Below are 56,521 nucleotides of genomic sequence, written 5' to 3' on the forward strand. Positions count from 1 at the left end.
CGAGGGGACCGGCACCGGTGGCGCCGCGGGGACCGGTGCCGGGCGGCGCAGCCGGACCGCCGCGGCGTACAGCACCGTTCCGGCCACCAGCCCCGCGCCCACCCCGAAGCACAGCGTCGGGACCAGTTCCCAGGGCTTGGCGGCCCCGCCCCTCTCCACCCACCAGCGCAGCGCGCGCTGCGCCGCCGCGAGGGCCGCGCAGCCGCCGAGCACGGCCAGGCCCCGCAGCCGGTCGCGCGCGGACAGCACGGGCACCCCGGCGGGGGCCGCCGGGGCCGTCCGCCGCAGCGCCGCCACGACGAAGGCCGCGATCACCGCGGCGGCGACCGCCGAGCCGCCGTACTGCAGGAGCCAGAACACCGGCGCGCCCGCCACCTCCCGGCCCAGCACGGGGAACGCCCGCGTCCCCCACCCGTCGTGGTGCGTGAACGCGTCCCACACGACGTGCGTCAGCCCCCCGAGCACAGCCGACGCGTACCACCGCAGCGCGAGCCCCGGACCCGGCCGCGTGCGCGGCGCGCCGCACCGCAGCAGCGCCCCGACCCTCGCCTGGGCCGCCCGCGGCAACAGCGCCACCAGCGGTTCCCGCAGCAGCAGCCATCCGGCCACGAGCAGCCACGCGACCGCGACGTCGAACGTGAACACGCCGGTGAACGAGTGCGTGAACCTGCCGAACTCCATCCCCCCGGGGACCACGCCCGCCGTGTAGTAGGTCAGGTCGGGCGCGCACGAACCCGCGACGAGCACCGCGGGGACCAGCCGCCCGCGCCCGGACCCGTCGGTGCGCACGGCGGGCAGCACGGCCGCGGCATGGCTGAGAGTGAACGGCAAGTGGCCCCCCTGCGACTGGCGTTGACCGGACAGGACGCGTTCACGATCAACGGCGTTCGACGTGCGTGATCAACGACGCTCAGTATGCGGGACGTGGGAAAAGGGCGCGCGGTTCGCCCGGACTCGGCCGGTTCATCCGAACCGGACGTGGCCAACTGGTGAAAATCGGGCACGAACAGGTGTCTGGGCGGCACAAGTTGTCGTAGGGTCGCCTGCGTCACCGCACCGGGGGAGTGCGGAGCGCGGACGGTCGTCGACGGGAGGGGTTCACGCAATGACGGCGCACCTCGGCAGAAGGATCGCCAAGGGAGCGGCGACCACCGCTGTGGCCGCGCTCGCGGTCGCGGCGCTGTCCGCTTCCCAGGCGCCGGGGGTCACGGACACCCCGCAGGGCCGTGAGTCCGCCGGCTCGCAGGCGTCGCCCGACCCGAGCGCCGACGACACCGCGACGGACCCGCGCTACTACACCGACCTCCCGCCGCTCGACAGCCCCACGGACGACTCCTCCGGCGACGAGGAGGAGAGCGGGGCCGGCATACCCGCCACCGTCCTCGACGCCTACAAGAAGGCCGAGGCGGCGCTGCGCGAGGCCAGGCCCGGCTGCAACCTGCCCTGGCAGCTGCTGGCGGCCATCGGCCACGTCGAGTCGGGCCACGCGAGCGGCGGCCGCGTCACCGCCGACGGCACCACGCGGAGCCCCATCCTCGGCCCCGTCCTCAACGGCGTCGGCTTCGCGCGGATCACCGACACCGACGACGGCGCGTACGACGGCGACGAGGTCCACGACCGCGCGGTCGGGCCCATGCAGTTCATCCCGTCCACCTGGGCGAGCTGGGGCCAGGACGGCAACGGCGACGGCGAGAAGAACCCGAACAACATCTACGACGCGGCCCTGGCCGCCGGCCACTACCTGTGCGCCGGCGACCGCGACCTGTCCGTCCAGCAGCAGCTGAACGCCGCGATCCTCAGCTACAACCACTCCCAGGACTACCTCAACACGGTCCTGACCTGGCTGGAGTACTACCGCAAGGGCACCCACGAGGTCCCGGACGGCACGGGCTCCGTGCCCTCGCACCCCAGCGACCCCGTCACGGACGCGAGCCCCACCCCGACGACCCCCGCGCCGACCTCCCCCGCCCCCACCACGCCCGCCCCGTCCACCCCGGGCAAGGGCGGCTCCGAGCCGGGCACGACCCCGCCGTCGACCGGCGGATCGGGCGGCTCCGGTGGTTCGGGCGGCTCCGGGAGCCCGTCCCCCGGCCCCGCCGACCCGGGCACGCCCGGGCCCAGCGACCCCGCCAGCCCGTCCCCGACGCCCACCGACACCGTGCACCACCTGGAGAACGCGGGCACCGGCAAGCTCACCGCGACCGCCGGCGACACCTTCGCCGGGAAGATCGTCGCCCGGGCGGAGACCGAGAAGGGCGAGGCGGTCGCGAAGGTCCGGGTGCGGTTCACGATCACCGGTGACACCGACGCCGTGTTCGCGGGCGGCGAGACGGTCGCCACCGTGGTCACCTCCGCCGCCGGCACGGCCACCGCGCCCGCCCTGAAGGCGGGCGAGAAGACCGGCGACTTCACCGTCCGCGCCACCGTCGTGGGCCGCTCCGTGCCCGCCCTGGAGTTCGCGGCGACGGTCACCGCCCCCGAGGCCGACGCCCTCGTGCGCACCGGCGACGCGGAGCTGATCTGCGCCCCGGGGGCCGAGTTCGCGGAGCAGGTCGAGGTCAGGGCCACGTACAAGGGCGCCGCCGCGGACGGCGTCGCCGCCACGGCCACGCTGGTCAGGTCCGCGGACGACGCCACCGAGAACGACAAGGGACCGTACTTCGAGGGCGCGGACGGCAAGGCCGTGCGCACCCTCTCCGGCCTGAGGACGGACGCGGACGGCCTGCTGAAGCTGCCGAAGCTCCACGCGGACGACACCGCCGGTACCTACCTCCTGCGGATCACCACGACCGGCGGCGCGACCCTGACGGTCGAGCTGAAGGTGGCCGAGCCGGCCGCGTAGCGCTCGGACCGTACGCGCATACGCCGAGGGGCCCCTCCTGCCGCCGGGAGGGGCCCCTCGGCGTACTACGTGCGCACGCCGTCACGGCCGGCCGCTCAGCGCCGCAGGCGCGCGTTCGTGTGCCGGGTCGGCTCGGCGCCGGCCGGGTCCTCGGGCCAGGGGTGCCTGGGGTAGCGGCCGCGCAGCTCCGCCCGCACGGCCCGGTAGCCGTCCCTCCAGAAGGACGCCAGGTCGGCGGTGACGGCGGCGGGGCGGCCCGCGGGGGAGAGGAGGTGGACGAGCACGGGCACGCCCGCGACGGCGGGCGACTCCTGGAGCCCGAACATCTCCTGGAGCTTCACCGCGAGCACCGGCCGCTCGGGGTCGGCGTAGTCGATCCGGACCCTGGACCCGCTCGGCACCCCGATGCGCTCGGGGGCCAGTTCCTCGAACCGGGCCGCCTCCCCGGACGCCCACGGAAGCAGCCGCGTCAGGGCCTGGACCGCGTCGATCCGCTCCAGGTCGGCGCGGCGGCGGGCCCGGCCGAGCTCGGGCTCCAGCCAGTCCTCCGCGCGCGCCAGCAGCGCCTCGTCCGAGACGTCCGGCCAGGGGTCGCCCAGGTGCAGCCGCAGGAAGGCCAGCCGCTGCCGCAGCGCCCGCGCGTCACCCCACCGGCGCAGCAGCCCGAACCCCTCCTGGCGCACCCCCTCCAGCAGCGCCTCCCGCACCAGGACGGGGGCGGGGCCGGGCAGCGGGCGCGCCGCGAGCTCCACCGCGCCCAGGCGCTCGACCCGCCGCGCCACGACGTCGCCGCCGGCCCACCGGACCTCCTCGCCCTCCGTGTGCAGGGCGGCCGCCGCCGCGAGCGCCGTCTCCTCGTCCAGGGCCGCGCCGAGCCGCACGCGCGCGTGCGCGGCGTTCAGCGGACGGTCGGCCACGGCGACGGCGAGCCATTCGGCGCCGCGCAGCCCCGTCCCCTCGCCCGGTTCCGCCCGGGTCCCGGACGCCATGAGGTACGAGCCGCCCTGCGCCCGCGCCACCCGCTCGGGGAAGGCCAGGGCCACCACGAGCCCCACGGTCCCGTCGTCCCCGCGCACGGCACCGGCGGGCGGCTCCGCCGCGCTCCCCGGACCGGCGGCGCCCGCGGTCCCGGCGAGGTCCCGGACCGCCGTCCGCAGCCGACCGGCCTCGGCGCGCCAGCGCGCCGCGTAGGCGTCGCCGCCGCGGCGGGCCAGGCGCCAGGCCGCCGCCAGGTCGTCCCCGTACTCCCGGGGCGGCTCCTCGCTCAGCAGGGCCACCACCTCCGCGGCCCGCCCGGCGCCCACCGCGGGCGCGGCGTCCAGCAGGGCCCGCGCCAGCCGGGGGTGCAGTCCCATGCGCGCCATCCGCGCGCCCCGGTCCGTGGCCCGCCCGGCGGCGTCGACCGCCTCCACGGCCGCCAGCACGGACCGTGCCGCCGCCATGGCCCCGGCCGGCGGCGCGTCCAGCAGGGCGAGCCCCGAGGCGTCCGGATCGCCCCAGCACGCCGCCTGGAGCGCGAACGCCGTGAGGTCCGCGACCCTGATCTCCGGCGCGGGGAAGCGCGGCAGCCGCCCGTCCTCGGCCTCGGCCCAGCAGCGGTAGACGGCGCCCGGCGCCTCGCGGCCCGCGCGCCCGGCCCGCTGCCGCCCCGCCGCCCGCGAGGCCCGTACGGTCGTCAGCGCGCTCAGCCCGCGCGCGTGGTCCACCCGCGGCTCGCGGGCGAGCCCGCAGTCCACGACCACCCGCACGCCCGGCACGGTCAGCGAGGACTCGGCCACGGAGGTCGCGAGCACCACCCGGCGCCGCCGCCCGGGGGACAGCACCGCGTCCTGCACGGCCGCCGGGGCGCGCCCGTGCACCTGGAGCACGTCCACGTCGCCGAGCTGCCCGGCGACCCGCGCGATCTCCCCGACACCGGGCAGGAAGCACAGCACGTCCCCGGAGCGCTCGGCCAGCGCCCGCCGCACCACCGACGCCACGTGCGCCAGCAGCGCCGGGTCCACGCGCATGCCGTGCGGCGGCCGCACGGGGCGCGCGGGCGGCGCCCACACCACCTCCACCGGATGCGACACGCCCGTCGCCTCGACCACCGGGACCCCGCCCAGCAGTTCGGACCACCCCTGCGCGTCGGTCGTGGCGGAGGCGGCCACGAGGCGCAGCTCCGGGCGCAGCGCGGCCCGTACGTCCAGCAGGAAGGCGGCGACGGTGTCCGCGTCCAGGTGCCGCTCGTGGCACTCGTCGAGGACCACCACGTCGACACCGGGCAGTTCCTGGTCGCGCTGGAGCCGCTGCAGCAGGACGCCCGTCGTCACGACCTCCACGCGCGTGTGCGGCCCCACGGCCCGCTCGCCGCGCACGGTGTACCCGACGCTCCCGCCCGGCTCCTCGCCGAGCAGCCAGGCCATCCGCCGGGCCGCCGCGCGGGCCGCGATCCGCCGCGGCTCGGCGACGACCACGCGCCGCGCGGGCCCGTCCCCGGCGAGCCCGGCCAGCACCAGCGGCACCAGTGTCGTCTTGCCCGTGCCCGGCGGCGCGCAGAGCACGGCGGCCCCGTGCTCCTCCAGCGCCTCCCGAAGGGCCGGTACGGCGGAACGGACGGGCAGGCTGTCGAGAACGTCGGACCGCGGCATCACCGCCCCAGTCTCCCAGCAGCCCCGCGAGCCGCCCGCGCCGCGGGTGCCGGCCCCACGGGCCGCCGTGCCCGGGGTGTCCCTCCTGCTGCCGGCCGCCGTGTCCGGGGCGTCGGCCCCGCCGCGGGCCGCCGGGCCCCGGCGCCGGGGCCCCGGCTCAGTCCCGCTCGCACACGAAGATCGCCGTACCGGGGATCAGGCTCCCGCGCAGCGGCGACCAGCCGCCCCACTCCTGGGTGTTCCACGCCGGCCACTCCGGCTCGGCCAGGTCCACCAGCCGGAACCCGGCCGCCACGATGTCGCGCACCCGGTCGCCGACGGTCCTGTGGTGCTCGACGTAGACCGCACGGCCCTCCTCGTCCTGCTCGACGTACGGTGTGCGGTCGAAGTAGGACGCCGACACGCTCAGGCCCTCGGGGCCCGGCTCGTCGGGGAAGGCCCAGCGGATCGGATGCGTCACCGAGAACACGAAGCGGCCGCCCGGGCGCAGCACCCGCCGCACCTCGCGCAGCACCAGCACCGGGTCGGCCACGAACGGCAGCGCCCCGTACGCCGAGCACGCCAGGTCGAAGGAGCCGTCCGCGAACGGCAGCGCACCGGCGTCGGCGCAGACCAGGGGGAACGCGCCGCCGATCCGCAGCGCGTGCTGGAGCTGCCGGTGCGAGAGGTCGAGCGCCACCGGGCGGGCCCCCTGGGAGGCCAGCCAGCGCGAGCACTGCGCCGCGCCCGCGCCGATCTCCAGGACGTCCCTGCCCTTCAGCTCCTCCGGCGGGCCGAGCAGCTCGGCCTCCACCTCGTCGAGCCCCTCGGGGCCCCACACGAAGCGGTCGTCGCCCAGGAAGGTGCCGTGCTCGGTCTGGTACTCGTCCGCGTTCCGGTCCCACCAGCCGCGATTGGCGCGGGCGCTCTCCGTGGTCCCCGCCCGGCGCCGCGTGGCCTCGGGCTCGAACGGTTCGGGCTCTTGGATGATCGGCTCCCTCGTCGTACTCTTCCGTTCCATCCCGTCCGGACGGTGTCGCGAAAGGGACGCCAGAGGCCCGTGCGGCCCGCGGACGGTGCTGGACGCGGCTGCCGCCGCATGAGTTCTGTGCCGGGTATGCGGCGATCCGCCCCGGGTGTGCGCCTTCGCGCATTGACCCTGTCCGGCTGCCCCCGTATGCTACAAGTTGCGCTGCGGGCCTGCGCACCTCAGACGTAGCAGGCTGCGCTCGCATCTGTTGTATGTCCCCTCGGTTGTCGAGGCGCCTCCCGGTCTCCGGGTTCGGCGCTTCCTAGGCTGTCCGGCTTCTTCAGAGCGATACGGGCTCCCGGCGTAGCAGTACCTACGACTTCAATGTCCGTACCGGAGCCCTTTCCCACATGACGAGCAGCACCGAGACCACCGCCACCACCCCGCAGGTAGCGGTCAACGACATCGGTAACGAGGAAGCATTCCTCGCAGCGATCGACGAGACGATCAAGTACTTCAACGACGGCGACATCGTCGACGGCGTCATCGTGAAGGTCGACCGGGACGAGGTCCTGCTCGACATCGGTTACAAGACCGAAGGTGTCATCCCGAGCCGCGAGCTCTCGATCAAGCACGACGTCGACCCGAACGAGGTCGTGGCCGTCGGCGACGAGATCGAGGCCCTGGTCCTCCAGAAGGAGGACAAGGAAGGCCGCCTGATCCTCTCGAAGAAGCGCGCCCAGTACGAGCGTGCCTGGGGCACCATCGAGAAGATCAAGGAAGAGGACGGCATCGTCACCGGTACCGTCATCGAGGTCGTCAAGGGTGGTCTCATCCTCGACATCGGCCTCCGTGGCTTCCTGCCGGCCTCCCTCGTCGAGATGCGCCGTGTCCGCGACCTCCAGCCCTACGTGGGCAAGGAGCTCGAGGCGAAGATCATCGAGCTGGACAAGAACCGCAACAACGTGGTCCTGTCCCGCCGTGCCTGGCTGGAGCAGACCCAGTCCGAGGTCCGCCAGACGTTCCTCACGACCCTGCAGAAGGGTCAGGTCCGCTCCGGCGTGGTCTCCTCGATCGTCAACTTCGGTGCCTTCGTGGACCTGGGTGGCGTCGACGGTCTGGTCCACGTCTCCGAGCTGTCCTGGAAGCACATCGACCACCCCTCCGAGGTCGTCGAGGTCGGCCAGGAGGTCACCGTCGAGGTCCTCGACGTCGACATGGACCGCGAGCGTGTCTCCCTGTCGCTGAAGGCGACGCAGGAGGACCCGTGGCAGCAGTTCGCCCGGACCCACCAGATCGGCCAGGTCGTGCCCGGCAAGGTCACGAAGCTGGTTCCGTTCGGTGCGTTCGTGCGCGTCGACGAGGGCATCGAGGGCCTGGTCCACATCTCCGAGCTGGCCGAGCGCCACGTCGAGATCCCGGAGCAGGTCGTCCAGGTCAACGACGAGATCTTCGTCAAGGTCATCGACATCGACCTCGAGCGCCGTCGCATCAGCCTCTCGCTGAAGCAGGCCAACGAGTCCTTCGGTGCCGACCCGACGGCGGTCGAGTTCGACCCGACCCTGTACGGCATGGCCGCGTCCTACGACGACCAGGGCAACTACATCTACCCCGAGGGCTTCGACCCCGAGACCAACGACTGGCTCGAGGGCTACGAGAAGCAGCGCGAGGAGTGGGAGCGCCAGTACGCCGAGGCGCAGTCGCGCTTCGAGCAGCACCAGGCGCAGGTCATCAAGTCCCGCGAGGCCGACGCCCAGGCGGAGGCCGAGGGCGGCGACGCGGGTGCGGCTCCGGCCGCCTCGGGTGGCTCGTACTCCTCGGAGTCGGCGGACAACTCCGGCGCCCTGGCGTCGGACGAGGCCCTGGCCGCGCTGCGCGAGAAGCTCGCCGGCGGCCAGAGCTGAACCGTCCCCCTCACACCGTGAGGGCGCGGAGGGCGACATCCTCCGCTGAGCGGTAGCCGTCACCGCGGGCCCGCACCCACCACCGGGTGCGGGCCCGCGGTGCGTTCGCGTCGGTACGGCGCGGTCCCCGCCCCGTACGGGACGGCCCGCGTCCCGCGCACGGTGCGGCCCGTGCTCCCCACGCGGGGCACGCGGGCCGTCCCGCGTACGAGACCGTGGGTTACCCGGCGTATCGGTCGCGCCTTTGCGAAAACTCGGCAAAGGGCGGCCGGACGGGGCGCCGACCGGGAATGACCGCGCCCATGACCGGCGTTGTCGCCTGTGGATACGAGGAGGGGCGGTCACATTGCTTGATCCGCAGGGTTTGTACACGTGGGAGCCGAAGGGCCTGGCCGTCGTCGACATGGCGCTGGCCCAGGAGTCGGCCGGACTGGTCATGCTCTACCACTTCGACGGTTACATCGACGCGGGCGAGACCGGCGACCAGATCGTCGAGCAGCTCACGGACTCGCTGCCCCAGCAGGTCGTGGCCCGCTTCGACCACGACCGCCTGGTGGACTACCGGGCCCGCCGCCCGCTGCTGACCTTCAAGCGGGACCGCTGGACCGACTACGAGGTGCCCACCCTGGACGTGCGGCTCCTGCAGGACGCCACCGGGGCACCGTTCCTGCTGCTGTCCGGGCCCGAGCCGGACGTCGAGTGGGAGCGGTTCGCCGCGGCCGTCGAGCAGATCGTGGAGCGGCTCGGCGTCCGCCTGGCGGTGAACTTCCACGGCATCCCCATGGGCGTGCCGCACACCCGTCCCGTCGGCCTGACCCCGCACGGCACCCGCACCGACCTGGTGCCCGGCCACCGCAGCCCCTTCGAACAGGCGCAGGTGCCCGGCAGCGCCGCGTCCCTGGTGGAGTACCGGCTGGCGCAGGCCGGCCACGACGTCCTCGGGGTGGCCGCGCACGTGCCGCACTACATCGCCCGCTCGCCCTACCCGGACGCCGCGCTGACCGTCCTTGAGGCCGTCACCGCCGCGACCGGCCTGGTCCTGCCCGGCGTCGCGCACAGCCTGCGCACCGAGGCGCACCGCACGCAGACCGAGATCGACCGGCAGATCCAGGAGGGCGACGAGGAGCTCGTCGCGCTCGTCCAGGGCCTGGAGCACCAGTACGACGCCGCCGCGGGCGCCGAGACCCGCGGCAACATGCTGGCCGAGCCCGTCGAGATCCCGTCCGCCGACGAGATCGGCCGCGAGTTCGAGAAGTTCCTCGCGGAGCGCGAGGGCGAGGGCTGAGGTCCGGGGCGGCCGAGGGACGCGGTCGCAGCGGTACGCGGCCGGGAGGGCGCGGAGGCCGCCGGGCCCCGCTCCCGGCGGTCCGGTCGTCCTCGGCGGTCCCGCGGCGGCGGGAGCCGCGTCCCGGGGACCCCGGTGACCCCGGCGGGCGGGCGCCGGGTCCCGACGGGCAGGGCCTAAGCTTCCGCTCATGCTGAAGGTGGGTCTGACCGGCGGTATCGGCGCCGGCAAGAGCGAAGTGTCGCGGCTGCTCGTGGAGCAGGGCGCGGTCCTGATCGACTCCGACCGGATCGCGCGCGAGGTGGTCGCCCCGGGCACGCCCGGCCTGGCCGCGGTGGTCGACGCCTTCGGCGAGGGGATCCTCGCCCCCGACGGCAGCCTGGACCGGCCCCGGCTCGGCTCCCTCGTCTTCGCGGACGCGGAGAAGCTCGCCGTGCTCAACTCGATCGTGCACCCCCTGGTCCGGGCCCGCTCCCAGGAGCTGGAGAGCGCCGCCGCCGAGGACGCCGTCGTGGTCCACGACGTGCCGCTGCTCGCCGAGAACGGCCTGGCCCCGCTGTACGACCTGGTCGTCGTGGTGGACGTGGACCCCGGGACCCAGCTCGACCGGCTCGTGCGGCTGCGCGGCATGACCGAGGAGGACGCCCGCGCCAGGATGGCCGCCCAGGCGCCCCGCGAGAAGCGCCTGGAGATCGCGGACGTCGTCGTCGACAACGACGTGCCGCTGGAGGAGCTGGCGCGGCGCGTACGGGACGTATGGGCCGATCTGGTGCGCCGGGCGCGCGCGGGGCAGGAATAGCGGCCGGACCGGGTGCGTTGAACCGCCGGAGCGAGGGAAGGACTCAGCCGTGCCCGAGACCAGCGGTTTTGCCGGACGCACTCCGGAGACGGACGTCATCGATTTCCGCGCCGCCGAGCAGTTGCTGGCCGCGCGTGACCCGCGCGGCGCGGTGAAGCTGCTCGACGAGGTCATCGCCTCGCACCCCGAGAACACCGCCGCGCGGCTGCTGCGCGCGCGTGCCTTCTTCGCGGCGGCGCAGCTGCGCCCCGCCGAGCTGGAGTTCACCATCGTCCTGGAGCGCGAGCCGGACAACGCGTTCGCGCACTTCGCGCTCGCCCGCACCTACGAGCGCGCGGGCCGCTCCGACCAGGCGAAGCGCCACTTCCGGCTGGCGGCGGCGCTGGACCCGCAGCCGGAGTACCTGGCGGCGGCCCGCTTCGACTCGTAGCCCCGGGCATGCCCGGTGGGCCCGGCCGGGTTCACCGGGCCTTGCGCCGCCGACCGGACCCTGTGCTATTCGCCGGGGCCGAAGCTGCCGGGCGGGGCGCCGAAGCCGCGGAGGCGCTCCATCTCGCGGCGGTCCCGCTTCGTCGGGCGGCCCGTGCCGCGGTCGCGGACGCCGGCCGGGGCGACCGCCTCGCGTGGCGGGGGCGGCGGGCTGTTGTCGATGTAGCACTCCGCCGCCACCGGCGCGCCCACCCGCTTGCGGATCACGCGCTTCACGACGACCACGCGCTCCCGGCCCCCGTGGCGCAGCCGGACCTCGTCGCCGACCTTCACGCCGTACGCGGGCTTGACCCGCTCGCCGTTGACGCGGACGTGGCCGCCGCGGCAGGCGGTGGCGCCCATCGAGCGGGTCTTCACGAGCCGTACGGACCAGATCCAGCTGTCGACGCGGACGCTCTCGCCGTTCGCCGGGGCGGCGGCCCTCGCCGCGGCCACCGCGTCGGCGGAGCCGCCCGTACCGCTCGCGCCGCCCGGCTTCCCGGTGCTGCCGGTCCGGCCGGTCTCCGCCGGGGCGCCGCGGTGTCCGCCGTCCGGGCGCCCGGCGTCCTCGGCGCCCTGAGTCTCTGAAGCCATGCCCCGACCTTAATCCCCGCCGCCCGGCGGCCGGACTCCTTTTGCGTCCGCCCCGGCGGCCCCGGGATGATCCGCGGGACCGCCGGGCCTACGGTGGTGGGCATGGACAGCGGCCTGGCGGAACTGGACGAGCGGATCACGGGGTGCCGCGCGTGCCCGCGCCTGGTCGAGTGGCGCGAGGAGGTGGCCCGCACCAAGCGCGCCGCCTTCGCGGACTGGACGTACTGGGGCCGCCCCGTGCCCGGCTTCGGACCGGCTGACGCCCCGCTGCTCATCCTCGGACTGGCCCCCGCGGCGCACGGGGGCAACCGGACCGGGCGGATGTTCACCGGTGACCGGTCCGGGGACGTGCTGTACGCGGCGCTGTACGACGTGGGCCTCGCCTCGCGCCCGACCGCCGTGAGCGCCGACGACGGCCTGGAGCTGTACGGCGTGCGCGTCACCTCCCCGGTGCACTGCGCGCCGCCCGCCAACAAGCCGACGCCCGGTGAGCGGGACACCTGCCGGTCCTGGCTGGTGAGCGAGTTGCGGCTGCTGCGGCCGACGCTGCGGGCCGTCGTCGTGCTGGGCGGCTTCGGGTGGCAGGCCGCGCTGCCGGCGTTCGCCGAGGCGGGCTGGACCGTGCCCCGGCCCCGGCCCGTCTTCGGGCACGGGACGCGGGTCGCCCTGGACGGCGGACCCGACCTCTTCGGCTGCTTCCACGTCAGCCAGCGCAACACCTTCACCGGGCGGCTCACCCCGGAGATGCTGCGGGACGTCCTGCGGACGGCCGGGAGGGCGGCGGGGCTCCCCGTCGTCGATGAGGGCGGCGGGACTCACCGTCACCGGTGAGGGCGGCGGGTCCCGCTAGCCTGCCGTGCCTGCCGTGCCTGCCGTGCCTGCCGTATCCGCCGTACCCGGCCGCTCCTTCGCCTCCTGCGGCTGTCGCGCCTCCTCCGGCACCTCGGTCCTTCCGATCCCCTCAGCCCCTTCGGCCCCTCCGGCCCCTCCGGTCCCCTCCGTGTCCCCGAACAGCCGGCGCACCGTGGACCGGTAGTTGGCCCGGACGTGGGAGAGCGCGTGGGCCCGGGCGCGGGCCGGGTCGCCGGAGGCGATGGCGGCGTACAGCTCGCGGTGCTCCTTCAGCAGCTGCGTCCACTCCTCGTTCTGCCGGGTCAGCCAGCGCAGCCGGCCGTCGACCGGCTCCATGACGGAGATCAGCAGGCTGTTGCCGGCCATGGCCAGGATGCGGTCGTGGAAGCGGGTGTTGATGTCGGTGATCGTCTCCGCGTCCCCCGCACGGGTCGCGACGGCGGCTCGGTCGAGCAGTTCCTCCAGCTCGGCCAGGCCGTCCCGCCCGGCGCGGGTCGCGGCGAGCCCGGCGGCGTACACCTCCAGGGCCTCGCGCAGTTCGAACAGCTCCGCGACGTCCGTCGGGGTCAGCCGGCGCACGACGGTGCGGCGCGGCGTCTCGAAGTGCACGAACCCCTCCGCGACCAGCGCCCGGATCGCTTCGCGGACCGGGACGCGGGAGACCCCGAAGCGGTCGGCCAGCTCGCGTTCGACCAGCCGGTCGCCGGGGCCGAGGCGCCCGGCGACGATGTCCTGCCGCAGCGCGGCGAGGACGCGTGCGCGCACCGCGCCCAGGGGTTCCACCGTCGTCATGGGTCCATCCTCGCCCGGCCCCGGGGCGTTTTACGGAGCCGTAACCGCCCGGACACGGCCGGGAGCAACCGGTGGCGAGACCATGACCGGCGGTTTGGTATACCAAACCGTCCTTCCCTCGGTTCCGCACCCGTACAGCGCAAGCGCACCACGCCGCCCTCCGCCCCCTTCCCCATGGAGGCACCGTGTCCCTCGCCGACCCCGCCGAAGCCACCGCCGCACCGGCCTTCGTCCCCGACCCCCGGCTCACCAACGAGGACCTCGCGCCCGCCGCGCGGCGCAAGTGGAAGGTCTTCGACCTCTTCGCCCTGTGGATGTCCGACGTCCACAACCTCGGCAACTACACCTTCGCGGCGGGCCTGCTGGTCCTCGGCATGAACGTCTGGCAGATCTTCACGTCCCTGCTCGTCGGCTTCGTGCTCATCTACATCGGGATGAACATGATGGGCCGCATAGGACAGCGCCACGGCGTGCCGTTCCCGGTCGTCAGCCGTATCGGCTTCGGCGTGTGGGGCGCCAACGTCCCCGCGCTGATCAGGGCCGTCATCGCCATCATGTGGTACGGCATCCAGACCTACCTGGCCTCCGTCGCCGTCAACGTCATGCTGCTCGCCGCCTGGCCGGGCCTGGAGTCCTGGACGCACGGCTCCTTCCTCGGTCTGGACCCGCTCGGCTGGGTCTCCTTCGTGGCGCTGTGGCTGGTCCAGGCGCTGATCATCACGCAGGGGATGGAGTCGGTCCGCAAGTTCCAGGACTTCTGCGGCCCCGCGATCTGGCTCGTGATGCTCGCGCTCGCCGTGTGGATCCTGGCCAGGGCCGGCTGGAGCATCCCGCTCGCCTCCACCCCGCACCCCGTCTCCGCCGGCGAGCAGGTGCGGCAGTGGTTCGGCGCGATCGGGCTGATCCTCGCCACGTACGGCACGCTGATGCTCAACTTCTGCGACTTCTCGCGCTTCGCGCCCGACCACCGCACCGTCCGGCGCGGCAACTTCTGGGGCCTGCCGGTCAACTCGACCGCGTTCGTGGTCCTGTCGGTCGTCGTCACCGCGGGCTCGATCGAGGTGTTCGGCGAGGCCGTCACCGATCCGGCACTGCTGGTCGCCGAGGTCGGCACCACCTGGGTCCTGGTCCTCGGCGCGCTGACCTTCGCCGTCGCCACCATGGGCGTCAACATCGTCGCCAACTTCGTCTCGCCCGCCTACGACCTGGCCAACGTCTGGCCGCAGCGGATCACCTTCAAGACCGGTGGTGTGATCAGTACGGTCGCCGCGCTGCTCGTGACGCCGTGGAACCTGTACTCCAACCCCGACGTGGTCAACTACTTCCTCGGCGGGCTCGGCGCCTTCCTGGGACCGCTGTTCGGCGTGATCATGGTCGACTACTACTGGGTCAAGCGCGGCCGGATCGACGTCGACCAGCTCTTCGACGCCCGGCCGGGGTCCGCCTACTACTACCGCAAGGGCGTCAACCCCAAGGCGCTGTGGGCGTTCCTGCCCTCGGCCGCCGTCGCCGCCGTGCTCGCGCTGGTGCCGGCCTTCGGCGACGTCGCCCCGTACTCGTGGTTCATCGGCACGGCCGCCGCCGCGGGCCTGTACGCGGCGCTGTGCCGGGCCGAGCGGACCGCCGCCCCGGCCCCCGCTCCGGAGCCCGCCCCGGCATCCGCTCCGGGGCCCGTTCCGGCATCCGCTCCGGGGCCCGTTCCGGAGCCCGCCCCCACGTCCGCCGTCGCCGAGCCCGAGGAGGGCTGAGCGACGTGCGGATCGTCGTCACCAACTGCAACACCACACGGGCCATGACGGACGAGATCGTCCGTGGTGCCCGGGCCGCCGCGGGCCCGGGCACCACCGTGACCGGGCTGACCCCGGCCTGGGGGCCGGAGTCGGCGGAGGGCTGGCTCGACAGCCACCTGTCGGCGGCGGCCGTCCTCGACACCCTGCGGACGTACGAGGGCCCGTACGACGCCGTGGTCATGGCCGGGTTCGGCGAGCACGGGCGGGAGGGCGCGCGGGAGCTGGTGGACGTGCCCGTCGTCGACATCACCGAGGCCGCTGCCCACCTCGCCTGCCTGCTCGGCCGCCGCTACGGCGTCGTCACCACGCTCGACCGCTCCCGCGGCCAGATCGAGGACAGTCTCCGCACGGCCGGCGTGGACCGCAACTGCGCCGCCGTCGTCGGCACCGGGCTGCACGTGCTCGACGTGGACGCCTCGCTCCGCACCGAGGAGGCGTTCGTGGCCGCCGCGGAGCGGGCGTGCGCCGCCGGCGCGGAGGTCCTGGTGCTGGGCTGCGCCGGGATGACCGGACTGCGGCGGGCGGTGGCGGACCGGCTGGGGCTCCCGGTGGTCGACGGGGTGGCGGCGGCCGTGAAGCTCGCCGAGTCGCTGGTGGGGCTCGGGCTCACCACGAGCAGGGCGGGCGGTTACGCGAAGCCGCTGCCCAAGCGGCGGTCGTGGGGAGCACCGGCGGACGACAGGCCCTAGGGTGTGAGCCCCTGCCGGCCGCGGAACCCACCACCACGGGGACCGCAGGCGCCAGAGGGGCGAGGAAGAGGCACGGGGCACAGGGTGCGGGGAACAGGAGTACGGATGGACCAGCGCGCGACGGCGTCCGACGCCGCCTTCCTCGACCGGGTCGCCGACCGCCTCGCCGCCCTGCCCGGCGTGCGCGCCGTGGCCCTCGGCGGCTCCCGCGCGCAGGGCACCCACCGGCCCGACAGCGACTGGGACCTGTCGGTGTACTACCGGGGCGGGGGCGGCGGCGCAGGAGACGGCGGGGGCACTGGGGGCACCGGAGTCACCAGGGCCTCAGGGGGCCCCGGAGGCGTCTTCGACCCCGCCGACCTGCGCGCCGTCGGCTGGCCGGGCGAGGTCTCCGGGATCGGCGACTGGGGCGGCGGCGTGTTCAACGGCGGGGCGTGGCTGACGGTCGAGGGCCGCCGCGTGGACGTCCACTACCGCGACCTCGACGTCGTCGAGCACGAGCTGGCGGAGGCGGAGCGGGGCCGCTTCCGCGTCGAGCCGCTGATGTTCCACCTGGCGGGGATCCCGACGTACCTGGTCGTCGCCGAACTCGCGGTCAACGAGGTGCTGCGGGGCGAGGTGCCGCGTCCCGCGGCCTATCCGCCGGCGCTGCGCGCGAGCGCCCCGGACCACTGGTACGGCACGGCCGCGGCCACCCTCGCGTACGCGAAGGGGGGCCACGCCCCGAGGGGAGCCGTCACCCAGGTCGCGGGCGCGGTCGCCCTCGCCGCCCTCCAGACGGCGCACGCGGTGCTGGCGGCGCGCGGGGAGTGGGTCACCAACGAGAAGGGGCTGGTGGGGCGGGCCGGGCTCACCGCGGTCGACGCCCTGGTCCAGGAGCTGACGCCCGTCCCGGACGAGCTGGTCCGTACGGTCACCGAGGCGGAGACGCTCCTGGGCCGGGCGGTGGAGGCGGCCCGGCGGTGTTAGGTTCGAAGGGTGCGCTTCCACGCTGACCTGCACGTCCACTCCAAGTACTCCCGGGCGTGCAGCAAGGACTCCGACCTGGAACACCTGACCTGGTGGGCGCGGCGCAAGGGCATCTCGCTCGTCGGCACGGGCGACTTCACGCACCCGGCCTGGTTCGCGCACCTGCGGGAGAACCTGGTGCCGGCCGAGCCCGGTCTGTTCCGGCTCCGCCCCGAGTTCGACCGGGACGTCGCGGAGCGCCTGCCGCCCGTCCTCGGCGCGGCCGACGTGCGCTTCATGCTCTCGGTGGAGATCTCGACGATCTACAAGCGCGGCGGACGCACCCGCAGGATCCACCACCTCGTCCACATGCCGGACTTCGAGGCCGCCGCCGAGTTCGACCGCCGCCTCGACCGGATCGGCAACATCCGCTCCGACGGCCGCCCGATCCTGGGCCTCGACTCCCGCGACCTCCTGGAGATCACGCTGGAGTGCAGCCCGGACGCCTACCTGGTGCCGGCGCACGTGTGGACGCCGTGGTTCGCGGTCTTCGGCTCCAAGTCCGGCTTCGACGCGATCGAGGACTGCTACCTCGACCTCGCCGGCCACGTCTTCGCCCTGGAGACCGGCCTGTCCAGCGACCCGGCCATGAACTGGCGGATCTCGGCGCTGGACAAGTACCGCATGGTCAGCCACTCGGACGCCCACTCGCCGCCGATGCTCGGCCGCGAGACGACCCTGTTCGACACCGACCTCGACTACTACGCCGTACGCCGCGCCCTGGAGACCGGCGACGGGTACGCCGGCACCGTCGAGTTCTTCCCCGAGGAGGGCAAGTACCACGTCGACGGGCACCGCAAGTGCGGTGTGCGCATGGACCCCGCCGAGACGCGGCGGCACGGCGGCAGGTGCCCGGTGTGCGGGAAGCCGCTGACGGTCGGCGTGCTGAGCCGCGTCGAGGACCTGGCCGACCGGCCCGAGGGGCACCGGCCGGACGGCGTGCCCGACTTCCTCAGCTTCGTGCCGCTGCCGGAGATCATGGGCGAGATCCTGGGCGTGGGGCCGAAGACCAAGAAGGTGTCCCGCGAGGTCGACCGGCTCACGGCCGCCCTCGGACCCGAGCTCGGCATCCTCGGACAGGTCCCGGTCGACGACGTGGCGCTCCAGTCCCCGCTCCTCGCGGAGGCCGTCGCACGGCTGCGGCGCGGGGAGGTGATCCGCGAGGCGGGCTACGACGGCGAGTACGGCGTCATCCGGCTCTTCGAGCCGGGCGAGCTGGAGCGGCGGGCGGGGACGGTGGCGGCGCGTCGGAAGGCCGAGCCGGCGGAGGACGTCCAGCCGCGGTTGTTCTGAGGCCGGGGGCACCGGGACGCCGCGTGCGACGGACCGCCGGCGCGGCCGGCCCCGACCCCTGTTGACCTGGGATGCCGGTGCCGGCCCGCGTCAGTGCCGGGCGAACTGGACGCCGGTCCGCTGGACGGCGTCCGGGCGTACGGCGATCCCCTCGACGGTCAGCCGCTCGCCGTAGATGTCGGTGAGCCGGACCGGGCCGCCGCAGCCGGTGCCGTCGGGGGAGAGGAAGTAGTTGTACTCGGTACGGGTGAGCTGCCGCCAGCCGCCGCCGGTGCCGACCTCGAGGCGGGCCAGCGGGTTGCGGTGGCCGATCGCCTGGATGCCGCACCAGTAGCGGGTGGACCCGGTCTTGTACCGGAGGGAGACCGTGCCGGAGGTGCCGGGGCTCAGCAGGCTCCAGGTGATCCGGATCTCGCCCGCGGAGAGGTCGGCGAGCTCGGCGAACGCCTGCCTGCTGAGGTCGAGCTGCCCGGGCGCGCAGGGCGACGGGCACTCGTTGGTGATCCGGACCGTGACGGAGGCGCCGCCCGAGGCGCGCACGAGCACGTACGCCCCGCACGCCTTGGACGTCTCGTAGTCGGCGGTGTTCATCGCCGCGACCGTCATGTCGGGGCTCGGGCCGAACGAGCACGCGCCGTCGCCGTCCGCGGCGTCGTAGTGGGTGGCGACTCCGTCGTGGTCGACGCCGGGCCCGATCCGGCCGGCGAGCGGCGCGGAGCCGGAGGCCGCCGCCCGGCGGGTGGGCTCGGGCCTGCTCCCGGCCGACCGCCGCGCCGACGGGGTGGCCGTGGCGGCCGACGGGCTCGGGGACGCCGTGGACCGCTTCGGCTCCGGCGTCTCCTTCCGTGCCGGTCCGGACGCCGTCGGCGAGGCGCTCACCCGGGTGTCGGCCGCGGGCGTGCCCCCGGCCCGCACGGTGTCGGCCTCCCCGCCGGGGCGGAGGGCCACGACCAGCGAGACGACGAGCACCGCGGCCGCCACGGCGGCCGTGGAGACGAGGGCGGTGCGCCGCCGCGGGCGGGGCGGTCGGCGGTGGGAACGGGATGCCACGGATGAGTCCTTACGCGATCGGGGAGACACGCTTCCGACTCGTCAGTGGTCGCGGGGGAGGGAAAGGCTGCCGCTGGTTCGGCATTCGTGCGGCAGCATGAATTCCGCCCACACGGTCTTGCCGGGCGCCGCCGGGCGGGGGGAGACGCCCCAGTCGTGTGCGAGGGCGGTGACCAGGAGGAGCCCGCGGCCCGCCTCGGCGTCCGCGCCGGGGGTGTCCGGGGCGGGGAGCCCTTCGCCCCGGGCGTCGGTGACCTCGACGCGGACGACCCCCTCGGCCTCCCCGACGGTGAGACGGAGGCGGAAGTCGCGGCCGGGGACGTGGCCGTGGCGGACCGCGTTCGCGGTCAGCTCCCCGGCGATCAGAGTCACGGTCTCGTTCACGGGCGTCGGGTACGGGTGGCCCCAGTCGTCCAGGCGGTGGGACACCAGCCTGCGCGCGAGCCGCGCGCCCCGCGCGGTCGAGGTGAACCGCATCGCGAACTCGCGGTCGGGGGACGGTGGTTGCGGTGTACGTCCTTGCGGTGGACTCGCCGGTTTCATGGGCTCAACGGTCACGGACCGTGCGTAGCGTTGCCCAGGTGCGACGCGTCGACGGACGGCCGTTGTACGCGGGGGGCGGGCGGCTGTACGCGGGCCGGGGCGTGACGGGTCCCCCGTGCGGCGCGTTGGACGCGGGACGGTCGTGGAGACGGACGGCGCGGGGCGTCCGGGCGGTGTCGGTGCGGTGTCGGTGCGGACGTACGGGAGGTGCCGGGCGTGGGGGAACGGCGGGCGGCGGAGGACGGGCAGGAGTCCGGGGCGGGCGCGGGCATCCTGCACGTCTTCGGGCGGCAGTTGAAGCTGTGCAGGGAGCGGGCGGGGCTGGACAGGGCGGAGCTGGGCAGCCGGGCCGGGTACTCGGCCTCGACGATCGCCTCGTTCGAGCAGGGGAGGCGGATCCCGCCGCCGGGGTTCATCGACCGGGCCGACGAGGTGCTGGGCGCGGGCGGGCTGCTGCTGGCGGGGAAGGAGGAGGTGGCCAGGGCGCAGTACCCGGCGTTCTTCCGGGACGCGGCCAGGCTGGAGACGGAGGCGGTCGTACTCCACGTGTACGCCAACCAGGCCGTGCCCGGCCTGTTGCAGACGGAGGAGTACGCACGCGCGGTGTTCACGATGCGGCGTCCGCTGCTGGACGCGGAGACCGTCGAACAGCGCGTCGTGGCCCGGCTGGCCCGGCAGGAGATCTTCGGTCGGAAACCGATGCCGGTCATCAGCTTCGTGATCGAGGAGTCGGTGCTGCGTCGGCCACTTGGCGGCCGGGGCGTCATGCGGGGACAGTTGGAGCAGGCGCTGTTGCAGGGCCAGAGGCGGAACGTCGAGATCCAGATGATGTCGACGGAACGTGAGGAGCACGCCGGACTGGCCGGTCCGTTCACCTTGATCGAGACCAGGGAAGGACGGAGGATCGCCTATGCAGAGGTGCACAAGGACAGCCGCCTCTACACGGAGCGCGCGGCGGTCCGGGAGTTCGAGGAGCAGTACGGACTTCTCCGGGCAGCGGCGCTCGGTCCGCGCGAATCGCTGGCCTTCATCGAGAAGTTGCTGAGGGATACATGAGCGTCGAAGACCCCGCCGGGGCCGTGCCCGAGTCGGCCTGGACGAAGAGCAGCCACAGCAGCGGCGAGGGCGGCGAGTGCGTCGAGGTCGCCTCCCGGCCGGACGCGACGTACGTCCGCGACTCCAAGGACAGGACGGGCCCCGTGCTCGGCCTCGCGCCGGCGGCCTGGGCGGAGTTCGTCGGGTTCGCCGCCCGACACACCGCGTAGAGCGGCGGCGGCCGCCGCCGCACAGGACACACCGCCGAAATACGCCCGTTCCCCCTTCTTCGAAACTCCTCCGTACCCTCGGCACCACCGACCGCACAGCCCGGCCACCGTCGCCCGAAGGCTCGTCCGCCCTCGACAAGTCGACAGGAGCCCCCGTGCCCCGGCCCGGCGCCCGTGCAGTGATCCCCGCAGTCCCCGAGCCCTCCGCCCTCCCGCCCTGGCTCGCGCACGCGCTGCGCGCGCAGCGCGGGCCCGTACCCTGGAACGCCGTCGTGCGCGGCGCGCTGGCCGCCGGACCGCTGCTGCTGCTCGCCGTGGCGGCCGGACGGCCCTCCGCCGGGGTGATCGCCGCGCTCGGGGCGATGTTCGCCGGGATCAACGACCGGCCCGGCAGCCGCCGGACCGCCGTGCACCGGCTCGGCGTGCCCGCCCTCGCCGGGGCGGCGGGCCTGCTCGCCGGGACGTACGCGGGCCAGTCCCTCGGCGCGGTGCCGCTGACCCTCGTCCTCACCGGACTGGGGTTCGTGGGCGGCGCCGTCAGCGCGGCCGGGCCCGTGGCCTCCGCGGTCGGCACCCAGCTCCTCGTCACCGCCGCGGTCGGCGCCGGGATGCCGCTGCCCGAGAGCGGCCGGCAGCGGGCGCTGCTGCTGCTCGCGGGGGCCGGCTGGCTCCTCCTGCTGCGGCTCGCGCTGCCCACGCCCGCGAACAGGGGAGTGGAGTTCCGCTTCGACGGGGAGCGGGCCGCCGTGGCCGCCGTGTACGAGGCGGTCGCCGCGCTGCTGGCCGCCGCGGGCGGTCCGGGGGCGGGCGCCCGGCGGGCCGCGCTGACGGCCGCCCTCGACCACGCGCAGGACGCCCTCGCCGGACCGCGCCTGCGCGGCCGTGCCGGTGCCGCCGCCGACCGGCGCCTGCGCGCCCAGTACGCCGCCGCCCTGCCGCTCGCCGAGGCCGCGACCGCGCTGGCCTGGGCGGGGGAGGCGCTGCCCGGGCGGGCGGCGCAGGGGCCGCGGCGGCTGGCGGCCGCCGTCCGCACGGGCGGCCCCTGCGGGCCGCTGCCCGCCCCGGCCAGGACCGTGCCCGGACTGCGTGCCCTCGACGACGCCCTGCTGCACGCCGCCGACGCCTTCGACCGGGGCACGGCCGCCGACCTGCACGCCCGGCAGCGGTCGCGGGCCGCGTTCCGGCGCACCGTGCTGGGCGCGGCGGGCCGCGAGTACGGCGTGCGGGTGGCGCTCTGCCTCGGTGCCGCCGCGGCCGTCGCGCAGGCCCTGCACCACGTGCACTGGTACTGGCTGCCCGCCACCGCCGTCTTCCTGGTCAAGCCCGACCTCGGCCCGTTGGTCTCGCGGGTGCTGTGCCGGGCGGCGGGCACGGTCCTGGGCGCCGCCGCCTTCGCGGCCCCGGCGGCCCTGCTCCCGGCGCCCGCGGGGCCGGTCGCGCTGGTGGCGCTGAGCGGCGCCCTCATCCCGGTCGCCACCCGGCACTTCGCCGCCCAGACCGCCGTGGTCACCGTGCTCGTGCTCTCCCTGATCGTGGCGGGCGGCGAACCGCAGGCGTCCTGGGGGCGGATCGGCGAGACCCTGCTGGCCTGCGCGATCGTGCTGCTCGTGGGGCACCTTCCGGCGCCGGGGCGGCACGGCGGCGGCGTCCGGGACCGGCTGGCGCACGCCGCCGAGGCGGCCCGCGCCTACCACCGGCACGTGGTCGGCGGCACGGCGGAGGCCGGCCACCGCGCCGCGGCCCGCTCCACGGCGTACGGCACCGGCGACCGGGCGCGGCGCTGGGCCCTGCGCCGCGAGGCGTACCGCGCCCTGGCCGAGGCGCGCGCCGCGGTCGACCGGGCCGCGGCCGAACTGCCCGCCGTGGCCCGGCACACGGAGGGCACCGGCGAGCTCGCGGCCACGCTCGAACGGCTCGTGGACGCCACCACCGCGTGCGCGGTGCAGCTGGACGACACCGGCCGGCTCACGCCCCGCCTCGCCGCCCGCCTCGGCGAGCTGCTGGACGCCCTCACCGCCCAGCAGGAACGCGAGGGCCTGACGGCCGCGACGGCGAAGGGACCGGTCACCGTGTGAACCCCGGCGCCGCGTCGGTCATACGCCGCACCGGCCACGCGCCGTGTCGGTCGTGCGCCGCGTCGGCGCCGCGTGCCGCACCGGCTGCGTGCCGCGTCGGTCGCGTGCCGTGTCGGCCACGCGTGGCGCCGGTGGTGCGCCGCGTCGGCTGCGTGCCGCACCGGCCACGCGCCGTGTCGGTCGTGCGCCGCGTCGGCGCCGCGTGCCGCACCGGCTGCGTGCCGCGTCGGTCGCGTGCCGTGTCGGCCACGCGTGGCGCCGGTCGTGCGCCGTACTGCCCGCGCGCCGCGTCGGCCACGCGCCGTGCGGCCGCCCCGCCGGAACGCGGCGGCCGCTCCGTCCGCCCCGCCGGAATGCGGCATTCGCACCACCCGCCGGTACGGCCCCGTCGTACGGTGGCGTGATGACGCCGCCGACCGCCCGTTCCGCGAGGGGCCCCGCGGACCTCGTCGTCACCGGGTGCACCGTCCTCGTGCACGACGCGCAGGAGAACGTCGGATTCGCCGAGGACGCCGCCGTCGTCGTACGCGGCGGGCGCGTCGAGGCCGTGACGGGCGCCGCCGCCGCGGCCGGCCTCCCCGCCGCCGAGCGCATCGACGCGCGCGGCCAGGTCGCCCTGCCGGGGCTGATCAACTGCCACACCCACTCGCCGATGACCCTCCTGCGCGGCCTCGCCGAGGACGTGCCGATCGAGGAGTGGTTCGACGACCACGTGTGGGTCGTCGAGTCCCGCCTCACCGACCGCGACGTGGAGCTGGGCGCCCGCCTCGCCTGCGCGGAGATGATCCGCGCGGGCGTCACCTGCTTCGCCGACCACTACTTCGCGATGGACGCCGTCGCGTCCGCCGTGGCGGAGAGCGGACTGCGCGCCCAGCTCGGGCAGGCGTACTTCTCCTCCCAGGGGCCCGAGGGGCGGGAGCGGTCGCTGGACTTCGCGCTGCGCCACCGGGGCGCGGCCGGCGGCCGGATCACCACCGCGCTCGCCCCGCACGCCCCGTACACGGTGGACGAGGCCGACCTCGCCGCGACCGCCCGGCTCGCCCACGAGCACGGCCTGCCCGTCCACCTCCACGCGGCCGAGAACCGCGACCAGACCGAGGCGAGCCTCGCCCGCCACGGGCGCACCCCCGTCGAGGTCCTGGAGCGCACCGGCCTGCTCGGCACCGACCTGCTCCTCGCGCACGGCACCGGCATCCTGGAGCGCGACCTGCCGGCCCTGGCCCGTGCGTCCGGCCGGGTGTCGGTCGCGAGCTCGCCCCGCGGCTACCTCAGGTTCGCCTGGCCCGCCACCACCCCCGTACGGGCGCTGCGCGACCTCGGCATCCCCGTGGGGCTCGCCACGGACGGGGCCGCCTCCAACGGCTCCCTGGACGTGTGGGAGTCCATGGCGCTCCTCGCGCTCGTCCAGAAGCAGGCAGAGGGCGACCCGCGGTGGCTGACGTCCCGCCAGGCGCTGCACCACGCCACGGTGCAGAGCGCGCGGGCGGTCGGGCTCGGCGACGAGATCGGCGGTATCGCGCCGGGCCGCCGCGCCGACATCGTCCTGGTCGACCTGAGCGGCCCGCACACGGCGCCCGTGCACGACCTCGCGGCCACGCTGGTGCACAGCGCCCGCTCCGCCGACGTGCGCACGACGATCGTGAACGGCCGCGTCCTGATGCGCGACCGGAGCCTGCTGACCGTGGACGTGCCGTCCGTCGCGGCCGAGCTGCGGGAGCGGCTCCCGGCGCTGACCGACCGGAGCCGCGGTGGCCGCGTCCAGACGTACGGGAAGGACGGAGGCCGCGGGCGGGACGGAGCCTGAGGCGGCCGGCGTCCCGGCCGACATCCCGGCCGGTCCCCGGCAGGGACGCCGGCCGGGAGCGGCACGGGGGCACAGGGCACGGGGCACGGGTGCGGGGTGCGGAGCGGAAGGCGGCTCCGAGCCGGGCGCGGAGAAAAATCCGGTCCGGTGCGCCGCCGACCGATGAGTTGTGCCCCGCCCGCCGGTCCACCTCGGAAAGGGGACCGCACCGAAGGAGGGGCCATGACGCTTCCCCGGATCGCGTCGCGCGCGCAGTGGCGTGCCGCGCGCGAGGCACTGCTCGCCCAGGAGAAGGCCGCGACCCGCGCCCGCGACGCGCTCAACGCCGAGCGGCGGCGGCTGCCGATGGTGGAGATCGACAAGGAGTACGTCTTCGAAGGGAGCGACGGCAAGGCGACCCTGCTTGACCTGTTCGCCGGACGTGACCAGCTCGTGGTCTACCACTTCATGTTCGCGCCCGAGTGGGACGCCGGCTGCCGCAGCTGCTCCGCCTTCCTCGACCAGATCGGGCACCTCGCGCACCTCAGGGCGCGCGGCACGGAGTTCGCCGCGGTCTCCCGCGCGCCGTACACGAGGCTCCTGCCGTTCAAGGCCCGCATGGGCTGGACGGTGCCCTGGTACTCCTCGTACGGCGACGACTTCAACCTCGACTTCGAGGTGTCCTTCCCGGACGACGGCGGCGGGGGCGGTCTGCGCGAGCGGCCGGGGCTGAGCTGCTTCCTGCGGGAGCGCGACCGCGTCTTCCACACCTACTCGACGTACGACCGCGGCCTGGACGGACTCGGCTCCACCACCTCCTTCCTGGACCTCACCGCCCTCGGCCGGCAGGAGGAGTGGGAGAGGCCCGCGGGGCGCGCGTCGGCGCTCGGCGCCCCTGCCGGCAGCGCCCGGATCCGCTACCACGACGAGTACGAGGACTGAACGGCCATGTGCGTCCGATCGAACACACATGGCCGGACGCACATGGCCGGATGTGTATGTCCGGATGTGCGCAGGCTTGAGCCGCCGAAACGGACGAGAGGCTTCTCACATGCCGTGATGGCCGAGTGTCGACTTCGTCTCAGATCCGTCACTTCCCGCGACGTCCCCGCCTTGCATGGCGTTTAAATGCTCGTGAACAGCACGACACGGAGGTGCGGGATGAACGGTCGAACGGTGCTGGAGCGCTTTCCCGCCGGCGGACCGCGCGGGTCCTGGCCGGCGGAGGAGTTCGCCCACGCGCGGCGCCTGGAGGGGCAGCACGTGGAGGTCGTCATGGACCTGTCCTCGGACATGTTCCTCGTGGTCGTGAAGGAGCTCACCGAGCCGTGAGAGACCCCGTGGCCACGGAGCCGCGAGGGTCCGAGCCAGGGAGTCGTGAGAGGGTCCGGGGCCACGGGCGAGGGCCCGGGCCAGGGAGTCGTGGGAGGGACCGGAGCCACGGAGCCGTGCGGGAGGCTCACGGGCTGACCGTCCGCCCCTCGTCCGCCGCCGCATCCTCCTCCGGGAGGGGCGTCCCCACCGCGAACTGACGGGCCTGGAGCCCGTACAGCTCCGCGTACAGCCCGCCCCGGGCGAGCAGCTCGTCGGGGGCGCCGGACTCCACGAGCCGGCCGCGGTCCAGGACGTGCACCAGGTCGGCGTGGCGCACCGAGGCGAGCCGGTGCGTGATCAGCACGACCGTCCGGCCGCTGCCCGCCAGCGTCCTGATCCGCTCGAAGACCTCCAGCTCGGCGCGGGCGTCCAGGGCCGCCGTCGGCTCGTCCACGACCAGGATCACACCGCGCCGGTACGCGGCCCGGGCGATGCCGAGCCGCTGCCACTGGCCGCCCGACAGCTCGTGCCCGCCGCTGAACATCCGCGCGAGCAGGGTGTCCAGGCCGCGCGGCAGGTCGGCCACCACCTCCTCGGCCCCGGCCTCGGCGACCGACCGCTCCAGCCGCTCGTCGGTCAGCGGCGCGGACGGCCGGCCGATCGCCACGTTCACCCGGGCGGTGAACGGCCAGCGCTTGAAGTCCTGCGCGACCATCGCGATGCGCTCGGCGAGCAGCCGCCGGTCCACGGCCGCGGCGTCCACGCCGTCCCACAGGATGCGGCCGCTCTGCGGTGTGTACAGCCCGGCCAACAGCTTGACCAGGGTCGTCTTGCCCGAGCCGTTCTCGCCGACGAGCGCCACGATCTTGCCCATGGGCACGGTCAGCGTCAGCTCCGACAACGCGGGCCGCGCGGCCGTGCCCGGGTAGGCGAAGGTGACGTTCTCGAAGCGGATCTCCCGCGGGTCCTGTGGCAGCGGCTCGCCGCCCTCCGGGATCGCGCGCCGCGCCGCCTCGTCGTACATGCGGTGCAGGTCGGACACGAAGAGCGCCTCCTCGTGGAGGGCGTTCAGCTCCAGCACGAGCGTGCCGAGGTTCGCCGAGCCGGTGCGGATCGCGAGGACCGCCGTGCCCGCCACCGACAGGGCCATCGCCCCGGTGAGCAGCAGCACGCCGAGCGTCGCGTACGTCGCCACGGTGGCCAGGCCCGTCCAGGCCGCCGCGATCAGACCGGTGCGGGCCGCGAGCCGGGCGAGCCGGGCCTGCTCCGCCTCCGCGGACTCCGACATCGCCCGGAAGTGGCGCAGCAGGAACGGCCCGATGCCGTGCACCCGGATCTCCGGCGCGGCCTCGGGTTCGGTGAGCAGGCTGCCGATCAGCCGGCCGGCCCGCGCGTGCTGCGCCCAGGCCTGGTAGGACGCGTAGCGGCGGCGGGCGTTGACCAGGGCGCCCCACGCGCTCGGCAGGGTCATCGTCACGAGCAGCGGCAGCAGCGCCGGGTGCAGCACGGTCAGCACGCCCGCGGCCGCGACCAGCGAGATCAGCGCGTTGACCACACGGGTGCTGATGGAGATCATGCGGCGGGCCGAGGACGCGCCGAACTGGGCGGTGTCCAGCAGTTTGTGAAAGGCGTCGTCCTCGATCGCGGACAGCTCGACCGCCGCCGCCCGCTCCAGATACCGCTCGGTCGCCACCCGCTCCACCACCGGCTCCAGGCGTCCGGTGGCGTACGTCGACGCGGCCGCCAGCAGCGCGGAGACCAGCGTCATGGCGGCCACCGCGGCCAGCGCGGGCGCCGCGTCGCGCAGCCGGTCCCCGATCGGGCCGTCCGCGACCAGCCGCGCGAGCACGGCGTTGACCGCCAGCAGGCTCACCGCCTGGGCGACGCCCCGGCCCACCTCGGCACCGAGGACGGTCCGTGCGGACCGGCGGTCGGCCTGCCAGGCGAGCCGGAGGCTGGCCCCGAGCAGCTCGGGCAGCCGCCGCACCATGGCGCGGACGTTCAGCTCCAGGAACGCGTCGGAGTGCTGCGACCACCCCGTGTCGTAACGCAGCGGGCCGCCGAAGAGCAGTGACTCCGAGTCCGAGGGCGCCGGACCGCCGGCCTCTCCGTCTTTCCCCAGGGACGCTTTCCCCATGGACGACCTCCCCTGTCGTGGGCGGCCGGCCGCTGTCGCGGCCCGGGAGCCGCCCGCGCAGTGCCCTGCCCGGGAACCGGCGATTCCACCCCTGCCGCAGGAGGGGATTCCGCCCCTGCGGCAGGAGGAGGTCCCACCCTGCGGAGGGAGCACGGGAGGGCGCGGCCGGGCAGGCGCGGAGGACGGAAGCCACCGCGCCTCCGCGCGCGGCCGTGGCGTTCCCGGCGGGGGGGCGGTCGTCCGCGGTCAGGCGCCGACGGGCCGCGACCAGGCGGGCGTGGTGCCCGTGGCCCCGCACAGGGCCAGGTAGAGCGGGATCGGCGGGGTGTACGGGACGGTGCTCTCCGGCCGGTGGATCAGGCTGGGCCGCCGGGGCGCGTCGGAGGGCACGAAGGCGCCGGCCGCGTAGTGCGCGGGCGCCGGCCACTGCACGGCGACGTCGGAGTCGGAGGGCACGATCCACCACCAGTCCGCGCCATCGGCGTACACGCAGCCGATGCGGGGGAGGCGGTGCACCACCTCCGCCCCGAGCCGGGCGGGTGTCGAGACCGCGTCGCAGCCGAGGGGGAGCTGCATGTCCGTCGGCACGCTGAGGCGCCGGGCCGCCGCGTCGCCGGACGCCCGCATGGTCCGCCGTACGCGGACCACCGTGTCCAGGCTCAGCGCGCGTGCCGCTCCGCCGCTCCGCATGTCACAGTCCTCGCTCTCGGGTCCGCTCCCGCCGCACGGCGGAGGACTCCGCCTCGGTCCGCGAGGAGCCGGCTGGGGCCGGCCGGCTCCTCGCGCCCCAGCCCAGGTCCGACCGCGGCTCGGCGCCGTTGTTCGCCGAGTGCGGGAGTTCGGCCCAGACCAGCAGTCCGGGACCGGTCTCCTGGGCGCCCCAGGCACTGCACACCGCCGAGACGAGGAGCAGTCCCCTCCCGTGCTCCTCCTCGGGGCGCTGCGGCGACGGGCGGGGTTCACCCGGCGCGCATCCCTCGTCACGTACGGCTATCCGTACCAGTCCCTCGTCGTCGTGCAGCTCGCAGACCACGTACCGGCTCGCGGTGTGCACGACCGCGTTGGTGACCAGTTCGGAGATGACCAGCTCGGCGGCGTCGCAGGTGTCCTGGCAGACCGACCAGCCCGACAGCCGGGCGCGGGCCAGGCGGCGTGCCTGGGCGGGCGAGCCCGGGTGAGCGGCCAGCTCGAACCGGAACCGGCGCTCGGCCGCCGCGCGGGGGCGCACCCCTGCGGCTGCACCGAGACCGTACCGGTCCTCGGCTGCGTCTGTTCCTAACGGCGCGGCGGACGAAGTCACGCTTGCCACTATCGCCCCGCCGTGAACACTTGGCAAGTGGCACTCTGAAAATTGCAGAGTGCAGTGTCCCCTCTCGAAGGGCCATGGCACACTGCTCGCAACAGCATGCGACGCGGCGTCAGTTCGGTAACCCGCCCCGGGTGGTCCGAACTAGGCGCCGCCCGGCCTGTCCGGGACCGATCTGGAGGTAGACGTGAGCGAACCGCGGTCCGCGCCGACGGTCGGCCAGGTCGTCCTCGGTCGGCGCCTGCTGGACCTGCGGGAGCGCGCGGGGCTCAAGCGCGAGGAGGCCGCGCGCGTCCTGCGCGTGACCGCCGCGACCGTCCGCCGCATGGAGATGGCCGAGGTCTCCCTCAAGATCCCCTATCTCCAGCTGCTCCTGAAGTCCTACGGCGTCTCCGACGAGGAGGCCGAGGCATTCGTCACGCTCGCGGAGGAGGCGAACAAGCCCGGCTGGTGGCAGCGGTTCCACGACATCCTGCCGGGCTGGTTCTCCATGTACGTGAGCCTGGAGGGCGCGGCCACCCTCATCCGCTCCTACGAACCGCACTTCGTGCCCGGCCTGCTGCAGACCGAGGACTACGCGCGCGGCGTCCTGACCTCGGGCGCCATCGGCCAGACGCGGCCCGAGGACATCGAGCGCCACGTCGACCTGCGCATGCAGCGCCAGGCCCTGCTCACCCGCGAGGACGCGCCGCGGCTGTGGGTCGTCATGGACGAGACCGCGCTGCGCCGGCCCGCCGGCGACGCCGGCGTCATGCGCGCCCAGATCGAGAAGCTGCTCGAGGCCACGAAGCTGCCCAACGTGACGCTGCAGATCGCCCCGTTCTCCTCGGGGCCGCATCCCGGCACGTACGGGCCGTTCGTGCTGTTCCGGTTTGCCATGGCGGAACTCCCCGACATGGTCTACAGCGAGTACCTGACCGGTGCCGTCTACCTGGACGCGCGCACCGAGGTGGCCACCCACCTCGAGGTCATGGACCGCATGGCGGCACAGGCCGCCACAGCACATCGCACGAAGGAGATCCTCGAGGATCTCCGCAAGGAGCTGTGAATGGACCGCACGACGTCCCGCGCACCCCGGATACGGGAGAAGCGGATCTACAACGGTATGCCCGCGCGCGACCTGGGCAGCGAGGGCTGGCACAAGCCCTGGAGCGGAGGCAACGGCGGCAACTGCCTGGAGGCCATGAAGCTGGAGGACGGCCGGATCGCCGTCCGGCAGTCCGCGGACCCGGACAGCCCCGCGCTCATCTACACGCCGGGCGAGATGACCGCCTTCATCCAGGGCGCCAAGGCGGGGGAGGCGGACTTCCTCCTCTCCTGAGCCTTTTGTGAGCCCCTTGTCCTCTGTGAATCGTCCTCTGTGAATTCTGTCGTTTTCTGACTTGATCACCGCCTCACCCCTAAGACTGTTCCGGCATTCAATTGATCCCTGAGCACCACGGAGACATCCGTACCGACCGCGACACCCGCACGACCACGACCATCACCACGGGCACGGCCACGGCCATTGCCCACGCCTAGACAGCGCGCCCGTGCCGGCACCCGCGCCGGTGCCGGCACCGGCGCGGGACGGGACATGGACATCGACCCGCGCGCCGGCCCGTACCTCGTCCCGTACGCCGGCGCACACGCCGATGAGCGCGCCGCGCCTCGTGCGCACCTCCTGCGCCGCGAGTGCTTCCGGCGCTTCGAAGACCTCCTGCGCTGCGAAGGCTTCACGCGCTGCGAAGGCTTCACGCGTCCCGCATGCCTCCAGCGCCCCGGAGCTTCTCGTGCTTCTCATGCTTCCCGTACATCCCGGGTGATCCATGCATCCGGCGCATCTCGCACTTCTCGGGTCTCCCGTGCACCGAGCGCTTCTCGTGCTTCGGGCGCTTCTCGTACTCCGAGCGCTTCTCGTACTCCGAGCGTCTCCCGCGCCTCGCGGGTCCCGCCTCCTCCGTAATTCCTTCCTGTTCCGCAGACCCATGGAGTTCCTCATGACCGGGCACGAGCCCACGCAGGACGCCATCCGTATCGACACCGGCAAGCCGCATCCCGCGCGGATGTACGACTGGTTCTTAGGGGGCAAGGACAACTACCCCGTGGACGAGGAGATGGGACGGCGGCTCCTCGCCCTCGACCGGCGGGTGCCGGCCATGGCCAGGACCAACCGGGCCTTCATGCACCGGGCCACGCGCTGGCTGGCCGCCAACGGCGTGCGCCAGTTCCTCGACATCGGCACCGGCATCCCGACCGAACCCAACCTGCACCAGATAGCCCAGCAGGCCGCGCCCGACTCCCGCGTCGTCTACTGCGACAACGACCCCATCGTGCTGGCGCACGCGGCGGCCCTGCTGCGCAGCACGCCCGAGGGCCGCACCGAGTACCTCCAGGCGGACGTCCGCGACCCGGAGGCGATCCTCGGACAGGCCAGGGAGATCCTGGACTTCGACCGGCCCGTCGGCCTCTCCCTCATCGCCCTGCTGCACTTCGTCCCGGACGAGGACGGCGCGTACGAACTGGTGGACCGGTTCCTCGCCGCCCTGCCCTCCGGCAGCTACCTGGTCGTGTCGCACGCCTCGGGCGAGTTCGACGAGGAGAAGGCCTCCGCGGCGACCGAGATGTACCGGCGCAGCGGGCTGACCATGGCGCTGCGCACCCGCGACGAGGTCGCCCGCTTCTTCGACGGGCTCGAACTCGTCGACCCCGGTGTGGTGCTGGTGCCGGACTGGCACCCCGGCCTCGGCGAGGTCATCGAGGTCGAGGGCGGACCGGTGCCCGGGTACGCGGCGGTGGGACGCAAGCCGTAGACCCTGGCCGGGAGCCGGGAGCCGGGAGCCGGGAGCCGGGAGCCGGGAGCCGGGAGCCGGGAGCCGGGAGCCGGGAGCCGGGAGCCGGGAGCCGGGAGCCGGGGATCGGGAAGCGGAGGGGCGGGGCGGCGGCCGGGGGTCTCACACCGTCAACGGGCGGTCGTACGGCCCGATCGGGGTGTGCAGACGGGTGCTCCCGGTCAGGTGGTGGTCCACCGCGGCGGCCACCGCGCGCCCCTCGGCGATCGCCCACACGACGAGGGACGCGCCCCGGGCGGCGTCGCCCGCCGCGTACACCCCGGGCACGCCGGTCGAGAAGTCCGGCGCGCGGGCGATCGTGCCGCGCGGGTCCATGCGCAGGCCGAGGCCGTCGATCACGCCGTCGTGCGGATCGGGCCCCGAGAAGCCGAGGGCGAGCAGGACGAGGTCGGCGGGGAGCGTGCGCCCGGTTCCGCGGAGCGGGCGGCGCGCCGCGTCGGCCTCGGCCAGGCGCAGCGCGCGCACCCGGCCGTGCGCGTCGCCGTCGAAGCGGAGCGTGGACGCCGCGAACAGCCGCGCGTCCACGTCGGCCGCGGGCGCCCTCCCCAGGTCGCGCGCCTCCTCGTGCGCCGCCGACACACGGTAGACCTGCGGGTACGTCGGCCAGGGCTCGGCGTCCTCGTCGCGCTCCGCGCCCGGGCGGGGGCGGATGTCGAGCTGGGTCACGGAGGCCGCGCCCTCGCGCACCGCCGTGCCGAGGCAGTCGGCGCCGGTGTCGCCGCCGCCGACGATCACGACGTGCCGGCCCGCGGCGGAGAGCGGCGAGGTCTCCAGGTCCCCCTCGCGCACCCGGTTCGCCAGCGGCAGGTACTCCATCGCCTGGTGGATGCCGTCCAGCTCCCGCCCCGGTACGTCGAGTTCGCGCCGGGTCGTCGCCCCGGTCGCGACGACCACGGCGTCGAACCGCGCGCGCAGCCGGGCCGCGTCCAGGTCCCGGCCGACCGCCGTGGACGGACGGAACGCCGTGCCCTCCGCCAGCATCTGCCCCAGACGCCGGTCGAGATGGTGCTTCTCCAGCTTGAAGGCCGGGATGCCGTACCGCAGGAGCCCGCCGATCCGGTCGTCGCGCTCGTACACGGCGACCGTGTGCCCGGCGCGCGTCAGCTGCTGCGCCGCGGCGAGCCCGGCCGGACCCGAACCGATCACCGCGACCGAGCGCCCGGACAGCCGGTCCGGCGGCCGCGGCGGCACGAAGCCCTCCTCCCACGCCCGGTCGGCGACGGCGGCCTCGACGTTCTTGATCGTCACGGCGGGCCGGTCGATCGCGAGGACGCAGGCCGCCTCGCACGGCGCGGGGCACAACCGCCCGGTGAACTCCGGGAAGTTGTTCGTCGCGTGCAGCCGTTCGCTCGCCGCGCGCCAGTCGTCCCGCGCGACCAGGCAGTTGAAGTCGGGGATCAGATTGCCCAGCGGGCAGGCGGCGTGGCAGAACGGGACACCGCAGTCCATGCACCGGCCCGCCTGCCCGCGGACGATCGGCAGCAGCGCCCCGGGCACGGGCGCCTCGTCCCAGTCCCGCACCCGCTCCCGGACCGGCCGGCGCGGCCACTCCTCGCGCCCCGTGGTGAGAAAGCCCCTGGGATCGGCCATGGCCGTCCCCCTCGCCCTGTACTCGCGACTCCGCCCACGGGTGCCCGGCCTCGTGGTGCCCGCCGCCGCGCGCGGGTGGACGGCACCCTTCCGGACACGATACGACGCGTCCGCCCCGCCGTCAGCACAACGCCGGGCGGCAGGACACGGGTCGGCAGGGCATGGGCCGGTGGAGCGCCGGTCGGCAGGGCATGGGTCGGTGGAGCGCCGGTCAGCAGAGTGCCAGGAGGTACGACAGGGCCGCACCGGCCGACGCGGCCGTGCGGACGTGGTTCCACGTGGTCCACTCCCGGACGTACGAGCGCCAGTGGGCCGCCGTCTCGGGGGAGCCGGGCTCCAGCCGCGTCAGGGCCTCGTTGCGCGGCACGTTCGCCACCACCGTCACTCCGAAGGAGCCGAACAGGTACAGCGCGCTGCCGAGCAGTAGCTTCACCGTCCCCCCGTCCGGCCACAGCACGAAGGTGACGACCGTCAGCACGGCGCACAGTACCGCCGTTCCGAGGAACAGGGACAGGAAGGCCGGGGTGGTCGCGGCCGTGTTGATCGCCTGCATCGCGGCGACGCCCTGCGCGGGCGGCAGCGCCGCGAGCGCCCTCATCACGAACGTCGAGAACGCGCAGAACACCCCGGCCACCAGCCCGGTGCCCAGCACCCCGAGCACGGCCAGCAGGAAGTACGGTCCGTCGATCATCACCACTTCCCGTTCCGCCGCCCGGCCGTCCCGCCCGCGGACCCGCGTGCGGCCGTTCCGCCGGCGGCCCGTCCTTCGGCCGTCCGGCCGTGTGCGCGCCGCCCCGTACGGCCGCGGCCTCGAAGATCCTGCACGCTGCCCGCCCTTCTCACAAGTGACATGTGGTCCGCCCCCGTGCAGGCGGGACGCCGTGGTGAGGCGCCGCGCGGCACGGCGTCGCCCCGGTACGGCGGATACGGGGAGTGCGGTGGGGGCGGGGGGTACGGAGGGTACGGCCGCACGCCGCACCGGTGCTCCTGCCCACGCCCGCGTCTCTGCTCCTGTCCCCGCCCATGTCCCCGCCCGTGTCCGTGTCCGCGCCGTTGTCACGCCCCGTTCGCCGTCCGCCACTCCCGCAGCGTCGCGTCGACGGCGGCCCGGACGCGCCGCCGGGCCTCGTGCCGTGGCACCCCCTCCATCAGCAACCGGTCGTACGGCGTGTCCACGTGCCGCACGGCCGCGCGCACCGCCGACGCCACCGCCGCCTCGGACAGGGCACGCCCCGCGGCGCTGCGTCCCACGCGGCCGCTGCCGCGCACCGAGGCGTGCGCGGCGACGGCCTCCGCCCGCGTGGCCGGGCAGCCCGGGAACAGCCGCCGGATCTCGGCCGCGAACGCCGCCGTGAACCGCACGTCCTCGGCCGCGCGCCGCCGGGCGTCCCGCTCCCGCCGGCGGCGCCGCGCCTCGGCGTCCGCCAGGCAGCGCTCCTCGGCCCGGGCCAGGGCCGCCTCCTCGACGAGCACCCCCTGCCGCTCGTACCGGCCACGGCGCCGGTGGAACCGGACGACCACCGCCGACAGCCCGCTCTCCGCACGCGCCCGGCGCGTCAGCGCCGTCACACCGCGCGGCAGGAACACCAGGTGCCCGAGGTCCGCGCAGTCGAGGCATCGCGGCGCCCCCTCCTCCATCACCAGGAACGGCAGCGGCCCGCACCGGCACTCGGCGCAGTGCCGCCTCTTGAGCGGCTGGACGACGAGAGGCCCGTCGTGGGGTGGGGGTCCGTCGTGGGGCGGGGGAGTCGCCGCGGTCATCATGATCACTTCATTCCCCGCCGCCCCGGGCCCCGCACCCGCTGCCGGCGGCTCCGTGCCTGTCCGCCTCGGTCCTGTGCCTGTCCGCCTCCGTCCTGTGCCCGTTCGCCCCGGGCCTGCGTCCGTCGTCCCCGGCCGTGCCCCCGCCGTCCCCGGCTCCGGCGGGCCCCAGGGCATCATGGGGCGTGTGCGACTCGAAGCGATCACCTGGGAACGCCTCGGCGACCTGCTCGCCGACCGGCTGACGGACCTGGAGCCGGCCGACGGCGGAGCCTGGCCGCGCGTCGCGTTCGACGGCGCCCCGGCCGCCCGCCCGGGCGACCTCGCCCGCCGCGTGGCCGAGGCCCTGCGCGTGCGCGGCCGGTCCGCCCTGGTCGTCGGCGCGGAGGGCTTCCTGCGCCCGGCGTCGCTCCGGTTCGAGTACGGGCACCGGGACGTGGACGCGTACTACGACGGCTGGTTCGACACCGGGGCCCTGTGGCGCGAGGTCTTCGGCCCCCTGGACCCCGGCGGCACCGGACGGGTCCTGCCCGACCTGTGGGATCCCGCCACCGACCGCGCGACCCGCAGCGAGTACGTCCGACTGCCCCCCTGGGGACTGCTGTTGCTGCACGGGCCGCTCCTGCTGCGCCACTGGTTCCCGTTCGACCTCTCCGTCCACGTGCGCCTCTCCCCTGGCGCGCTGCTGCGCCGCACCCCCGAGGACGAGCAGTGGACGCTCCCCGCCTACGAGCGCTACGAGAAGGAGACCGACCCCGCCGGCACGGCCGACGTCCTGGTCCGCGCGGACGACCCCCGCCACCCGGCCTGGAACGGCGCCACGGCGTAGCGGACGCGGTCCGCCCGCCGCAGGGGCCGTCCCGGGCGGCGGACGCCACAAGGCCGGTACTCCCTGGTGCGCATCGCCCTGGGCGCGACGAGAATGCGGGGTGCCGGGACCCTGCGGCGCGTCCCCGCGCCGCGCCGGCCGTCCGGCATCGGGAGGTGCTCCATGACCACCGCCGGAGACATCATGCACCGCGGGGCGCAGTGGATCCCCGCTCACGAGACCCTCGACCGGGCCGCCCAGCTGATGCGCGAACTCAACGTCGGCGCGCTGCCCATCAGCGACGAGAACGAACGGCTCTGCGGCATCCTGACGGACCGCGACATCGTGGTCGGCTGCGTGGCCAGGGGCCATGACCCGGCGCGGACCACCGCGGGCGAGATGGCCCAGGGGACGCCGCGCTGGATCGACGCGAACGCCGACGTCAGCGACGTGCTCGAGATGATGGAGGGTCACCAGATCCGCCGCCTTCCCGTCATCGAGAACAAACGCCTGGTCGGCATGATCAGCGAGGCCGACCTGGCGGGGCACCTGACGGAGGAACAGCTCGCCGGCTGGGTCGAGCGGGTCTACGCCAAGCGCGCCCCGCGCTGACGCCGCACGCCACCCGCCGGCGTTCCCCCGGGCGCCTCGGGCGCTACGGGTGCCACGGACGTCTCGGACGCCACAGTCGGCCGTGGCACCCGAAGGGCGTCGCGGCAGCCGGGCTTCGTGCCCGACGGGGGCCGCAGCCGGCCGTCGCGCCGACGGACCTCGCGCCGGTCGTCGCGCCCGGCGGGCGTCACAGCCAGCCGTTGCGTCTGAAGCCCCGGTACAGCCCCAGGCAAAGGGTCACGATCACGCCGATGACCAGGGGGTAGCCGAACCGCCAGTGCAGTTCCGGCATGTGCTCGAAGTTCATGCCGTACATCCCGCAGATCATCGTCGGCACGGCGATGACCGCCGCCCACGCCGTGATCTTCCGCATGTCCTCGTTCTGCGCGACGCCGACCTGCGCCAGATGTGCCTGCAGGATCGAGTTCAGCAGTTCGTCGAAGGCCGCGATCTGCTCGGTGGCGCGCAGCAGATGGTCGTGGACGTCCCGGAAGTACGCCTGTATCTCCGGGGTGACCACCCGGACGGGGCGGGTGGCCAGCTCGGTCAGCGGGCGGCCGAGCGGGGCCACCGCCCGCTTCAGCTCCAGCAGTTCGCGCTTGAGCTGGTAGATGCGGCCCGGGTCGACCCGCGCGCCGCTCTCCGCGAACACGTCGCTCTCGACCTGGTCGATGTCCGCCTGCACCGCGTCCGTCACGGACAGGTACTCGTCCACCACGTGGTCCGCGACGGCGTGCAGCACGGCCGCGGGCCCCTTGGCGAGCTGCTCCGGATTCGCCTCGAGCTCCTCGCGCAGCGGGCCGAGCGAGCCGTGCCGGCCGTGCCGCACGGTGATCACGAAGTCGGCGCCGACGAACAGCATGATCTCGCCGGTGTCCACCACCTCGCTCGTCGCGGTGAGTTCCTGGTGCTCCACGTAGCAGACGGTCTTGAACACCGCGAACAGCGTCTCGTCGTACCGCTCCAGCTTCGGGCGCTGGTGCGCGTGCACCGCGTCCTCGACCGCCAGCGGGTGCAGGTCGAAGAGTTCGGCGACGTCCGCGAACTCCGCCTCCGTCGGCTCGTGCAGCCCGAGCCAGACGAAGCCGTCGTCGCTCTTGCGGATCCGCTTCACGGCCTCGACCAGGTCGCCGTCGCCGGGCACCCGCACGCCGTCGCGGTAGGTCACGCAGTTCACCACCGCGGAGCCCAGCGGGGACCGGGCGGGGTGGCTGAGGTCCACGCGGGCGCGGCGCCGTGCCAGCCGCGCCACTCTGCGCAGGCCGCCGACCCCGCCGAGCCTCGTGACCTTCCGGAGATTTCCTGCCATGGACATCTGGATCTCCTCGCGTGGATCCACTCGCACCGCGCTCTGCGCCTTGCCGCGCCAGTCTGCCAGGACGGAGCGGCGGCCGGGAAAGCCTGTGGAAACGGAACATTCCGCTTCGTGCGCACGTGTTCGCGCACACGTGGGGGACCGGAGCGCCGGCAGATCCGGTCCGGTTCGGTCCGACCCGCCTGACCCGGTCCGGCCCGCCTGACCCGGTCCGGTCCGATCCGGTCCGGCTCGGCCGGCCCGACCGTGGCCGGCTCAGCTCGACCCAGGCCGGTCCAGCTCCGCCCGGTTCGGCCTGGCGCGGTCCGATCCCCCCGGTCCGGTCCGGCGTTCCCGTCCCGCCGCCGTCGCGGCCACCGCTCAGCGCTCCTCGCCCGGCCGCCCCGGTGGTCCGGGGAGTCCCGGCTGTCCGGGCCGTCCCGATCGCCCGGGGCGTCCGCCGGTCCTCTCCACCGCCCGTGCTCCCGCCCGGCAGCCCTCGGCGGCCGCCCGCACGGGCGTGCGGCCCGCGAGCAGGGCGGCCAGGAACGCCCCCGTGAAGGCGTCACCCGCGCCCGTCGTGTCCCGGGGCGTCGCGGGCACCGCCGGGACCCGCGCCCGCACGGCACCCGACTCGGCCACCAGCGCCCCGTCGCCGCCCTGCTTGACCACCACCAGGGGGACGCGGCGGCTCAGCTCGGCGGCCGCGTCCGCCGCGTCGGGCAGGCCGGTGAGCAGGCACGCCTCGTCCCGGCTCGGCAGCAGCACGTCGACACCGGAGGCCAGTTCGAGGAACCGCTCCGCGCCCAGCCGGGTCAGGAAACCCACCGACGCCGGGTCCACGCTGACCGGCACCCCGCGCGCGCGGGCCGACCCCAGGGCCGCCGCCACCAGACCGCGTCCCGTCGCCGAGAAGAACAGGTACCCGGACAGGTGCAGCCGGGCCACGCCGCCCAGCAGCGACTCCGACCAGTCCTCCGGGCCGATCCGCAGACAGGCGCCGCTGTCCGTGAGGAACGTCCGCTCGGCGGACGCGGCCTCGTCGACCAGGCAGACGACCGTCCCCGTCGGCGCCTCCGGGTCGACGACGAGAAACGGGCGCACCCCCGACGCCACCAGCTCCCGCTCGTGCCACGCGGCCGCGTCGGCCCCCACCCGCCCCAGGATCCGTACGTCGGCACAGCCCCAGGCGGCCGCCCAGCAGGCGACGTTGGCGCCCGCGCCGCCGGGCAGGGTCCGCACGGCGGCGGCCGTGTCGGTGCCCGAGGCGAGCGGACCCCGGTGCCGGGCGACGACGTCGGTGACCACGTCACCGACCACGAGAAGGGCGCCGCCCGGCGTGGTCACGCCCCGGCCCGGGCCGCCGCGATCCGCCCGGCGAGCCGGACGTTGCCCCGTACGGCCGCCAGGTTGGCCCGCAGCGACGCCCCGTCGGTGTGCCGGACCAGGCGGTCGAGCAGGAACGGGGTGACCGCCTGCCCGGTGACGCCCTGCGCCTCGCACGCCCGGAGCGCGTCGGCGAGCACGCGCGCGTGCAGCCCGGGATCGAGCTGTTCCGCCTCGGGCACGGGCTGCGCGACGATCAGCGCCGACTCCGGGCCGCCGAGCGCGTCCTGCGCGCGCATGACGGCCGCCACCTCGCCGGGGGAGTCCAGCGTCCAGTCCACGGGGTGCCCCGAGTCGGACAGGTAGAAGCCGGGGAAGCGCGCCGTGCGGTAGCCGGCGACCGGGACGCCCAGGGTCTCCAGGCGCTGCAGGGTCGCCGGCACGTCCAGGATCGACTTCACGCCCGCGCACACCACCGTGATCCGGGTGCGAGCCAGCAGCCCCAGGTCGGCCGACTCGTCCTGGGTGACCGTCCACTCGCGGTGCACCCCGCCCAGCCCGCCGGTGGCGAACACCCGCAGTCCCGCGCGCGCGGCGAGCAGGGCCGTCGCCGAGACCGTCGTGGCCCCGCTCGCGCCCGTCGCGACGGCGAGCGGCAGGTCGCGGTGGCCCAGCTTGCGGATGCCGTCCTCGTTCGCCACCCGCTCCAGCTGCTTCTCGGAGAGGCCCACCCGGGGCCTGCCGTCCAGTACGGCGATCGTCGCGGGGACGGCACCCTCCCGGCGTACGGACTCCTCCAGCTCCAGGGCCACCTGGAGGTTGCGCGGGCGCGGCAGGCCGTGCGCGATGATCGTGGACTCCAGGGCGACCACCGGCCGCCGCGCGGCGAGCGCCTCCCGCACCTCTTCGGACATCACCAGCACGCGTCCGCCTCCCGTCCGCCGGTCCTCCCCTTCCATCCCTGGCGGGCGGCGCGCCCGGTCAAACCCTTGCGGCCCCCCGGACCGGCCAGCAGCCTGAAGGGCATGACGGCCAACTCCGCACGTCTCGACCACGTCGTCCTCTGGGTGCGCGACCCCGGGGCCGCCGCCCGCTTCTACGAGGAGAACCTCGGCCTGGAGCCGCTGCGCGTCACCGAGTTCACCGAGGGCAAGGCGTCCTTCCCCTCCGTACGCCTCAACGAGGAGACCATCCTCGACCTGGCGCCCCTGGAGCTGGCGCCGGGCATGGACGTCGTCCCGGAGGGCGCCGGGAGCGCGGGTCACCCGGTCAACCACGTCTGCCTGGCCCTCCCTGCGGTGCGCTTCGACCGGCTCAGGGCCAGGCTGCAGGAGCAGGGGGTGCCCGTCTCCGACGTCTCCTACGACGCGTTCGGGGCCCGTGGGAGGGCGCGGCGCAGCTTCTACTTCCGCGACCCGGACGGCAACGTCTTCGAGGCCCGGCACTACGACTGAGGCCCGGCACGACGGCCGGGGCCGGCGCGCCGAGCGGGGCGGCGCGCCGCACAGGGGACCGAGAACCGCCGCGGAGCCCCGAGGGGTGCCCCACGCGCGCGGGGCACCTCGTTTTCGCGTACGGGCGCGGTCCGGAACGGGTCGGCCCGGCCCGGACCGGACCGACCCGTTCCGCACCGGGCGCGCTCAGACCGGCCGCACCCCCTCGAGGGACCCGTGCGGGTCCAGGACGTACTTGCGGCTCGCGCCCCGGTCGAACTCGGCGTAGCCGCGGGGCGCGTCCTCCAGACCGATCACCGTGGCGCCGACGGCCTTCGCGATGTGCACCCGCTCGTGCAGGATCGCCTCCATCAGCTCCCGGTGGTACCGCATCACGGGGCACTGCCCCGTGGTGAAGCGGTGGCTCTTCGCCCAGCCGAGGCCGAGGCGCACCTTGAGCGTGCCGGTGCGCGCGTCCTGGTCGGAGCTTCCCGGGTCCTCGGTGACGTACAGGCCGGGGATGCCGAGGGCACCGCCCGCGCGCGTGATGCCCATCAGCGAGTTCAGGACCGTCGCGGGCTCCTCGGCCGCGTCGGGTCCGTGGCCGCGTGCCTCGAAGCCGACGGCGTCGACGGCCGCGTCCACCTCCGGCGTGCCGAGGATCTGTGCGATCTGGTCCTCGACGGGCCCCTGTCCGACGTCGACCGTCTCGCAGCCGAAGCCGCGGGCCTGCGCCAGCCGGTCGGCGTTGAGGTCGCCGACGATGACGACGGCCGCCCCGAGGAGCTGCGCCGCCGCGGCGGTCGCGAGGCCCACCGGTCCGGCCCCGGCGACGTAGACGGTCGACCCGGGGCCGACGCCCGCGGTCCGGGCGCCGTGGAAGCCGGTCGGGAAGATGTCCGACAGCATGGCCAGGTCGAGCAGCTTCTCGCGCGCCTCCTCGCGGTCCGGGAACCGCAGCAGGTTGAAGTCCGCGTAGGGGGCCATGACGTACTCGGCCTGGCCGCCGACCCAGCCGCCCATGTCCACGTAGCCGTAGGCGCCTCCGGGGCGCACCGGGTTGACGTTCAGGCAGATGCCGGTCCGGCGCTCCTTGCAGTTGCGGCACCGCCCGCACGCGATGTTGAAGGGCACCGAGACGACGTCCCCGACCTCGATGAACTCGACGTCCGGGCCCCGCTCGACGACTTCCCCGGTGATCTCGTGCCCGAGGACCAGCCCCTCGGGCGCGGTGGTGCGGCCGCGGACCATGTGCTGGTCGCTGCCGCAGATGTTGCTGGCGAGCACCTTCAGGACGACCCCGTGCCGGCACTTGCGGCCGGCGTTCCCGGGCGCCACCCCCGGGCCGTCCCGTAGTTCGAGTGCGGGGTAGTCGATGGTCCTGACCTCGACCACTCCCGGCTTGAGATACACGACTGCCCTGTTTCCGCTCATGCGTGATCGCCGTCCCTTCGGCTCCGTGACGTGCGGATGCCAGCGGCTGTGCGGGGCGGAGTCTGCTACCGGGATCCCGGTACGGCCACCCCTCGCGTCGTGTCCGTGTCGCGTCCCGGGACGGAACGCGACACGCCCGGCCGGTCACGGCTCCGGCGGAACAGCTGCTTCCCGGGGCGCCCGCTCCCGCGGCGGGACGGCCGCCTCAGAACCGGGACGGCCGCCTCAGAACAGCGGCTCGGGCAGCACTCCTTCCAGGGCGAGCAGCCTGCGCTTGGCCGCCAGTCCGCCGCCGAAGCCGCCGATCCCCCCGTCGCTCTCCACGACCCGGTGGCAGGGCACCACCACAGGCAGCGGATTGGCGCCCATGGCGAGGCCCACCGCCTGGGCCGCACCCGGCCGGCCGACCCGCCGGGCCAGGTCGCCGTAGCCCACGACCGCGCCGTACGGCACGCCGGCCGCCAGCTCGCGCAGCACCTGCCGGTTGAACCCGGACACCAGCGACCAGTCCAGCGGCAGCGCGAACTCCCGCAGCCGGCCGGCGAAGTACGCCTCGACCTGGCGCACCGCCTCGGCCAGCGGCTCGGAACCGGGCTCCGCCACCGGCTCGGCGCCCAGCCGGGAGCCGAGCCGCTCCAGCGCCGCGTCGCGCACCGCGTCCGCGGCGTGGAAGACGACGTTCACCAGCCCCTCGCGGGTCGCGGCCAGCAGCAGCGGGCCGACGTCGGTGCCGACGACGGTCCACGCGGCCCGCCGCACGGCCTGCTCACTGCGTCCCGTGCTGTCCATGGAGGCCACCGTACGGCCCGGCACCGACACCACCGTCCGCGCCCTCGCGCGAGCGGCGGGCACGCTCGCCGGGACGGCGGGCGCCTTCCGGGGCACGGCCTTCCGGTGAGCACACGCGCTCCGGACGCGGCAAGCGCGTCACTTCCCCTCCAGCGCCCCCCGGACCACGTCGGGCGCGTTCGAGATGATGCCGTCCACCCCGTAGCCGGCGACCCGCCGCGCGCTGTCGGCGTCGTTCACCGTCCAGGTGAGGATCTCCAGCGGTTCGTCGTGCGGCCCGTCGAACGCGTGGATCGCGGCGACGTACCCGGTCGAGATGGTCGTGTGCGAGGCGTTGACCTGGTCGACGAAGTCCGCGTACGAGGCCAGGTCGGCGACCGGAGGGGTGCCCAGGAGGGCCGTCCTGACGGACGGCTTCAGCTCGTGGACCGTCCGGACGCTGTCCGCGCTGAAGCTCTGGACCACCAGCCCGCGCGCGTGGGCGGGTCCCAGCCACCCCTTGTTGGCGAGCAGCTTCAGGGTCTCCTGTTCGATACCGGGGTAGAGCTGTGGATTCTTGAGTTCCAGGACGAGCTTCTGGTGGTTGCGGGAGACGCGGTCCATGTACTGCCTCAGGGTCGGCACGCGCGCGCCCGCGTACTGCGCGCCGAACCAGCTGCCGGCGTCCAGGCGCGCGATCTCCGCCGCGGTGAAGTCCTTCACCTTCCACGGGGCCCGGTCCGGGTAGAGCTCCTCCGCGTCGGTCGTGCGCTTCAGGTTGTCGTCGTGGATGACGACCAGCTCGCCGTCCCTGGTGCGCTGGACGTCGTTCTCCACCCAGCGGAAGCCGAGTTCGGCCGCCTTGTCGACGGCGGCCAGGGTGTTCTCCGGTGCGTAGGCGGAGGCCCCGCGGTGCGCGACGATCAGCGTCCCGGACCCGGTCGCCGCCTGTGCGGGCGAGGAACCGAGGACGAGGGTCACGGCCCCCAGGAAGGCGGTGACCGTGGCGGCGGCAGCGCGCGCGTTCATACGTACTCCTCGCGTCGAACGATCACGGACCGTTCCAGGGTGGCAGCGGAATGTCATGTTTCGAGGGCGTCGGGTGGCCGTAATTGCATGGACTTGACCAAACACGCACACTGGTGCCTCACAAGTGAGGCAAGCGCGTGATTCTTTGCCGAAAACTCGTTCGTGCGTTCCCCGGCGGGTCGTACTGTCTGCCTCACCCCGGGTGCCCTCCGGTGATCCAGGGGCGAGAGGGCACAAGAGGGTTCAGGGACGCGACAAGCGGGAGGGCGGCCGCGCATGCAGGGCACCGTCGACGGATTCAGCTATGGACTCGTCACGCCGCTGGTCGCGTACGTCATGGCCTGCCTGGGCGGGGCGCTCGGCCTGCGCTGCACCGCACGGTCCCTCCAGGCCGCAGGGCGCCGGCGGGCTGGCTGGCTGGCGCTCGGCTCGGCGGCGATCGGCTCCGGCGTGTGGACGATGCACTTCGTCGCGATGATGGGGTTCAGCGTCGTGCAGACCCCGGTCCACTACGACGAGCTGATCACCTTCGCGAGCCTGGCCGTCGGCATCGGCATGGTCGGCATCGGCATCTTCATCGCCGGCTACTGGGGCGCGTCGGGAAGGGCCCTGTTCACGGCCGGTGCGGTCACCGGCCTGGGGATCGCGTCGATGCACTATCTGGGAATGGCCGGTATGCGTCTCAACGGGACGCTGGAGTACAACACCCTGACCGTCGCCGCGTCGGTCGTCATCGCCGTCGTCGCCGCGACCGCAGCCCTGTGGGCGACCGGGCAGTCCAAGGGCCTCCTGTGGAGCATCGGCGCCAGCCTCGTCATGGGGCTGGCCGTCACGGGCATGCACTACACCGGCATGGCCGCGCTCGACGTCCACCTGCACCGCGCCGCGGGCGACCCGGCCGGGGAGTCGGCCGCGGCCCTGCTGGCGCCCATGATGGTCGGCCCCCTCGTCTTCCTGGTCCTGGCCGGCGTCGTGGTGATCTTCGACCCGGCCGTCGTCACGGGCGGGGCCGACCGCGCCCCCGTCGACCGCAGGCCCGGCATCCCCGCCCACACGGCCGTCGCGCACACCGCGCGCCGCACCCCGGCCCGTCGGCTGCGCCGCCGCGGCACCGCCCGGCACCCCGGCTCCCGCAGCCCGCAGAACTGGTGACCGGAGCCGGTTGTCAGTGCGGGGTCGTACGGTGGATGGCATGCGGCCCGTAACCAAGATCGAACGCACGGTGGCACCCTTCGAGGTCGTCAGCCCCTACCAGCCCAGCGGCGACCAGCCGACCGCCATCGCCGAGCTCGAGCGGCGCGTCCGCGCGGGTGAGAAGGACGTCGTCCTGCTCGGCGCGACCGGCACCGGCAAGTCGGCGACCACCGCGTGGATGATCGAGAAGCTCCAGCGCCCCACGCTCGTGCTGGCGCCCAACAAGACGCTGGCCGCCCAGCTGGCCAACGAGTTCCGCGAGCTGCTGCCGAACAACGCCGTCGAATACTTCGTCTCGTACTACGACTACTACCAGCCCGAGGCGTACGTCCCGCAGTCGGACACCTACATCGAGAAGGACTCCTCGGTCAACGAGGAGGTCGAGCGGCTGCGCCACTCCGCGACGAACTCGCTGCTCACCCGCCGCGACGTCGTCGTGGTCGCCTCCGTCTCCTGCATCTACGGCCTGGGCACGCCGCAGGAGTACGTGGACCGCATGGTCCCCCTGCGGGTGGGCGACGAGATCGACCGGGACGAGCTGCTGCGCCGCTTCGTCGACATCCAGTACACGCGCAACGACCTGGCCTTCGCCCGCGGCACCTTCCGCGTCCGCGGCGACACCATCGAGATCTTCCCGGTCTACGAGGAGCTGGCCGTCCGCATCGAGATGTTCGGCGACGAGATCGAGGCGCTGTCCACGCTGCACCCCCTCACCGGCGAGGTCATCAGCGACGACCAGCAGCTCTACGTCTTCCCCGCGTCCCACTACGTGGCGGGCCCGGAGCGCCTGGAGCGGGCCGTCAACGACATCGAGAAGGAGCTGGAGGAGCGCCTCGCCGTCCTGGACAAGCAGGGCAAGCTCCTGGAGGCCCAGCGGCTGCGCATGCGCACCACGTACGACATCGAGATGCTCCGCCAGATCGGCACCTGCTCCGGCGTGGAGAACTACTCGATGCACTTCGACGGCCGCGAGCCCGGCTCCCCGCCGAACACGCTGCTCGACTACTTCCCCGACGACTTCCTGCTCGTCATCGACGAGTCGCACGTCACCGTGCCCCAGATCGGCGCCATGTACGAGGGCGACGCCTCCCGCAAGCGCACGCTCGTCGACCACGGCTTCCGGCTGCCCTCGGCGCTGGACAACCGCCCGCTGAAGTGGGAGGAGTTCCAGGAGCGCATCGGCCAGACCGTCTACCTGTCGGCGACCCCCGGGCAGTACGAGCTCTCGCGCGCGGACGGGCACGTCGAGCAGATCATCCGCCCCACCGGCCTCGTCGACCCCGAGGTCGTGGTCAAGCCCACCGAGGGCCAGATCGACGACCTGGTGCACGAGATCCGCACCCGCACCGAGCGGGACGAGCGCGTCCTGGTCACCACGCTCACCAAGAAGATGGCCGAGGACCTCACGGACTACTTCCTGGAGCTCGGCATCCAGGTGCGCTACCTCCACAGCGACGTGGACACGCTGCGCCGCGTGGAGCTGCTGCGCGAGCTGCGGGCCGGTGAGTACGACGTCCTGGTCGGCATCAACCTCCTGCGGGAGGGCCTCGACCTGCCCGAGGTCTCCCTGGTGGCGATCCTCGACGCCGACAAGGAGGGCTTCCTGCGCTCCGGGACCTCCCTGATCCAGACCATCGGCCGCGCGGCGCGCAACGTCTCCGGCCAGGTCCACATGTACGCCGACAAGATCACCCCGGCGATGGAGAAGGCCATCGACGAGACCAACCGGCGCCGGGAGAAGCAGATCGCGTACAACAAGGAGCGGGGCATCGACCCGCAGCCGCTCCGCAAGAAGATCAACGACATCGTGTCGCAGATCGCCCGCGAGGACGTCGACACGGAGCAGCTGCTCGGCACGGGCTACCGCCAGTCCAAGGACGGCAAGGGCGCGAAGGCCCCGGTCCCGGCGCTCGGCAAGGCAGGCAAGGGCACGAAGGCCGCGAAGGGCAAGGCAGCGGTGCCGACCGACCGGCCGGCGGCCGAGCTCGCCGGGCAGATCGAGGACCTGACGAACCGGATGCGGGCCGCCGCCGCGGACCTGCAGTTCGAGATCGCCGCCCGGCTGCGCGACGAGGTGTCGGAGATGAAGAAGGAGCTGCGCCAGATGAAGGAGGCGGGCCTGGCCTGACCGGCCGGGCCGTACGGCTCCCGACCGGCCCGGCGGCCGGACCGTAGGATTCCGGGCCTGACCGGCCTGACCGGCCTGACCGGCCTGACCGGCCTGACCGGCCTGACCGGCCTGACCGGCCTGACGGGTAGAACGGTACGGCTCCCGGCGGAACGGCCCACGTGCGGGCGGGCTCTCCCGGGCCCGCCCGCACCGCGTGTACGGGTGCCCGGCGCGTACGCGGGCTGTGTTGCAAGACCGACACAAAGTGCGACGTGAGCTACGGCACCGTCGGCGCCGCTGCGTAGGGTTCTGGTCAACCGCACGACGTGCGGCAACAGGGGAACGGCACGAGAGGGGACGGCACGTGACGGTCAACATGACCAAGGGTCAGGCCATCAGTCTGCAGAAGAACGACGGGGGCACCCTGACCGCGGTGCGCATGGGGCTCGGCTGGCAGGCGGCCCCGCGGCGCGGCCTGTTCGGCTCGCGCACCCGGGAGATCGACCTCGACGCCTCCGCCGTGCTGTTCGCCGACAAGCAGCCGGTCGACGTGGTGTTCTTCCGCCACCTCGTCAGCGACGACGGCTCCGTGCGGCACACCGGCGACAACCTGGTCGGCGGCGCGGGCCAGGGCGGCGACGACGAGGCCGTCCTCGTGGACCTCGCGCGCGTCCCGGTCCACATCGACCAGATCGTCTTCACCGTCAACTCCTTCACGGGCCAGACGTTCCAGGAGGTGCAGAACGCGTTCTGCCGCCTGGTCGACGAGACCAACGGCCAGGAGCTGGCCCGCTACACCCTGGCCGGCGGCGGCCAGTACACGGCGCAGATCATGGCGAAGGTGCACCGCGCGGGCCAGGGCTGGCAGATGACCGCCCTCGGCACCCCGGCCAACGGCCGCACCTTCCAGGACCTGATGCCGGCGATCCTGCCGCACCTGTAGGCGGCCGGCCGAGCGGCGCGAGAGCGACGGGGGGGACGAAGGCGATGACGGCCGAACTGGTCCGGGGGCAGAACCATCCGCTCTCCCGGGCCCGACTGGAGATCCGGGTGTCGGCCGGCGGACCGGTCGTGGCGGGCGCCGTGCTCTGCGACGAGCACGGCAGGGCCGCCGGACCCGAACAGGTGGCCCACCCCGGGGCGCCCGTACTGCCCGGTCTGGAGGTCTCCCGGCAGGCCGCCGCCGACCACCGCCTCGCGGTCGACCTGGACGTCCTCCCCGAGGCCGTGCACCGGGTCGACGTGCTGCTCGCCCTGCCCTCCGGTGCCGGCGGCCCGGCCCGCTTCGGCGCCGTCGCGGCCCCGTTCGTCGCGGTCACCGGAGTCGACGGCACCGGGATCGCCAGTTACACCGTCACCGGACTCGACTCCGAGACGGCCGTCGTCGCGCTGGAGCTCTACCGCAGACAGGGCGCGTGGAAGGTGCGCGCCGTCGGCCAGGGGTACGCGGGCGGCCTCGCCGAGCTCCTCACCGACCTGGGCCTGGCGGACCGGGCCCACCGGATCGCCGGGGACGTCCACGAGGCGGTGGCCCGGGGGATCGCCCGCTCGGTGCCCGCGCCGCACCCCGCCGGGAGCAGCGACCTGCTGCGGCAGCCGGCGGCACCGGCGGCCGCATCCGACCAGGGCGGCGCCACGCCGCACGGCGCGCCCGGCCCCGTACCGCCCCAGCCGGTTCCTCCGCAGCCGCCCGGCTCCCCGTGCGGTCCCCAGAGCACCCCGGCGTCCGGCACCCCGCAGCCCGGCCGCCCCGCGGACCCCACCGGGCCCGCGGCTCCCCGGCAGCCGGACCCCGCCGCCCCGCAGCCCGGGCACCCCGCGGGAACCGGGCGGTCCGCCCCGGCCGCCGCGGCCGGACCCGGTGGCGGCCGCATCGACTACAGCCATCCGGGACGGCGCCCCGCCGCGGCCCCGACGCCTCAGCCGGCCGCACCGCAGACCGGCCCGGACGGGCCCGCACGGCCCGTCGCGGGCGACGCGACCGGCTGGTCCATGGACGAGCGGCTCTACAACCAGGTGTGGGGCATGTTCGAGGACCTGGCCCGCGCCACGGCGGCGTACCGCAGCGCCGTCGACTTCGCCGAGTCGCGCAGGGAGCAGGAGCTCGACAAGGTCCTGTCCGACCCGCGCAGCCGTATCGGCGGCCGGGGCGACGCCGCGCGGGAGGCGGCGCGCGCGAAGCACGACCAGCTCGTCGACCGGGCCAGGGAGGCCCTGGACCGCGACCTCGCCCAGCTCACCGCCGAGGCGGAGGTCGTCGAGCCCGCCCTCCCGCCGGCGTACGCGGGCTGGGACAACCCGGTCTGGCACGGCTACCGGGTGCCCATGGAGCTGCCCATGGCCCTGCGCCTGGGCGATCTGCGGCTGCCCGAGAGCGGCGGCCTGCGCATCCCGATGCTGGTCCGGCTGCCCCTCGAACGCGGCCTGTGGATCGACAGCGGGCGCGCCGCGTCGCCGGAGGGGATGTCCGCCGATTCCGGTACGGTGCGCCGGCTCGCCATGGACACGGCGGTGGCGCACGCGGCGCGGCTGCTCGCGGTGCACCCGCCGGGCGAGTTCGCCGTGCACGTCGTCGACGCCGCCGGTGCCGGCGCCCCCTCCCTCGCGCCCCTCGTGCGCACCGGCGTGCTCGCCGGAGCGCCGGCCACCGGGGCCGCCGGGGTGGACGACGTCCTGACCCGGCTCACCGAGCGCGTCGACCTGGTGCAGATGGCGGTGCGCGGCGGCGCGGCCGACGCCCTGCCGCCGGGCCTGGACACCGCCGCACAGCTGCTGATCGTCAACGACTTCCCGCACGGCTTCGACGACCGCGCCGTGACCCGGCTGCGCTACCTCGCGGACGAGGGCCCGGCGGTCGGCGTGCACCTGATGCTGGTGGCCGACCGGGAGGACGCCGCCGCGTACGGGCCGCTGCTCGACCCGCTCTGGCGCTCGCTGCTGCGGCTGACGCCGGTCGCCGACGACCATCTGATCGACCCCTGGGTGGGGCATGCGTGGACGTACGAGCCGGCGCTCGTGCCGCCCGGCAGCCAGGTGCTGGAACAGGTGCTGACCCGGCTCGCCGAGACCCGCCGCTCGTGGGGCCGCTGACACGCTCCGACGAACTGTCAAGGTTTTACAAACCGGTTCTGAGCAGCAGGTTTGTATCTTTCTTTACTGAATACTTTACCTTTCCTTGGTGAAGCGGGTACTGTTGTCCGTGCGGAGGGGAGTACTCCCTGACAACTGCGGCGCACCCGTCAGTACGGATCCGACCGGATCCCGGGGCGTCGGCCCGCGACGCACGGCGCATCCCGCGTCCCGCGCGTCCCGGGTGGAAGAGACCTCCGGCAGCGACGACGCTGTACATGCCGTTACGTACTGCCGGAGGCGCAGTGGATGTATCCCTGACCCTGTGGGTTCTGACGATCGTGGGCCTGGTGGCCCTCATCGCGGTCGACTTCTTCATCGGCCGCAAGCCCCACGACGTGTCGATCAAGGAAGCAGGTATCTGGACGGTCGTCTGGATCACCCTGGCGTGTCTGTTCGGCCTGGGGCTGTTCATCTTCGGAGGGGGGCAGCCGTCCGGCGAGTTCTTCGCGGGCTTCATCACCGAGAAGTCGCTGAGCGTCGACAACCTCTTCGTCTTCGTCCTGATCATGACGAAGTTCGCGGTGCCGTCGCAGTACCAGCAGCGCGTCCTGCTCGTCGGCGTCCTGATCGCGCTCGTGCTGCGGGCCGTCTTCATCGCCGCGGGCGCCGCCATCCTCGCGAGCTTCTCGTGGGTCTTCTACATCTTCGGCGCCTTCCTCATCTACACGGCCTGGAAGCTGATCCAGGAGGCAAGGGCCGACGAGGAGGACGAGGAGTACGAGGAGAACCGGCTGCTCAAGGCCGCCGAGCGGCGCTTCGGCGTGGCGGACCGGTACCACGGCACGAAGCTGTGGATCGAGCAGAACGGCAAGCGGGTCATGACCCCGATGCTGGTCGTCATGCTCGCGATCGGCACCACCGACGTGCTCTTCGCGCTGGACTCGATCCCGGCGATCTTCGGCCTCACGCAGGACCCGTACATCGTCTTCACGGCCAACGCGTTCGCCCTGATGGGTCTGCGCCAGCTGTACTTCCTCATCGGCGGACTGCTCAAGAAGCTGGTCCACCTCAGCTACGGCCTGTCGGTGATCCTCGGCTTCATCGGCGTGAAGCTGGTGCTGCACGCGCTGCACGAGTCCGGGGTCCACGTCCCCGAGATCTCCATCCCGGTCTCCCTGGGCGTGATCTGCGCCGTCCTGGTCGTCACGACGATCACCAGCCTGATCGCCTCCAAGAAGGAGGCGGAGGCCCAGGAGTCCGCGAAGAGGAGCGGGCAGGACATCGACGCCTAGCCGCGCCGGACCCCGGAGGCCGGGGTCCGACGGGCGGGGAAGCGGTACGCGGCACGGCGCCGGGTACCGCTTCCGGCGTTCCGGAGCGTGGCGTGGCGGGCGAGTCCGGGGCGCCGTCCGGCCGGGGTGCGGGGCCCGTTCACCTCTGCGACGATCGCTGCATGCCCGTCCACCTCCGGTCCCCCGCGCTGCAGTGGACGACCGGTGTCCCGGTGGTCGCGGTCGTCCTGCTCGTCCTCACCTGGGGCCGCGACCTGCCCGGGCCGCTGGTCGCCCTGGTGACGCTGGTGCTCGCCGCGGCCGTCCTGTCGGCCGTCCACCACGCCGAGGTGATCGCGCACCGCGTCGGGGAGCCCTTCGGCTCCCTCGTCCTCGCCGTCGCCGTCACGATCATCGAAGTGGCCCTGATCGTCACGTTGATGGCCGACGGAGGGGACAAGAGCGCGACCCTCGCCCGCGACACGGTCTTCGCGGCAGTGATGATCACCTGCAACGGTATCGTCGGCCTGAGCCTGCTCGTCACCTCGCTCCGGCACGGGGTCGCGGTCTTCAACCCCGAGGGCACGGGTGCCGCCCTCGCGACGGTCGCCACACTGGCCACGCTCAGTCTGGTCGTCCCCACCTTCACCACCAGTAAGCCGGGACCCGAGTTCTCCACGGTCCAGCTCACCTTCGCGGCCCTGGCCTCACTGGTCCTGTACGGGCTGTTCGTGGCGACCCAGACCGTGCGCCACCGCGACTACTTCCTGCCGATCACCCGGCAGGGCGAGGTGATCGCCGCGGACGAGCACGCCGAGGAGCCGACCACCCGCACCGCCGTGGTGAGTCTCTGCCTGCTCGGGCTCGCCCTCGTGGGCGTGGTCGGGCTGGCCAAGGGCGTCTCGCCCACCATCGAGTCGGGCGTCGCCGCGGCCGGGCTGCCGCAGGCCGTCGTCGGCGTGGTCATCGCCCTGCTCGTCCTGCTTCCCGAGACCATCGCGGCGCTGCGCGCGGCCCGCCGTGACCGGGTGCAGACCAGCCTGAACCTCGCCCTGGGCTCGGCGATGGCCAGCATCGGCCTGACCATCCCCGCGGTCGCCCTGGCCTCCGTCTGGCTCTCCGGGCCGCTCGTCCTCGGGCTCGGCGCCACCCATATGGTGCTGCTCGCGCTGACCGTCGTGGTCGGCTCGCTGACGGTGGTGCCGGGACGCGCGACCCTGCTCCAGGGCGGCGTGCATCTCGTGGTGTTCGCGGCGTACCTGGAGCTGGCGGCCAACCCGTAAGGCCGTTCCCCCGGCCCCCGCCCCGCCCCCCACCACCCCTTTCCCGTCCGGGCCTACCCCGTGGTGGCCCCCGTCTCCGCCGCCGCCACCCGCACCGGCCGGGTCTCCGGCAGCAGCGCGAAGCAGCCCAGGCTCAGCAGCGCGATGCCCGTCAGGTACGCGGCCACGCCCCAGGGGACCCGTTCGCCGTGCGCCACGGCCGTCGCCACGATCGGGGTCAGCGCGCCGCCGAGCACCCCGCCCAGGTTGTAGCCCACGGCGGCCCCCGTGCAGCGCACCCGGGGCTCGTACAGCTCCGGCAGATAGGCGGCGATCACGGCGAACATGGTGATGAACGCGAGCATCGCCACCAGGAAGCCGAGGAACATCAGCGGCGGCTCGCCGGTCGACAGCAGGGCGACCATCGGGAACATCCACAGGGCGGCCGCGGCGCTGCCGGCCAGGCACAGCGGCCGCCGCCCGAACCGGTCGCCCAGGAGTGCGAACACCGGGGTGAGCGCCCCCTTCACCACCACGGCGGCCATGATGCACGCCAGCATGACGGTGCGGCTCACCCCGAGGCGCTCGGTCGCGTGGGCGAGGGACCACGTCGTCACCGAGTAGAAGACGGCGTACCCGACCGCGAGCGCCCCGGCCGTCAGCAGGACCAGCCGCCAGTGATCGCGCAGCACCTCGGCGACCGGCACGCGCGCGGGCTGCTCGATGCGCAGGAACTGCGGGCTCTCGACGAGCGACGAGCGCAGCCACAGCCCGGCCACGGCGAGCACGCCCGCCGCCCAGAACGGGATCCGCCAGCCCCAGGCCGCGAACTGCGCGTCCGTGAGCGTCGCCGAGAGCACCAGCATCACGCCGTTGGCCAGCACGAACCCCAGCGCGGGGCCGATCTGCGGGAAGCTCGCCCACAGCCCGCGCCGCCCGGCCGGGGCGTGCTCGGCGGTCAGCAGCACGGCCCCGCCCCACTCGCCGCCCAGCCCGAGCCCCTGCAGGAACCGCAGCACGAGCAGCAGTACGGGAGCGGCCGTCCCGATGGAGGCGTACGTCGGCACGCAGCCGACGGCGACGGTCGCGGCGCCGGTCAGCAGCAGCGAGGCGACGAGGACCGGTCTGCGCCCGTGCCGGTCCCCGACGTGCCCGAACAGGACGGAGCCGAGCGGCCGCGCCACGAAGCCCACGCCGAACGTCCCGAAGGCGGCCAGCACCCCGGCCACCGGAGAGAACGTCGGGAAGAACAGCGGCCCGAGGACGAGCGCGGCGGCCGTCCCGTAGACGAAGAAGTCGTAGAACTCGATCGCGGTCCCGGCGAGCGAGGCGGCCGCCAGCCGCGGCATGGACGGCGTCTTCACTCCGCGTACATCGTGCATGCCGGTTCAACCTGCGGCGGTCACGCAGGGTCACGGGCTCGGGTGGGGCGTGCGGGGGTGCGGGGGCGCCCGCCCGGCGTCAGTACGTGACCGTGACGCGCCGGGCCGGGCCGTCCACGCGCACGGTGCCCCCGTAGGGGATCACCAGCTGCGGATCGGTGTGCCCGAGGTCCACGTCGAGGACCACCGTCATGTCCGGGGCGTACGCGTCCACGGCCCGCAGGACGGCCTCGTGCTGGTCGCGCACGTAGCGGGCCCGGGCCGCGGGGGCGAGCGGCCGCTCGAAGGACCACGCCTTGGGGCGCCCCATCAGCAGGGCACGGAAGCGCTGGAGCAGTCCGCGCTCGCCCATGCTGCGCAGGATCCGGAAGACGTCGTCCGCGCGCGGCATGTCCTCGGAGGTCTCCAGGAACAGCACGCAGCCGTCGTACACGGACGCATCGCGGGCGATCTCGCGGTCCGCCATCAGCAGCCAGGACAGGATCTCCACGTTCCCGCCCCAGGAGCGGCCCTCGACGACGCGGTCCGGCCGGTGCCAGGTCCAGCCGGAGCCCGGCTCGGTCTCCGGCGCGCGGGCGAAGGTCGCCGGGTCCTCCCAGGGGAGGTCCACCTCGCGGAAGCGGGCGGCGGGGCGCAGTTCGTACGGCCCGGAGGTGAACAGGGCGGCCCGCAGTGACTCCGCCGTCAGCGGGTCCATCGCGCCGGGGCGGCCGAGCTCGCACATCACGGAGGCGCCGTGGTAGCCGACGACGCCGCAGTTCCACAGGTACGCGAGCAGGTTCGTGTTGTCGCTCATGCCGAAGAACGGCTTGGGGCGCGCGCGGATCAGCTCCCGGTCGAGGAGCGGCAGCACGGTGATCTGGTCGTCGCCGCCGATGCTCGCGATCACGGCCTTCACCGACGGGTCCGCGAACGCCGCGTGGAGGTCGTCGGCGCGCTCCCGCGGGGTCGCCCCCATGGCGCGGGTGGCGGGGTACTCGACCGGTTCGAGCCCGTACTCCGTGTGCAGCCGCTCCAGGCCCAGCTCGTAGGGGAGCGGGAACAGGCCGGGCAGCCCGGCGGACGGCGAGACCACGGCGATCCGGTCGCCGGGGACCGGCTTGGGCGGGTACGCGGGCAACCGGACGTCCGGGGCGTCCCGGACGCCGTCGTCCCGGACGCCGTGACCGGTCGCGGACGGGGAGTCGGGCAGGGCCATGACCGGAGGGTACGGGCGGCCGCCGTCCCCGCGCACCGTGATAAACCGGGTCCGGGCAGCAGCCCGCGGCGCGGCTCCGGCACAGCGGAGCGGCGCAGCCCCTGACCAGCAGGACCGGAGGAACCGTGCCCCAGACCGTCGCCAGCGCCCCGATCATGATCCTCAACGGCCCCAACCTGAACCTGCTCGGTGCGCGGCAGCCGGAGATCTACGGCTCCGAGACCCTCGCCGACGTCGAGGCGCTGTGCAGGAAGACGGCGGACGCGCACGGCGCCACGGTCGACTTCCGGCAGTCCAACCACGAGGGCGTCCTGGTCGACTGGATCCATGAGGCGCGCCTGAACCACTGCGGCGTCGTCATCAACCCCGGGGCCTACTCGCACACCTCCGTGGCGATCCTGGACGCCCTCAACACCTGCGACGGCCTGCCGGTCGTCGAGGTCCACATCTCCAACATCCACAAGCGGGAGGCGTTCCGCCACCACTCGTACGTCTCGCTGCGCGCCGACGGCGTGATCGCGGGCTGCGGCGTGCAGGGGTACGCGTTCGCGGTGGACCGGGTCGCCGCGCTGGCCGGGCCGGGGAGGGCCGGGGCCTGAGAGGCCCGGCGAGGGGCCGGGGCGGTCCCTCGGGGGAGTGGCAGGCGCCGGTCCCGACGGTTCTGCCGGAGAGCGGCGGCCGCGGGCGTGCGGCCGGCGCGCGCACGGCCGCGCCGGCCCGGCCGCCGTGCCGGCGGACCGCTCACCAGCCCCGCGCGTGCCACTCCGGCAGGTGCGGG

50 protein-coding genes and 1 pseudogene (2 of these 51 running past the window's edge) are annotated in these 56,521 nt (G+C 74.4%); 29 read left to right on the forward strand and 22 right to left on the reverse strand.

Going from position 1 to position 56,521, the window contains the following annotated elements:
• Positions 1-831 carry the 5' portion of a DUF4184 family protein gene (locus tag IE271_RS02775; protein ID WP_190188471.1) on the reverse strand. Its footprint begins 84 nt before the window's first position, so the window shows 831 of its 915 coding nt (coding positions 1-831); its start codon is at positions 829-831; its stop codon lies beyond the left edge, outside the window.
• Between the two features lie 274 nt (positions 832-1,105).
• On the opposite strand from IE271_RS02775, the gene IE271_RS02780 reads away from it, so the two are divergent.
• A complete protein-coding gene (locus tag IE271_RS02780) occupies positions 1,106-2,842 on the forward strand; it encodes a lytic transglycosylase domain-containing protein (RefSeq protein WP_190188472.1) in 1,737 nt (578 codons plus the stop codon).
• A gap of 95 nt (positions 2,843-2,937) precedes the next feature.
• Here IE271_RS02780 and hrpB read toward each other — a convergent pair whose 3' ends face one another.
• Together hrpB and IE271_RS02790 are read right to left on the reverse strand one after the other, a co-directional pair.
• Positions 2,938-5,472 carry an ATP-dependent helicase HrpB gene (gene hrpB, locus IE271_RS02785; protein WP_190188576.1) on the reverse strand — a complete coding sequence of 845 codons (2,535 nt, stop codon included), beginning with the start codon at positions 5,470-5,472 and terminating at the stop codon, positions 2,938-2,940.
• Between the two features lie 157 nt (positions 5,473-5,629).
• Positions 5,630-6,472, reverse strand: a complete 843-nt coding sequence (locus IE271_RS02790; RefSeq protein ID WP_190188473.1) for a class I SAM-dependent methyltransferase — start codon at positions 6,470-6,472, stop codon at positions 5,630-5,632.
• 359 nt (positions 6,473-6,831) lie between these two features.
• Here IE271_RS02790 and rpsA point away from each other — a divergent pair, with 359 nt between their 5' ends.
• The 4 genes from rpsA (at position 6,832) to IE271_RS02810 (ending at position 10,839) form a co-directional block, all read left to right on the forward strand.
• Positions 6,832-8,325: a 30S ribosomal protein S1 gene (gene rpsA / locus IE271_RS02795; protein ID WP_190188474.1), complete on the forward strand. Its 1,494-nt coding sequence runs from the start codon at positions 6,832-6,834 to the stop codon at positions 8,323-8,325.
• A 346-nt stretch (positions 8,326-8,671) separates the two neighbouring features.
• Entirely contained in the window at positions 8,672-9,610 is a 939-nt protein-coding gene (locus IE271_RS02800) for a PAC2 family protein (RefSeq protein WP_190188475.1), read from the forward strand.
• Positions 9,611-9,800: 190 nt separating this feature from the next.
• Positions 9,801-10,409 carry a dephospho-CoA kinase gene (gene coaE, locus IE271_RS02805; protein WP_190188476.1) on the forward strand — a complete coding sequence of 203 codons (609 nt, stop codon included), beginning with the start codon at positions 9,801-9,803 and terminating at the stop codon, positions 10,407-10,409.
• Positions 10,410-10,458: 49 nt separating this feature from the next.
• Positions 10,459-10,839: a tetratricopeptide repeat protein gene (locus IE271_RS02810; protein WP_190188477.1), complete on the forward strand. Its 381-nt coding sequence runs from the start codon at positions 10,459-10,461 to the stop codon at positions 10,837-10,839.
• Between the two features lie 65 nt (positions 10,840-10,904).
• On the opposite strand, the gene IE271_RS02815 is transcribed toward IE271_RS02810, so the two are convergent.
• Positions 10,905-11,471 (reverse strand): RNA-binding S4 domain-containing protein, encoded by a 567-nt coding sequence (locus IE271_RS02815; protein ID WP_190188478.1) that lies wholly within the window; start codon positions 11,469-11,471, stop codon positions 10,905-10,907.
• 102 nt (positions 11,472-11,573) lie between these two features.
• Between IE271_RS02815 and IE271_RS02820 the strand changes: the two genes are divergently transcribed.
• On the forward strand, positions 11,574-12,302 hold the full coding sequence (locus IE271_RS02820) for a uracil-DNA glycosylase (protein ID WP_190188479.1): 729 nt from the start codon (positions 11,574-11,576) through the stop codon (positions 12,300-12,302).
• 165 nt (positions 12,303-12,467) lie between these two features.
• Here the strand turns inward: IE271_RS02820 and IE271_RS02825 are convergent.
• A pseudogene (locus IE271_RS02825) lies at positions 12,468-13,115 on the reverse strand (GntR family transcriptional regulator); the annotation flags it as partial.
• Positions 13,116-13,300: 185 nt separating this feature from the next.
• On the opposite strand from IE271_RS02825, the gene IE271_RS02830 reads away from it, so the two are divergent.
• The 4 genes from IE271_RS02830 (at position 13,301) to IE271_RS02845 (ending at position 17,895) form a co-directional block, all read left to right on the forward strand.
• Positions 13,301-14,863, forward strand: coding sequence for an NCS1 family nucleobase:cation symporter-1 (locus IE271_RS02830; RefSeq protein ID WP_190188481.1), 1,563 nt, complete (start codon positions 13,301-13,303; stop codon positions 14,861-14,863).
• A 5-nt stretch (positions 14,864-14,868) separates the two neighbouring features.
• Positions 14,869-15,594 carry an aspartate/glutamate racemase family protein gene (locus tag IE271_RS02835; protein ID WP_190188482.1) on the forward strand — a complete coding sequence of 242 codons (726 nt, stop codon included), beginning with the start codon at positions 14,869-14,871 and terminating at the stop codon, positions 15,592-15,594.
• Between the two features lie 105 nt (positions 15,595-15,699).
• Entirely contained in the window at positions 15,700-16,563 is an 864-nt protein-coding gene (locus IE271_RS02840; RefSeq protein ID WP_190188483.1) for a nucleotidyltransferase domain-containing protein, read from the forward strand.
• A 9-nt stretch (positions 16,564-16,572) separates the two neighbouring features.
• On the forward strand, positions 16,573-17,895 hold the full coding sequence (locus IE271_RS02845) for an endonuclease Q family protein (protein ID WP_229919084.1): 1,323 nt from the start codon (positions 16,573-16,575) through the stop codon (positions 17,893-17,895).
• Between the two features lie 90 nt (positions 17,896-17,985).
• Here IE271_RS02845 and IE271_RS02850 read toward each other — a convergent pair whose 3' ends face one another.
• Positions 17,986-18,945 carry an expansin EXLX1 family cellulose-binding protein gene (locus IE271_RS02850; RefSeq protein WP_190188484.1) on the reverse strand — a complete coding sequence of 320 codons (960 nt, stop codon included), beginning with the start codon at positions 18,943-18,945 and terminating at the stop codon, positions 17,986-17,988.
• A 42-nt stretch (positions 18,946-18,987) separates the two neighbouring features.
• Entirely contained in the window at positions 18,988-19,488 is a 501-nt protein-coding gene (locus IE271_RS02855; RefSeq protein WP_229919085.1) for an ATP-binding protein, read from the reverse strand.
• Positions 19,489-19,704: 216 nt separating this feature from the next.
• On the opposite strand from IE271_RS02855, the gene IE271_RS02860 reads away from it, so the two are divergent.
• From IE271_RS02860 to IE271_RS02885, 6 genes are all read left to right on the forward strand, one after another.
• Entirely contained in the window at positions 19,705-20,544 is an 840-nt protein-coding gene (locus tag IE271_RS02860) for a helix-turn-helix domain-containing protein (RefSeq protein ID WP_229919086.1), read from the forward strand.
• Positions 20,541-20,753 carry a DUF397 domain-containing protein gene (locus IE271_RS02865; RefSeq protein ID WP_190188486.1) on the forward strand — a complete coding sequence of 71 codons (213 nt, stop codon included), beginning with the start codon at positions 20,541-20,543 and terminating at the stop codon, positions 20,751-20,753. The genes IE271_RS02860 and IE271_RS02865 overlap by 4 nt, the downstream gene beginning before the upstream one ends.
• 155 nt (positions 20,754-20,908) lie before the next feature.
• Entirely contained in the window at positions 20,909-22,828 is a 1,920-nt protein-coding gene (locus IE271_RS02870; protein WP_229919087.1) for an FUSC family protein, read from the forward strand.
• A gap of 403 nt (positions 22,829-23,231) precedes the next feature.
• Entirely contained in the window at positions 23,232-24,632 is a 1,401-nt protein-coding gene (locus IE271_RS02875; RefSeq protein ID WP_190188487.1) for an amidohydrolase, read from the forward strand.
• Positions 24,633-24,854: 222 nt separating this feature from the next.
• Positions 24,855-25,553 (forward strand): DUF899 domain-containing protein, encoded by a 699-nt coding sequence (locus tag IE271_RS02880; RefSeq protein WP_190188488.1) that lies wholly within the window; start codon positions 24,855-24,857, stop codon positions 25,551-25,553.
• A gap of 219 nt (positions 25,554-25,772) precedes the next feature.
• Positions 25,773-25,943 (forward strand): DUF8839 family protein, encoded by a 171-nt coding sequence (locus IE271_RS02885; protein WP_190188489.1) that lies wholly within the window; start codon positions 25,773-25,775, stop codon positions 25,941-25,943.
• Positions 25,944-26,070: 127 nt separating this feature from the next.
• Here IE271_RS02885 and IE271_RS02890 read toward each other — a convergent pair whose 3' ends face one another.
• The 3 genes from IE271_RS02890 to IE271_RS02900 form a co-directional block, all read right to left on the reverse strand.
• Positions 26,071-28,062 carry an ABC transporter ATP-binding protein gene (locus IE271_RS02890; protein WP_190188490.1) on the reverse strand — a complete coding sequence of 664 codons (1,992 nt, stop codon included), beginning with the start codon at positions 28,060-28,062 and terminating at the stop codon, positions 26,071-26,073.
• 246 nt (positions 28,063-28,308) lie between these two features.
• Positions 28,309-28,752, reverse strand: coding sequence for a hypothetical protein (locus IE271_RS02895; protein ID WP_190188491.1), 444 nt, complete (start codon positions 28,750-28,752; stop codon positions 28,309-28,311).
• Between the two features lies 1 nt (position 28,753).
• The gene (locus tag IE271_RS02900) at positions 28,754-29,371 is read right to left on the reverse strand and encodes an ATP-binding protein (protein ID WP_190188492.1); all 618 of its coding nucleotides are present in this window, start codon (positions 29,369-29,371) and stop codon (positions 28,754-28,756) included.
• Positions 29,372-29,555: 184 nt separating this feature from the next.
• Here IE271_RS02900 and IE271_RS02905 point away from each other — a divergent pair, with 184 nt between their 5' ends.
• The 3 genes from IE271_RS02905 (at position 29,556) to IE271_RS02915 (ending at position 32,160) form a co-directional block, all read left to right on the forward strand.
• On the forward strand, positions 29,556-30,416 hold the full coding sequence (locus IE271_RS02905; protein ID WP_190188493.1) for a Sco1979 family transcriptional regulator: 861 nt from the start codon (positions 29,556-29,558) through the stop codon (positions 30,414-30,416).
• Entirely contained in the window at positions 30,417-30,689 is a 273-nt protein-coding gene (locus IE271_RS02910; protein ID WP_190188494.1) for a DUF397 domain-containing protein, read from the forward strand. It abuts the gene before it with no gap.
• A gap of 658 nt (positions 30,690-31,347) precedes the next feature.
• Positions 31,348-32,160: an SAM-dependent methyltransferase gene (locus IE271_RS02915; protein WP_190188495.1), complete on the forward strand. Its 813-nt coding sequence runs from the start codon at positions 31,348-31,350 to the stop codon at positions 32,158-32,160.
• Between the two features lie 141 nt (positions 32,161-32,301).
• Here IE271_RS02915 and IE271_RS02920 read toward each other — a convergent pair whose 3' ends face one another.
• The 3 genes from IE271_RS02920 to IE271_RS02930 all read right to left on the reverse strand — a co-directional run bounded on the left by IE271_RS02920 (position 32,302) and on the right by IE271_RS02930 (position 35,553).
• A complete protein-coding gene (locus tag IE271_RS02920; RefSeq protein ID WP_190188496.1) occupies positions 32,302-33,789 on the reverse strand; it encodes a glutamate synthase subunit beta in 1,488 nt (495 codons plus the stop codon).
• Between the two features lie 211 nt (positions 33,790-34,000).
• Entirely contained in the window at positions 34,001-34,480 is a 480-nt protein-coding gene (locus IE271_RS02925; RefSeq protein WP_190188497.1) for an anthrone oxygenase family protein, read from the reverse strand.
• Positions 34,481-34,845: 365 nt separating this feature from the next.
• Positions 34,846-35,553: a DUF2293 domain-containing protein gene (locus IE271_RS02930; protein ID WP_229919088.1), complete on the reverse strand. Its 708-nt coding sequence runs from the start codon at positions 35,551-35,553 to the stop codon at positions 34,846-34,848.
• 175 nt (positions 35,554-35,728) lie between these two features.
• Here IE271_RS02930 and IE271_RS02935 point away from each other — a divergent pair, with 175 nt between their 5' ends.
• Both IE271_RS02935 and IE271_RS02940 read left to right on the forward strand, forming a co-directional pair.
• Positions 35,729-36,379 (forward strand): nucleoside/nucleotide kinase family protein, encoded by a 651-nt coding sequence (locus IE271_RS02935; RefSeq protein WP_190188498.1) that lies wholly within the window; start codon positions 35,729-35,731, stop codon positions 36,377-36,379.
• A 162-nt stretch (positions 36,380-36,541) separates the two neighbouring features.
• Positions 36,542-36,970 (forward strand): CBS domain-containing protein, encoded by a 429-nt coding sequence (locus tag IE271_RS02940; RefSeq protein WP_190188499.1) that lies wholly within the window; start codon positions 36,542-36,544, stop codon positions 36,968-36,970.
• A 187-nt stretch (positions 36,971-37,157) separates the two neighbouring features.
• Here the strand turns inward: IE271_RS02940 and corA are convergent, their stop codons facing one another.
• The 3 genes from corA to IE271_RS02955 all read right to left on the reverse strand — a co-directional run bounded on the left by corA (position 37,158) and on the right by IE271_RS02955 (position 40,513).
• Positions 37,158-38,285 (reverse strand): magnesium/cobalt transporter CorA, encoded by a 1,128-nt coding sequence (gene corA / locus IE271_RS02945; RefSeq protein WP_190188500.1) that lies wholly within the window; start codon positions 38,283-38,285, stop codon positions 37,158-37,160.
• A gap of 360 nt (positions 38,286-38,645) precedes the next feature.
• Complete coding sequence (locus IE271_RS02950) at positions 38,646-39,611, reverse strand: carbohydrate kinase family protein (protein WP_190188501.1); 966 nt, start codon at positions 39,609-39,611, stop codon at positions 38,646-38,648.
• Entirely contained in the window at positions 39,608-40,513 is a 906-nt protein-coding gene (locus IE271_RS02955; protein WP_229919089.1) for a pseudouridine-5'-phosphate glycosidase, read from the reverse strand. The genes IE271_RS02950 and IE271_RS02955 overlap by 4 nt, the downstream gene beginning before the upstream one ends.
• Before the next feature lie 102 nt (positions 40,514-40,615).
• On the opposite strand from IE271_RS02955, the gene IE271_RS02960 reads away from it, so the two are divergent.
• Entirely contained in the window at positions 40,616-41,044 is a 429-nt protein-coding gene (locus IE271_RS02960) for a VOC family protein (protein WP_190188503.1), read from the forward strand.
• Between the two features lie 186 nt (positions 41,045-41,230).
• Here IE271_RS02960 and fdhA read toward each other — a convergent pair whose 3' ends face one another.
• The 3 genes from fdhA to IE271_RS02975 all read right to left on the reverse strand — a co-directional run bounded on the left by fdhA (position 41,231) and on the right by IE271_RS02975 (position 44,254).
• On the reverse strand, positions 41,231-42,457 hold the full coding sequence (fdhA, locus tag IE271_RS02965) for a formaldehyde dehydrogenase, glutathione-independent (protein WP_190188504.1): 1,227 nt from the start codon (positions 42,455-42,457) through the stop codon (positions 41,231-41,233).
• Positions 42,458-42,682: 225 nt separating this feature from the next.
• The gene (locus tag IE271_RS02970; protein WP_190188505.1) at positions 42,683-43,246 is read right to left on the reverse strand and encodes a methylated-DNA--[protein]-cysteine S-methyltransferase; all 564 of its coding nucleotides are present in this window, start codon (positions 43,244-43,246) and stop codon (positions 42,683-42,685) included.
• 138 nt (positions 43,247-43,384) lie between these two features.
• Positions 43,385-44,254: a glycerophosphodiester phosphodiesterase gene (locus tag IE271_RS02975; RefSeq protein ID WP_190188506.1), complete on the reverse strand. Its 870-nt coding sequence runs from the start codon at positions 44,252-44,254 to the stop codon at positions 43,385-43,387.
• Between the two features lie 276 nt (positions 44,255-44,530).
• Between IE271_RS02975 and IE271_RS02980 the strand changes: the two genes are divergently transcribed.
• From IE271_RS02980 to IE271_RS03005, 6 genes are all read left to right on the forward strand, one after another.
• The gene (locus IE271_RS02980; protein ID WP_190188507.1) at positions 44,531-45,406 is read left to right on the forward strand and encodes an MHYT domain-containing protein; all 876 of its coding nucleotides are present in this window, start codon (positions 44,531-44,533) and stop codon (positions 45,404-45,406) included.
• Positions 45,407-45,446: 40 nt separating this feature from the next.
• Entirely contained in the window at positions 45,447-47,576 is a 2,130-nt protein-coding gene (gene uvrB / locus IE271_RS02985; protein WP_190188508.1) for an excinuclease ABC subunit UvrB, read from the forward strand.
• A 346-nt stretch (positions 47,577-47,922) separates the two neighbouring features.
• Positions 47,923-48,501: a TerD family protein gene (locus tag IE271_RS02990; RefSeq protein ID WP_190188509.1), complete on the forward strand. Its 579-nt coding sequence runs from the start codon at positions 47,923-47,925 to the stop codon at positions 48,499-48,501.
• Positions 48,502-48,545: 44 nt separating this feature from the next.
• Positions 48,546-50,648, forward strand: a complete 2,103-nt coding sequence (locus tag IE271_RS02995; RefSeq protein WP_190188510.1) for a TerD family protein — start codon at positions 48,546-48,548, stop codon at positions 50,646-50,648.
• A gap of 284 nt (positions 50,649-50,932) precedes the next feature.
• The gene (locus tag IE271_RS03000) at positions 50,933-51,922 is read left to right on the forward strand and encodes a TerC family protein (protein ID WP_190188511.1); all 990 of its coding nucleotides are present in this window, start codon (positions 50,933-50,935) and stop codon (positions 51,920-51,922) included.
• Positions 51,923-52,083: 161 nt separating this feature from the next.
• The gene (locus IE271_RS03005) at positions 52,084-53,184 is read left to right on the forward strand and encodes a calcium:cation antiporter (protein ID WP_190188512.1); all 1,101 of its coding nucleotides are present in this window, start codon (positions 52,084-52,086) and stop codon (positions 53,182-53,184) included.
• A 53-nt stretch (positions 53,185-53,237) separates the two neighbouring features.
• Here IE271_RS03005 and IE271_RS03010 read toward each other — a convergent pair whose 3' ends face one another.
• Both IE271_RS03010 and IE271_RS03015 read right to left on the reverse strand, forming a co-directional pair.
• Positions 53,238-54,545, reverse strand: coding sequence for an MFS transporter (locus IE271_RS03010; protein WP_190188513.1), 1,308 nt, complete (start codon positions 54,543-54,545; stop codon positions 53,238-53,240).
• 79 nt (positions 54,546-54,624) lie between these two features.
• Positions 54,625-55,743: a S66 family peptidase gene (locus IE271_RS03015; protein ID WP_190188514.1), complete on the reverse strand. Its 1,119-nt coding sequence runs from the start codon at positions 55,741-55,743 to the stop codon at positions 54,625-54,627.
• Positions 55,744-55,868: 125 nt separating this feature from the next.
• On the opposite strand from IE271_RS03015, the gene aroQ reads away from it, so the two are divergent.
• Positions 55,869-56,342, forward strand: a complete 474-nt coding sequence (gene aroQ / locus IE271_RS03020) for a type II 3-dehydroquinate dehydratase (RefSeq protein WP_190188515.1) — start codon at positions 55,869-55,871, stop codon at positions 56,340-56,342.
• 142 nt (positions 56,343-56,484) lie between these two features.
• Here aroQ and IE271_RS03025 read toward each other — a convergent pair whose 3' ends face one another.
• Positions 56,485-56,521 carry the 3' end of an MBL fold metallo-hydrolase gene (locus IE271_RS03025; protein ID WP_190188516.1) on the reverse strand. Its footprint extends 620 nt past the window's final position, so only the last 37 of its 657 coding nucleotides appear in the window; the start codon falls outside the window, past its right edge — the gene reads right to left on this strand; the stop codon is at positions 56,485-56,487.

The sequence above is a fragment of the Streptomyces minutiscleroticus genome, from assembly GCF_014650875.1.
GTDB lineage: Bacteria > Actinomycetota > Actinomycetes > Streptomycetales > Streptomycetaceae > Streptomyces > Streptomyces minutiscleroticus.

Excerpts from the sequence above, each read along its gene's own strand:
- IE271_RS02780 (WP_190188472.1), top strand. The coding sequence starts at position 1,106 with ATGACGGCGCACCTCGGCAGAAGGATCGCCAAGGGAGCGGCGACCACC.
- hrpB (WP_190188576.1), bottom strand. The coding sequence starts at position 5,472 with ATGCCGCGGTCCGACGTTCTCGACAGCCTGCCCGTCCGTTCCGCCGTA.
- IE271_RS02790 (WP_190188473.1), bottom strand. The coding sequence starts at position 6,472 with ATGGAACGGAAGAGTACGACGAGGGAGCCGATCATCCAAGAGCCCGAA.
- rpsA (WP_190188474.1), top strand. The coding sequence starts at position 6,832 with ATGACGAGCAGCACCGAGACCACCGCCACCACCCCGCAGGTAGCGGTC.
- coaE (WP_190188476.1), top strand. The coding sequence starts at position 9,801 with ATGCTGAAGGTGGGTCTGACCGGCGGTATCGGCGCCGGCAAGAGCGAA.
- IE271_RS02815 (WP_190188478.1), bottom strand. The coding sequence starts at position 11,471 with ATGGCTTCAGAGACTCAGGGCGCCGAGGACGCCGGGCGCCCGGACGGC.
- IE271_RS02820 (WP_190188479.1), top strand. The coding sequence starts at position 11,574 with ATGGACAGCGGCCTGGCGGAACTGGACGAGCGGATCACGGGGTGCCGC.
- IE271_RS02840 (WP_190188483.1), top strand. The coding sequence starts at position 15,700 with ATGGACCAGCGCGCGACGGCGTCCGACGCCGCCTTCCTCGACCGGGTC.
- IE271_RS02855 (WP_229919085.1), bottom strand. The coding sequence starts at position 19,488 with ATGAAACCGGCGAGTCCACCGCAAGGACGTACACCGCAACCACCGTCC.
- IE271_RS02865 (WP_190188486.1), top strand. The coding sequence starts at position 20,541 with ATGAGCGTCGAAGACCCCGCCGGGGCCGTGCCCGAGTCGGCCTGGACG.
- IE271_RS02875 (WP_190188487.1), top strand. The coding sequence starts at position 23,232 with ATGACGCCGCCGACCGCCCGTTCCGCGAGGGGCCCCGCGGACCTCGTC.
- IE271_RS02880 (WP_190188488.1), top strand. The coding sequence starts at position 24,855 with ATGACGCTTCCCCGGATCGCGTCGCGCGCGCAGTGGCGTGCCGCGCGC.
- IE271_RS02885 (WP_190188489.1), top strand. The coding sequence starts at position 25,773 with ATGAACGGTCGAACGGTGCTGGAGCGCTTTCCCGCCGGCGGACCGCGC.
- IE271_RS02890 (WP_190188490.1), bottom strand. The coding sequence starts at position 28,062 with ATGGGGAAAGCGTCCCTGGGGAAAGACGGAGAGGCCGGCGGTCCGGCG.
- IE271_RS02895 (WP_190188491.1), bottom strand. The coding sequence starts at position 28,752 with ATGCGGAGCGGCGGAGCGGCACGCGCGCTGAGCCTGGACACGGTGGTC.
- IE271_RS02910 (WP_190188494.1), top strand. The coding sequence starts at position 30,417 with ATGGACCGCACGACGTCCCGCGCACCCCGGATACGGGAGAAGCGGATC.
- IE271_RS02915 (WP_190188495.1), top strand. The coding sequence starts at position 31,348 with ATGACCGGGCACGAGCCCACGCAGGACGCCATCCGTATCGACACCGGC.
- IE271_RS02920 (WP_190188496.1), bottom strand. The coding sequence starts at position 33,789 with ATGGCCGATCCCAGGGGCTTTCTCACCACGGGGCGCGAGGAGTGGCCG.
- IE271_RS02925 (WP_190188497.1), bottom strand. The coding sequence starts at position 34,480 with ATGATCGACGGACCGTACTTCCTGCTGGCCGTGCTCGGGGTGCTGGGC.
- IE271_RS02930 (WP_229919088.1), bottom strand. The coding sequence starts at position 35,553 with ATGATGACCGCGGCGACTCCCCCGCCCCACGACGGACCCCCACCCCAC.
- IE271_RS02935 (WP_190188498.1), top strand. The coding sequence starts at position 35,729 with ATGGGGCGTGTGCGACTCGAAGCGATCACCTGGGAACGCCTCGGCGAC.
- IE271_RS02940 (WP_190188499.1), top strand. The coding sequence starts at position 36,542 with ATGACCACCGCCGGAGACATCATGCACCGCGGGGCGCAGTGGATCCCC.
- corA (WP_190188500.1), bottom strand. The coding sequence starts at position 38,285 with ATGTCCATGGCAGGAAATCTCCGGAAGGTCACGAGGCTCGGCGGGGTC.
- IE271_RS02960 (WP_190188503.1), top strand. The coding sequence starts at position 40,616 with ATGACGGCCAACTCCGCACGTCTCGACCACGTCGTCCTCTGGGTGCGC.
- fdhA (WP_190188504.1), bottom strand. The coding sequence starts at position 42,457 with ATGAGCGGAAACAGGGCAGTCGTGTATCTCAAGCCGGGAGTGGTCGAG.
- IE271_RS02970 (WP_190188505.1), bottom strand. The coding sequence starts at position 43,246 with ATGGACAGCACGGGACGCAGTGAGCAGGCCGTGCGGCGGGCCGCGTGG.
- IE271_RS02975 (WP_190188506.1), bottom strand. The coding sequence starts at position 44,254 with ATGAACGCGCGCGCTGCCGCCGCCACGGTCACCGCCTTCCTGGGGGCC.
- IE271_RS02980 (WP_190188507.1), top strand. The coding sequence starts at position 44,531 with ATGCAGGGCACCGTCGACGGATTCAGCTATGGACTCGTCACGCCGCTG.
- uvrB (WP_190188508.1), top strand. The coding sequence starts at position 45,447 with ATGCGGCCCGTAACCAAGATCGAACGCACGGTGGCACCCTTCGAGGTC.
- IE271_RS02995 (WP_190188510.1), top strand. The coding sequence starts at position 48,546 with ATGACGGCCGAACTGGTCCGGGGGCAGAACCATCCGCTCTCCCGGGCC.
- IE271_RS03005 (WP_190188512.1), top strand. The coding sequence starts at position 52,084 with ATGCCCGTCCACCTCCGGTCCCCCGCGCTGCAGTGGACGACCGGTGTC.
- IE271_RS03010 (WP_190188513.1), bottom strand. The coding sequence starts at position 54,545 with ATGCACGATGTACGCGGAGTGAAGACGCCGTCCATGCCGCGGCTGGCG.
- IE271_RS03015 (WP_190188514.1), bottom strand. The coding sequence starts at position 55,743 with ATGGCCCTGCCCGACTCCCCGTCCGCGACCGGTCACGGCGTCCGGGAC.